The organism is Dethiosulfatarculus sandiegensis, from assembly GCF_000931935.2.
Classification (GTDB): domain Bacteria; phylum Desulfobacterota; class Desulfarculia; order Desulfarculales; family Desulfarculaceae; genus Dethiosulfatarculus; species Dethiosulfatarculus sandiegensis.
The window spans coordinates 57,672-100,787 of sequence record NZ_AZAC01000083.1 but is presented as its reverse complement, the minus strand read 5'-3'; the positions used below and the strand labels follow the sequence as shown (position 1 = coordinate 100,787).

The 43,116-nt window shown below is 53.2% G+C and carries 38 protein-coding genes, 4 pseudogenes and 2 riboswitches (1 of these 44 cut by a window edge); of the genes and pseudogenes, 23 read left to right on the top strand and 19 right to left on the bottom strand.

Annotated elements, in window-relative coordinates; translation table 11 throughout:
- Window positions 1-140 precede the first annotated feature (140 nt).
- The 4 genes and pseudogenes from X474_RS25395 to X474_RS25380 all read left to right on the top strand — a co-directional run.
- Window positions 141-308 (top strand): annotated as a pseudogene (locus tag X474_RS25395) (IS256 family transposase); the annotation flags it as partial.
- 47 nt (window positions 309-355) lie between these two features.
- A pseudogene (locus X474_RS25390) lies at window positions 356-963 on the top strand (integrase core domain-containing protein); the annotation flags it as partial.
- Window positions 964-1,445: 482 nt separating this feature from the next.
- A complete protein-coding gene (locus X474_RS25385) occupies window positions 1,446-2,054 on the top strand; it encodes a hypothetical protein (protein ID WP_044352958.1) in 609 nt (202 codons plus the stop codon).
- On the top strand, window positions 2,054-3,292 hold the full coding sequence (locus X474_RS25380) for a tetratricopeptide repeat protein (RefSeq protein ID WP_044352957.1): 1,239 nt from the start codon (window positions 2,054-2,056) through the stop codon (window positions 3,290-3,292). Before X474_RS25385 ends, X474_RS25380 begins: the two co-directional genes overlap by 1 nt.
- A gap of 271 nt (window positions 3,293-3,563) precedes the next feature.
- Here X474_RS25380 and X474_RS25900 read toward each other — a convergent pair.
- From X474_RS25900 to X474_RS25360, 3 genes and pseudogenes are all read right to left on the bottom strand, one after another.
- Window positions 3,564-4,153 (bottom strand): annotated as a pseudogene (locus X474_RS25900) (IS256 family transposase); the annotation flags it as partial.
- A 128-nt stretch (window positions 4,154-4,281) separates the two neighbouring features.
- Window positions 4,282-5,319: an IS5 family transposase gene (locus tag X474_RS25365; RefSeq protein ID WP_052515645.1), complete on the bottom strand. Its 1,038-nt coding sequence runs from the start codon at window positions 5,317-5,319 to the stop codon at window positions 4,282-4,284.
- A 163-nt stretch (window positions 5,320-5,482) separates the two neighbouring features.
- Window positions 5,483-8,227 (bottom strand): tetratricopeptide repeat protein, encoded by a 2,745-nt coding sequence (locus X474_RS25360; RefSeq protein WP_197282276.1) that lies wholly within the window; start codon window positions 8,225-8,227, stop codon window positions 5,483-5,485.
- A 252-nt stretch (window positions 8,228-8,479) separates the two neighbouring features.
- Between X474_RS25360 and hisD the strand changes: the two genes are divergently transcribed.
- Both hisD and X474_RS25350 read left to right on the top strand, forming a co-directional pair.
- On the top strand, window positions 8,480-9,805 hold the full coding sequence (hisD, locus tag X474_RS25355; RefSeq protein ID WP_044352955.1) for a histidinol dehydrogenase: 1,326 nt from the start codon (window positions 8,480-8,482) through the stop codon (window positions 9,803-9,805).
- Between the two features lie 63 nt (window positions 9,806-9,868).
- A complete protein-coding gene (locus X474_RS25350; protein ID WP_044352954.1) occupies window positions 9,869-11,029 on the top strand; it encodes a trans-sulfuration enzyme family protein in 1,161 nt (386 codons plus the stop codon).
- A gap of 115 nt (window positions 11,030-11,144) precedes the next feature.
- Here the strand turns inward: X474_RS25350 and groL are convergent, their stop codons facing one another.
- Window positions 11,145-12,788, bottom strand: a complete 1,644-nt coding sequence (groL, locus tag X474_RS25345; protein ID WP_044352953.1) for a chaperonin GroEL — start codon at window positions 12,786-12,788, stop codon at window positions 11,145-11,147.
- Between the two features lie 109 nt (window positions 12,789-12,897).
- On the bottom strand, window positions 12,898-13,185 hold the full coding sequence (gene groES / locus X474_RS25340) for a co-chaperone GroES (protein ID WP_044352952.1): 288 nt from the start codon (window positions 13,183-13,185) through the stop codon (window positions 12,898-12,900).
- A gap of 267 nt (window positions 13,186-13,452) precedes the next feature.
- On the opposite strand from groES, the gene X474_RS25335 reads away from it, so the two are divergent.
- The 5 genes from X474_RS25335 (at window position 13,453) to ruvB (ending at window position 17,108) form a co-directional block, all read left to right on the top strand.
- Complete coding sequence (locus X474_RS25335; protein ID WP_044352951.1) at window positions 13,453-14,037, top strand: SAM-dependent methyltransferase; 585 nt, start codon at window positions 13,453-13,455, stop codon at window positions 14,035-14,037.
- Between the two features lie 73 nt (window positions 14,038-14,110).
- Window positions 14,111-14,863, top strand: coding sequence for a YebC/PmpR family DNA-binding transcriptional regulator (locus tag X474_RS25330; protein ID WP_044352950.1), 753 nt, complete (start codon window positions 14,111-14,113; stop codon window positions 14,861-14,863).
- A 13-nt stretch (window positions 14,864-14,876) separates the two neighbouring features.
- A complete protein-coding gene (gene ruvC / locus X474_RS25325; RefSeq protein ID WP_044352949.1) occupies window positions 14,877-15,389 on the top strand; it encodes a crossover junction endodeoxyribonuclease RuvC in 513 nt (170 codons plus the stop codon).
- Window positions 15,386-15,979: a Holliday junction branch migration protein RuvA gene (ruvA, locus tag X474_RS25320; protein ID WP_044352947.1), complete on the top strand. Its 594-nt coding sequence runs from the start codon at window positions 15,386-15,388 to the stop codon at window positions 15,977-15,979. Before ruvC ends, ruvA begins: the two co-directional genes overlap by 4 nt.
- 97 nt (window positions 15,980-16,076) lie before the next feature.
- A complete protein-coding gene (ruvB, locus tag X474_RS25315; RefSeq protein ID WP_231688382.1) occupies window positions 16,077-17,108 on the top strand; it encodes a Holliday junction branch migration DNA helicase RuvB in 1,032 nt (343 codons plus the stop codon).
- A gap of 91 nt (window positions 17,109-17,199) precedes the next feature.
- Here the strand turns inward: ruvB and X474_RS25310 are convergent, their stop codons facing one another.
- From X474_RS25310 to X474_RS25280, 6 genes are all read right to left on the bottom strand, one after another.
- Window positions 17,200-17,970, bottom strand: coding sequence for a creatininase family protein (locus tag X474_RS25310; RefSeq protein ID WP_044352945.1), 771 nt, complete (start codon window positions 17,968-17,970; stop codon window positions 17,200-17,202).
- Between the two features lie 33 nt (window positions 17,971-18,003).
- On the bottom strand, window positions 18,004-19,314 hold the full coding sequence (locus tag X474_RS25305) for a TRAP transporter large permease (protein ID WP_044352944.1): 1,311 nt from the start codon (window positions 19,312-19,314) through the stop codon (window positions 18,004-18,006).
- Window positions 19,315-19,372: 58 nt separating this feature from the next.
- Window positions 19,373-19,876 carry a TRAP transporter small permease subunit gene (locus tag X474_RS25300; protein WP_044352943.1) on the bottom strand — a complete coding sequence of 168 codons (504 nt, stop codon included), beginning with the start codon at window positions 19,874-19,876 and terminating at the stop codon, window positions 19,373-19,375.
- Between the two features lie 102 nt (window positions 19,877-19,978).
- Window positions 19,979-20,968 (bottom strand): TRAP transporter substrate-binding protein, encoded by a 990-nt coding sequence (locus X474_RS25295; protein WP_052515644.1) that lies wholly within the window; start codon window positions 20,966-20,968, stop codon window positions 19,979-19,981.
- Between the two features lie 97 nt (window positions 20,969-21,065).
- Entirely contained in the window at window positions 21,066-23,732 is a 2,667-nt protein-coding gene (gene gcvT, locus X474_RS25290; protein ID WP_197282275.1) for a glycine cleavage system aminomethyltransferase GcvT, read from the bottom strand.
- Window positions 23,733-24,059: 327 nt separating this feature from the next.
- Complete coding sequence (locus tag X474_RS25280) at window positions 24,060-24,521, bottom strand: Lrp/AsnC family transcriptional regulator (RefSeq protein WP_044352939.1); 462 nt, start codon at window positions 24,519-24,521, stop codon at window positions 24,060-24,062.
- 566 nt (window positions 24,522-25,087) lie between these two features.
- Here X474_RS25280 and X474_RS25275 point away from each other — a divergent pair.
- From X474_RS25275 to X474_RS25220, 11 genes are all read left to right on the top strand, one after another.
- Window positions 25,088-26,278, top strand: coding sequence for a glycine C-acetyltransferase (locus X474_RS25275; RefSeq protein ID WP_044352937.1), 1,191 nt, complete (start codon window positions 25,088-25,090; stop codon window positions 26,276-26,278).
- 117 nt (window positions 26,279-26,395) lie between these two features.
- On the top strand, window positions 26,396-27,421 hold the full coding sequence (tdh, locus tag X474_RS25270) for an L-threonine 3-dehydrogenase (RefSeq protein WP_044352936.1): 1,026 nt from the start codon (window positions 26,396-26,398) through the stop codon (window positions 27,419-27,421).
- A 326-nt stretch (window positions 27,422-27,747) separates the two neighbouring features.
- Window positions 27,748-27,860, top strand: a riboswitch (glycine riboswitch).
- A riboswitch (glycine riboswitch) is annotated at window positions 27,861-27,955 on the top strand.
- 32 nt (window positions 27,956-27,987) lie between these two features.
- A complete protein-coding gene (gene gcvT, locus X474_RS25260; RefSeq protein WP_044352933.1) occupies window positions 27,988-29,166 on the top strand; it encodes a glycine cleavage system aminomethyltransferase GcvT in 1,179 nt (392 codons plus the stop codon).
- A gap of 18 nt (window positions 29,167-29,184) precedes the next feature.
- The gene (gene gcvH, locus X474_RS25255; RefSeq protein ID WP_044352931.1) at window positions 29,185-29,577 is read left to right on the top strand and encodes a glycine cleavage system protein GcvH; all 393 of its coding nucleotides are present in this window, start codon (window positions 29,185-29,187) and stop codon (window positions 29,575-29,577) included.
- A 2-nt stretch (window positions 29,578-29,579) separates the two neighbouring features.
- Entirely contained in the window at window positions 29,580-30,899 is a 1,320-nt protein-coding gene (gcvPA, locus tag X474_RS25250) for an aminomethyl-transferring glycine dehydrogenase subunit GcvPA (RefSeq protein ID WP_044352930.1), read from the top strand.
- Window positions 30,896-32,359: an aminomethyl-transferring glycine dehydrogenase subunit GcvPB gene (gene gcvPB, locus X474_RS25245; RefSeq protein ID WP_044352929.1), complete on the top strand. Its 1,464-nt coding sequence runs from the start codon at window positions 30,896-30,898 to the stop codon at window positions 32,357-32,359. The genes gcvPA and gcvPB overlap by 4 nt, the downstream gene beginning before the upstream one ends.
- A 239-nt stretch (window positions 32,360-32,598) precedes the next feature.
- Window positions 32,599-33,984, top strand: coding sequence for a dihydrolipoyl dehydrogenase (lpdA, locus tag X474_RS25240; RefSeq protein WP_044352928.1), 1,386 nt, complete (start codon window positions 32,599-32,601; stop codon window positions 33,982-33,984).
- 74 nt (window positions 33,985-34,058) lie between these two features.
- Window positions 34,059-34,937 (top strand): lipoyl synthase, encoded by an 879-nt coding sequence (gene lipA, locus X474_RS25235; RefSeq protein ID WP_044352926.1) that lies wholly within the window; start codon window positions 34,059-34,061, stop codon window positions 34,935-34,937.
- Between the two features lie 184 nt (window positions 34,938-35,121).
- Window positions 35,122-35,760, top strand: coding sequence for a DUF3786 domain-containing protein (locus X474_RS25230; protein WP_052515643.1), 639 nt, complete (start codon window positions 35,122-35,124; stop codon window positions 35,758-35,760).
- Window positions 35,761-36,014: 254 nt separating this feature from the next.
- Entirely contained in the window at window positions 36,015-36,569 is a 555-nt protein-coding gene (locus X474_RS25225; RefSeq protein ID WP_044352925.1) for an epoxyqueuosine reductase QueH, read from the top strand.
- 23 nt (window positions 36,570-36,592) lie between these two features.
- Window positions 36,593-38,287, top strand: coding sequence for a protein phosphatase CheZ (locus X474_RS25220; protein WP_044352924.1), 1,695 nt, complete (start codon window positions 36,593-36,595; stop codon window positions 38,285-38,287).
- Between the two features lie 3 nt (window positions 38,288-38,290).
- On the opposite strand, the gene X474_RS25215 is transcribed toward X474_RS25220, so the two are convergent.
- Window positions 38,291-38,815, bottom strand: a complete 525-nt coding sequence (locus X474_RS25215) for an NUDIX hydrolase (protein ID WP_044352922.1) — start codon at window positions 38,813-38,815, stop codon at window positions 38,291-38,293.
- Window positions 38,816-38,824: 9 nt separating this feature from the next.
- Window positions 38,825-39,151, bottom strand: a complete 327-nt coding sequence (locus X474_RS25210) for a hypothetical protein (protein WP_044352921.1) — start codon at window positions 39,149-39,151, stop codon at window positions 38,825-38,827.
- 160 nt (window positions 39,152-39,311) lie between these two features.
- On the opposite strand from X474_RS25210, the gene X474_RS25205 reads away from it, so the two are divergent.
- On the top strand, window positions 39,312-40,097 hold the full coding sequence (locus tag X474_RS25205) for an enoyl-CoA hydratase/isomerase family protein (protein ID WP_052515642.1): 786 nt from the start codon (window positions 39,312-39,314) through the stop codon (window positions 40,095-40,097).
- Between the two features lie 6 nt (window positions 40,098-40,103).
- Here X474_RS25205 and X474_RS25200 read toward each other — a convergent pair whose 3' ends face one another.
- The 6 genes and pseudogenes from X474_RS25200 to metG all read right to left on the bottom strand — a co-directional run.
- On the bottom strand, window positions 40,104-40,439 hold the full coding sequence (locus X474_RS25200; RefSeq protein ID WP_044352920.1) for a hypothetical protein: 336 nt from the start codon (window positions 40,437-40,439) through the stop codon (window positions 40,104-40,106).
- 153 nt (window positions 40,440-40,592) lie between these two features.
- Window positions 40,593-40,868 (bottom strand): hypothetical protein, encoded by a 276-nt coding sequence (locus tag X474_RS25195; protein WP_056009697.1) that lies wholly within the window; start codon window positions 40,866-40,868, stop codon window positions 40,593-40,595.
- Between the two features lie 111 nt (window positions 40,869-40,979).
- On the bottom strand, window positions 40,980-41,210 hold the full coding sequence (locus tag X474_RS25190) for a thioredoxin family protein (protein ID WP_044352917.1): 231 nt from the start codon (window positions 41,208-41,210) through the stop codon (window positions 40,980-40,982).
- A 15-nt stretch (window positions 41,211-41,225) separates the two neighbouring features.
- Window positions 41,226-42,403: pseudogene (locus X474_RS27590) on the bottom strand (permease).
- Between the two features lie 78 nt (window positions 42,404-42,481).
- Window positions 42,482-42,802, bottom strand: coding sequence for an ArsR/SmtB family transcription factor (locus tag X474_RS25180; RefSeq protein WP_044352916.1), 321 nt, complete (start codon window positions 42,800-42,802; stop codon window positions 42,482-42,484).
- A gap of 158 nt (window positions 42,803-42,960) precedes the next feature.
- Window positions 42,961-43,116: the 3' portion of a methionine--tRNA ligase gene (metG, locus tag X474_RS25175; protein WP_044352915.1), read on the bottom strand. It continues 1,803 nt past the right edge of the window; only the last 156 of its 1,959 coding nucleotides appear in the window; its start codon lies beyond the right edge, outside the window — the gene reads right to left on this strand; the stop codon is at window positions 42,961-42,963.

Below are 43,116 nucleotides of genomic sequence, written 5' to 3'. Positions count from 1 at the left end.
GCGGCCTGGGATAAAAGGCAGGGCCATGAGGCCTTTGGGATCGCCGCATCTTCAAAACACTTCCCTTGGCAAAGAAAAACCGTAGAACGACTCACAGGCTGTTGAAAAAGACCATCCCGGACTTTTTCAATCCCAACCCGGTTAAAACCAGGGGGCATTTCCCCAATGATCAGGCCGCCACCAAGCTGCTTTACCTTGCCATCAAAAACCTGGCGGAAAAGTGGAAGAGGCCACCAAAGGATTGGACCGCAGGCATGAATCTATTCGCTATCTTATTTGACGAAAGAATTCGCGCGGTGCAAAATTGAAATCGTAAATCAAATCCGCAATTGGCTCATACACAGAAAGCAAGACAGTCTCCCTATTGGAGCGATTCAGCCCGGAATTTCGTGAGCGCCACATCGAAACCAAGGGTGTGGGAGACTTGGTGGCCGTGGACACCTTCTTTGTGGGCACCCTAAAAGGCGTGGGCAAGGTTTACCTGCAATCAGTGATCGACTGCCACAGCCGCTATGCCTGGGGCAGGCTCTATACTTCCAAGCTACCGGTGACAGGAGTCCACGTGCTCAATACCGACGTGCTGCCATTCTTCGAACAGCATCACACTGAAATCACAACCATTCTCAGTGATACTGGCAGGGGATTTTGTGGGCGTGGAGATCGTCACCCTTACGAACTTTTTCGGCAACTGGAAGGCACGAGCACCGAACAACCAAGGTGCGACGTCCCCAGTCCAACGGTTTTGTAGAGAGACTTCACCGCACATTGTTGGATGAACATTTCCGTATCATGGGCCGGAAGAAATGGTATGAATCTGTCGATGAAATGCAAAAGGATCTGGAAAACTACTTGAATCTTTGCAACATGAAGCGGCCCCACCAAGGCCGCAATATGAACGGGAGGACGCCCTATAAGGCTTTCACGGATGGGCTGAAAAATAAAAAGGCCAAAAAGGCGGCTTAAAAACCTACCCTGTAGAAGGCGACTGTCAGGCCAGTATCATCACTGTACTGCCTAAACCTTTTTAACTCTTTTTCTTTATATAGTTTTTATTTTCTGACTCATAAGTCATCATCTCTACTATATTAAAATATATTAATAAATCAGATAGTTACCAGTAGAAATCTTTGCAATATTATTCCGGCATTGAAACTCGCCAATTTTTTGTTTAATACTTTTAGATGACCCTAAAATATAGGTAATTATCAGTGGAAAATAATTGTTGACTGGTATACTCATATGAATTAGTATCTTTCATTGATCCGATTATAAATTTTCCAAATACAATACACGGACAGTCTCTCAAATAGCCTTCGGGTATATAGAAAATTATATCCTTTTAAAGCAAACACAACGTTACATACGACTAGAAATATAACAGAATTAGTTATAAATACAGCCAAAAAGTCTCTATTGTCATCATTTTACACCAAAAAGGAGTGAAGATGCTAGACGTTGCAGCAGTTATGCTCACAATGATAGGCTTATTACAAAACTATAAAAACACTAATAATCAAGCAAAAAAACAGGAATATTTATCTGAATCGATAGAAAAAATAACCCCGATTTTAGATTTACTAATTGACGCAAAAAAAATACATGATGAATCAGAAAAATACCTTTTATCCGCTGAAGATACATTTAATACTTTATCTAACAACAAAACCGAACCATATAAATTACAGAAGAAGTCTCAAATAATCATTGCGTTAAAAGCTGAGTTCATAAAAAGCTTTAATATTGAAAGAGTTGATTTAGTTAAAAGTGAGACACTAAAAGGCCTACCGGCTTCGGAAACTCATAATCTAAAAATTATAATACAGGATCATCCCCATTTCAAACAATCAATTAAAGAAACCACATCATCCTTCATAAATTATGAAAAATTTTGTACTGATGGCATATTTACTGGACCATTTACGAAATGTGTTAATTCAATCAAGCACAATTTAACAGAATCTAGAAGATATGCAGATAGTCTTATTTTTAATATAATCCCAATAGTTAGTTTTCTATTTTATAAAATGAAGTCCGCCACTAAAGGAACAGCCTAATGCTTACATTGGCAATTCAATGGAAAAACGAAGAGCTCGAAAACAAAATTCTAAAAAATAATCATAAAAGGCATGCAAAAGAAGAAATCATTTGGCTTCTCAATGCAATTAAATACCACGTTAAGAATACTGAAAATCTTGATACAATCAATTACGCATGTTCTCTTTTTCGTAAATGGCAAGTAATACTAAAACACTTTTTTGAATCGGACAATATAAGTCCCATCGATTTCAATTTTTCACTATCAAAGTACCAGTTAGAAACCAAACTGCTTAACTACATCAACTCAACAAACAAAAAATTTTACAATGATGGTGAGTTAGGAGACATCAAAAACCTAATAGAAAGTGTTGACCCATACGGATCATTTAAGGAAAACAAATTCAAAAATATCGATCCAGATCTTTTAGAAAAATATAAGGTTATAGCCAAATTAAAAAGAGCAACAGACTATTTTAAACAATCTGAATTACAGAAGGCCCAAAATTTATATATTAATAGCATAAAAGCTTTTCAAGAAGAGGATAAGAATGATTCTCAACATTTATACTTATTTTCGTGGGCATTACACGGACTGGGGAACATTCAATTATTGTGTAATAAATTCGAATTAGCTAGTCAACTTTTTTTAAAAAGTAAAACCATTAAAGAACGAATAAACAAAGCATCCAAGCTCATGATTAACGCATCATACTCTAAGTGGATAACTTCAAAAATACCAAGTGAAGATATTGATGTATCAATCAAAGAGTTAGATGGATTTATTTCTTCACTAAAAAGAAATGAGTATTTGAAGCGAGAAAATGAACTTTGGTACTTCAACATCATTATTGACTGTTTATATCAAGCTGCAAAACTAAACTGGTACAGAAGAGATAAGCGGAAAGCATTAACATTTGGAAGTGAAGCTTTGGCTCTGTGCCGTCAGTTTAGAGACGCATCATGTCTTATTCGTTTATTTATTCACCGTGGGATCGTAACGGGAAAATTTAGCGAAATTACCGAAAAAATAGACTTAAGACTAAAAAACATGACCCCCGAGGGCAAAAAAAATCCATATATTAAATATGTTATTGCTGATCCATTTCTGTTTGAGATTGGAATAAGAAGCCAAATTCTTCATCAAAAGATAAAAAATGTTTACAGTAAATACAAAATCGAACCAATAAAGCAAAATCTTTATATACCAAACGATATACCTGATTGTAGCAATGCCTCGGCTATCGCTTCCCATTAATTTAATAGGTAAAATCGCTTTTCGATCTTATTGTTTCCAAATGTTGGTTTATTTTTTTAACCCACTTTATGAAGGATATTAAGAGTATTTATTTTTTCAGTGAAGATTAGACAAAGATTTCTTATGTTTAACTTCACCAGATAAGATACGAAAATTGATAATTTGTCGCTTTCGTATTTCAGCGCTACTTAGCAACACTTTTAGCCAACAAGATCCGTGGGTAGTCTCAATAATCTTTCGCTTTTAATTTTGGAGGCGGCCTCCGTTGTGGTCAGCCCGTGAGAGATTCGCGGTAATCCCTGTGGTTGAGTAGTTCCATGTTCAGGTACTTCCTGCTGCCCCATTTAGTGGAAGCCACGTGTCTTAGTCTGGCCGCTACCAGCATGAGAGCACTTTCACCATCGGGGAAGGCCCCAACAACCTTGATGCGCCTTCGTATCTCACGGATGATGCGCTCCATGGGGTTGTTGGTTCGGATACGACGCCAGTGCTCGCAGGGGAAGTGGTAATAGGTGAGTGTTTGATCCACGATCCTTTCCAGCAGATCGGCAGCGCTTTCAGCTTCATAACCCTCAGCTTTTCCACCACGGCCCGGGCCTTTTCCCTTGCCGCCGCCAGGTCTTCCTGGGCGTGTATGGCCTTTAGCATGCGAGAAACCTCGGCCACTTTACCCCTGGGCACCTGGCTGAAGACATTGCGGTAGAAGTGCACGGTGCAGCGCTGCCACTGTGCCTCGGGATAAAATTCGCCGATCGATTCCACCAGGCCCAGACAGGCGTCGGAGATGATGAGCTTTACACCCGTGAGACCACGTTCTTTCAGGTACTTGGAGAGTGCTGCGTAAATCGTCCGGCCGCTTTTAGGTGTGCCGGTTTCCCTTTTTAATCTTGAAGTTGATTTTTCAGTCCCGTTTTACCTTGATTTTGAGTTTATTTATCGCTTTAAGCTTGCCCGACAGGGCCTTGATAAGACTCTATCGGACTGTTTTTCTATGCCATAGCCATCCTGGCCGCTTTCTTGAGATTAAAGGCAATGGCATCCAACATGAGTTGCAGGCCCACCTTAGCTGCGCCAAGATACCTGGCCCTGGCCATGCGGTGGTCTTTCTTGAGGGTTCCGAAAGCCCTTTCCACCCGGCCTCTGAAGCGGCTGATGGCCCGGTTAACTTTTCGCTCTGCCTCTGACAATGGTCGGTTCTTGAAAGCTTTGTACATGATGCCGTCAAACAGGCCTTCATCTAAAAGCGCCTTGCTGTACTCCTGGCCGTAATAGCCCTTGTCGGCAAAGACCGGTGATCCCTCTTCAAGGCCGCACTTTTTCACCACCGCCATCATCTCTTTACAGTCGGGCCGGTTGGCCGGGGTGGCATGGCCGGCAAGAATAAAACCGTGCTCCGCGTCCACCGCTATATGCACCTTGTAGCCGTAGTAAAACCGGTTGCCCTTTTGGGTCCACTTGGCCTCTTTATCGCTGGAATAGCTGGTCTTGACTTCATAGCCGCCAGAGCCGCCCGCCTGATCATCGTCACTATCTGTGGGAATCACATCTTGGGTTTTGCGCGGCCGCCGGGCGCTTTCGATTATGCTGGCGTCCACTATGGCACCGGCCATTATCTCCAGACCGCCCGCCTGAATCTGGGCGTTGACCATCTCCAATAAAGGCTCAACCGGTTTCTTTTTATGAAGATGATTGCGGAAACGGCAGATGGTGGAGTTGTCCGGAACCTCGTGGTGAAGACTGAAACCGCAGAAATGGCTGAAAGATATGCGGTCTTCAAGATTGTCGGAAAGCTCCCGATCCGATAGGCCGTACCAGGACTGCAACAAGAGAGCCTTGAACATGCCAAGAGCAGGATAAGCGGGATTACCCACCGCATTGTGGCGGTGGCCAAGATTCTTTTTCAAAAACTCTTCTATTGGCTGCCAATCAATGATTTTATCTATTTTGTCCGCCGTCTTTTCTCGACGTTTGCGCCTGATTGCCGCATGATCCGCGAAACCGCCCTTGTGATCGAACCTGGTAGCCATTTACACACCCCCCAAAACAAGTGTCAACCACTATATTAAATAGTTAAATCTTTCCAAAGCGAATTGCGCATCCTTATACTGTGCAGCACTCTCAAGCTTGACAAGGGGTTCGAAGAAATTAAGAAAAACACCATTTTTTACCAAGAGATATGGCAATAGAATTTCAATTGGTGAGATAATATTTTCTGTCTGGCGGTTGCCAGGTTCTGGTCAAAAATTCGGCCTGTTTAAGCTGCTCTGGGGTCATTTTTTTAGAGATTTCAACTACAAGATCATCTATTTCTCTATAGGCACGCTCATTATTGGCATTAAAATAAAGAGGTTCATTCAAAAGCCCTCTGGTCTTTTCCACAGCCAATTTGGTTCTGGCCAGTCTGAGCCATTTATAGGCCTGCACCAAGTCCTTTTCAACATCCTCGCCTTTAGTCAGCTTTTCAGCAAAATATTCCTGAGCATCATAATCCTCAGACTCTGCAGCCTGTTTTATCCAGGCCATGGCCTTTTTTCTTTGCTCCCATGTTTCAGCCCTTATCAATGAATTAACCCCCAAACTGTATTGGGCACTGGCAACCCCTTCTAAAGCAGCTTCCCTGATCAAGGCCAAGGCCTTTTTATCAGTCTCAGGCTCTCTTTTATAATCACTGGGAAGTATATACTCTCCCCACGCATAAAGGGCTTTTGCATATTTTTTCTTGCAGACTCTTTTCATTAAATACCGATACTTATCTCTCTCAAAAGGCCCGGTTAAAAACATGGCCGTAAAATACAATGCTCCTGGATGCTCTTTTTTAACTGCCTTTTTAAACCATTTTCGGGCTCGATGGGTGGCTAAAGGGACTCCATGGCTACTGTAATGACAATAGCCTGTCATATATTGAGCCTGAGCATATCCCTTTTCAGCTGAAGCCAAAAATGAATAAAATCCCCTTAGGTAATCATGGGGGACGCCATCTCCATTATAAAACATCACCCCAAGGTTATAGAGGCCCACTGGATTGCCCTGCCTGGCGGAACGTTTGAGCCATTTAAGGGCCGACGCAGGATCTTTTTTAACCCCCACACCCTTGGCATAAATCACTCCCAGGTTGTTCTGGGCCCCGGGATCTCCTTTTTCAGCCAATTTGTGCAAATATTTAGTTCTTTCAAGGAGGGTCTTTTGGGAGTGATTGGAATCGTCGTCTTCCATCTCGGCAGAACGATATTCAGCCCAAAGATAACCACAAAACTCAGCCTTTTTGAACCAATGTACTGCCTTTAAATAATTTTTGGAAACGCCTTGGCCCTTGGCATAAATCTCTCCTACCATCTGGTTAACCCAGGCCCTCTCTCCACTTGTGCCCTGATACCAAGTCAGGGCGATTTCCGCATCCTTTTCACACCCCAAACCCAAGCGATAAAGCTCTCCTAAACCGATGTAGGCGTCTTCCACCCCTTGCAGGGCAGCCTGTATATAACCGGAAAACGCTTTTTTATAATCGGTTTTCACCCCTTGACCATAATGATGCAGACGGGCCTTTCGATACAGGGCCAGGGCATGGCCCTTTTTAGCGGCCAGGCCATACCAATGGGCTGCCTTGGCATAGTCCTGCTCAAACAATAACCCCATTTCAAACATGCGACCGGCCTGATACTGCAAACCGGGATCACCTAAAAAGGCCTCATTCAAAAACAACTTGGCATCTTCCATATCCTTGGGGAAATCCAGGGTAAGCGCACAACCCACATCCCCAAAAATCATCTCCATAGCCGTTAAATTTCCCTGAAAGGCGGATTTAACAATCCAGTATTTCTGCTTTTTATCTTCCTCTAACACACCGTTTCCGTAATGATAGCATCTACTCAGCCAGTACTGAGCCGCGGCATGGCCTTTTTCTGCCGCCTTGGTCAGCCAGAAAACCGCCTTGGAATAGTCCCTGGGTACAAGCCTGCCCTGGTAGAAGATCATGCCCAGGGCATATTCAGCATGGGGGTCTTGTTGTTTTATTGCCCGATCTTTGATCAGCTTAAAAGCCTGGTCAAAATGAAGGATTTCGGCTTGGCGACTAAGGTAAATGGCATAAAAATACAAATAGCCCGCCCCATTGTCGCCCAACATGGCCCTTTGCAAATAACGCAGGCCCTTTTCGGGGTCCGCCTTCACGCCCATCCCCTGGTAATACATGCTCCCCAGACTAAACGCGGCCTGATAAAAATTCCGCTCCAAGGCCCTTTCAAACCACTTGACGGCTGTTTCATAGTTTTGAACCACGCCCCAGCCTTTCAGATACATCCGCCCCAGGTTATATGAACCCAAACCGGCAACATTACGCTCTGCCATTTTGCGGTAATGTTTAAGGGCCCGGGCATAATCAGAAGGAAAAACAAGGCCGTAGTCAAACATTTGGTGCAAATTAACTTTGGCCCTCTGCACACCACGGGCGTCGGCCCGGCGGAAATAGTCCGCAGCCCTGGCAGGATCAATCGGCACCCCCTTGCCCTCTAAATACATCTCCCCCAGGTAATCCAGGGCCACGGGATCACCCATTTCCGCCAGCTCCAAAAAATACTCTCTTGCCTTTTGATACTTTGACTTATCAACCCTGCCGGAATGGAAACAATCAACCGCGACATCGAACAGGGCCCTTGGATATTTTTGTTCCTCTGCCTTTTTCAGCCACTTTTCGCCCTTTTTCCAGGAAAACTCAGGGTAGCGGGGCGCCCCTCCCAAATGAGTGAGGGAAAGGTAATACTGGGCCTTGGGATCACCCTTTTCCGCCAGGGGTTTCAATATCCTGAGGGCTGTAACATAGTCGTGGGCTTCACAGGCCTTGATGCCCGAGGCAAGATCTGTTTTGGAAGGAGAAGACTCTTTACAGGCAGTGCAAACCAAAAGCAGGATCAAAAGCGGCACATAAAAATATCTGGACATGTTTCCCCCCACCCAGACGTTGTTCATTAATTTTTAATAACACCTAAACACTTGTGCGGTCAATTGGTTCGAATTGTCCGGGCAAGGAAACAGCCGAGCCGGGGCAAACCTTTCTCGCCCCCGCCGGTGAACGTATTTGCCGGTTTATTCAAAAAAACCAGGTGTTCTAATGCCCACAATCGGTTAACTTATTGGTGTTTAAGGCCCAAGGCCGTTTAACAGCCTGTTTTGAAGAGATGAAAGGAGCCGACCATGCCTGGCCCGGTGAAAATACACGATCTTACCATCTACACCCCTGCCCAGCGGGCCAACCTGCTCAAACGCACGGAATCGGATATGACCCCCTTTCTGGAAGGGGTGAAACCCATTATTGAAAAGGTGCGCCAAGAGGGAGACGCAGCCCTGGTGCATTATGCCAAGGCCTTTGACAAGGCCGAGATCACCGAAAATACCATAAAGGCAAGTGCCGAAGACTTTGACAAGGCCTTTGAGACGCTTTCACCTGATGTGATGGAAGCCATTCGCTTTGCCGTTAAAAACATAAAGGAATTTCATCAGGCCCAGGTGCCCGAGCTTTTGCGCCTGTCCGAGGCCAGGCCCGGAGTCTTCACCGGCGACCGCTTCACTCCCATTGAGTCCGTGGCCTGCTATATCCCCAGGGGCAAGGGCTCCTTTCCCAGTGTGGTGATGATGACCACCATACCCGCGGCAGTGGCCAAGGTGCCGAACCTGTTTATCGTCACCCCTCCCGGTCCGGACGGCAAGGTGGACGACGCCACTTTGGTGGCCGCCCGTCTGGCCGGAGTGGAAAACGTCTATAAATGTGGCGGAGCCCAGGCAGTGGCCGCCGTGGCCTATGGCACAAAGACCGTGCCCAAGGCGGACAAGATCGTTGGCCCGGGCAGCCCCTGGCTCATGGCGGCCAAGCAGCTTCTGGCCGACCTGATCCAGCCCGGCACCCCGGCCGGTCCCAGCGAATCCATTGTGCTGGCGGACTCCACGGCCAATCCCCATATCGCGGCCCTGGACCTTATCATAGAAAGCGAGCACGGCCCGGATTCCTCCGCCTTCCTGATCACCCCCAGTCGGGAGGTGGCCGAAAAAGCGGCTCGGGCCATTCCCGAATACTGGGAAAAGATCGGCCCCATGCGGACCGAGTATTCATCCACCGTGCTCACCGGTGAAAAAGGCGGAATTGTGCTGACCAGGGACATGGACCAGGCCCTTGAATTCATAAACGACTATGCGCCCGAGCACCTGGAGGTGCTGAGCTCCGAACCCTTCCAATATCTGGGCAAGGTCAAAAATGCGGGCGAGGTGCTCATGGGCGAAAACACCCCACTCACCCTGGGCAACTACCTTTTGGGCCCCAATGCGGTCCTGCCCACCTCCGGAGCGGCCCGCACCAGCTCCTGCTTGTGTGTCTACGACTTCCTCAAGATGACTTCCGTGGGTTACGTCACCAAACCCGCTTATGACGAACTGGCCAAACATGCCCATTGCCTTGCCACCTATGAGGGCTTTGAAGGCCATGCCCTGGCTGTCTCGGAAGAGCGCCAAAAAGCCTTTAAAAAATAAAAAAGCCTGCGCCGTCCCGGTCCCTCCGGGGCGGCATCACGCCAAAACCAGGAGGTTTTTCCCATGTCCCGCACCCCCGGCCTCAACACAATCTGCGTGCATGCCGGAACCAAAAGAGACCCCTTGACCGGCGGGGTTAACACGCCCTGCCATGGTTCTTCCTCTTATCTTCACCCCAACCCCCATACCGGGGAAGTGGCCTATCCCAGGTATTCCAACACTCCCAGTCAAAAGGCTCCGGCCGAAAAAATAGCCGCCCTGGAAGGGGCCGAGGCAGGGCTGGTCCTGGCTTCGGGCATGGCCGCCGTAACCACGGCCATTTTGGCCTTTGCTCAAAAGGGCGACCACCTCATCTTTCAATCAGGCCTCTATGGCGGCACCCAATACTTTCTGCGGGATCAGCTTGAGCGCATGGGCATTTCCTTTGACTTTGCCTTGGCCGAGGACCCGGGCTCTTTTGCCGGGGCCATCAGGCCCAACACCAAGCTGATTTATGTAGAGACCCCCAATAACCCCCTTTTAAAGATCACCGATCTGGCCCGGATTGCGGAACTTGCCCGGGCAAACGGATTGATCAGCATAGCGGACAACACCTTTGCCTCGCCGGTGAATCAGAATCCCCTCAAACTGGGGATAGACATGGTGGTGCACAGCGGCACCAAATACCTAAACGGACACAGCGACCTGGTCTGCGGGGCCATAGCCGCAAGCCAAAAACACATGCAAAAAGTCCATCAGGTCATGGTTAATCTGGGCGGAAGCCTGAATATGCAGGATTGCCAGCTTTTGGAGCGGGGCCTCAAGACCCTGGGGATCAGGGTGGCCAGGCAAAACCAAAACGCCGCCCAAATGGCCGATTTTCTTGCCAAGGATAAACGGGTGAAAAAAGTATATTATCCGGGGTTAAACAATCACCCCGGCCATGAGGTGGCTCAAAAACAGATGAAGGGTATGGGCGGCATGCTCTCCTTTGAGCTGGCCGCAGGCCCAAAAGAGGCGGCCAGGCTCATGAGTTCGCTTAAGGTCACCATCCCGGCCATCAGCCTGGGCGGAGTGGAATCACTCATCTGCCTGCCTTGCCAAACCTCCCATGTCCACCTTTCCCCGGAGCAAAGGCAGGCCGAAGGGGTGACAGACAGCCTTTTGAGACTTTCGCTGGGGATCGAAGAGATAGAAGACCTTATAAACGATATGGACCAGGCCCTGTCTCGTGCGCTTTCTTAAATAAAAAACCTTAAACTTAAAAAGCCCGGTCAGGCTTTGAAAACCTGACCGGGCTTTTATCTTTTCGGATAAAGGCGGGCCAAGGAAGCCTTGGCCCTTATCTAGGCGGTGTTTCCTAGTACATTCCGCCCATGCCGCCCATGCCGCCCATACCGCCGGGCATGGCCGGAGCGCCGCCCTTGTCATCCTTGGGCTTGTCGGCGATCATGCACTCGGTGGTCAGAAGCAGGCTGGAGACGCTGGCAGCGTTCTGCAGGGCAAAACGGGTCACCTTGGTAGGATCGATGACGCCGGCCTTCAGCAGGTCCTCGTAGACCTCGGAATCAGCGTTGTAGCCCTCGGCGCCTTCCTGGCCTTTAACATGCTCCACAACCACGGAACCTTCGGCGCCGGCGTTGTTGGCGATCTGGCGCAGGGGCTCTTCCAGGGCGCGACGGATAATGGCAGCGCCAAAGCTCTCGACGCCGGTAGTCTCCAGGCTTTCCAGAGCCGTGTGGCAACGCAAGAGAGCCACGCCGCCGCCAGGCACGATGCCCTCTTCCACTGCGGCGCGGGTGGCGTTCAGGGCGTCTTCCACGCGGGCTTTCTTTTCCTTCATCTCGGTCTCGGTGGCTGCGCCGACATTGATCACGGCCACGCCGCCGATCAGTTTGGCCAGGCGCTCCTGCAGCTTCTCGCGGTCATAGTCGCTGGTGGTCTCTTCGATCTGGGCGCGAATGGTCTTAACGCGGCCTTCCAGATCCTCGCGAGAGCCGCCGCCGTCAACGATGGTGGTGTTGTCTTTGTCAATGGTGACGCGCTTGGCAGTACCCAGGTCGTTCAAGGTGGCGCTTTCAAGCTTGACACCCAGATCCTCGCTCAACACCTGGCCGCCGGTCAAAATGGCGATGTCTTCCAGCATGGCCTTCCTGCGGTCGCCAAAGCCGGGAGCCTTGACAGCAGCCACGTTCAGGGTGCCGCGCAGCTTGTTCACCACCAGGGTGGCCAGGGCTTCGCCCTCGACATCCTCGGCCACGATGATCAGGGGACGATTCATCTTGGCAACCTGCTCCAGCACGGGCAGCAGGTCTTTCATATTGGCGATTTTTTTCTCGTGGATCAGGATGAAGGGATCCTCTAAGTTGGCTTCCATCTTCTCGGGATCGGTCACAAAATAGGGGGAGAGGTAGCCGCGGTCAAACTGCATGCCCTCAACCACGTCCAAGGTGGTGTCCATGGACTTGGCCTCTTCCACTGTGATCACGCCCTCTTTGCCGACCTTGTTCATGGCCTCGGCAATGATGTTGCCGATGGTGGCGTCGTTGTTGGCGCTGATGGTGCCGACCTGGGCGATTTCCTGCTGGTCCTTGGTGGCCTTGCTGATGTTCTTCAGCTCGGCGACCACGGCGGCCACGGCCTTGTCGATGCCGCGCTTGATGGCCATGGGGTTGTGACCGGCGGCAACCAGCTTGGAGCCTTCACGGTAGATGCACTGGGCCAAAATGGTGGCGGTGGTGGTGCCGTCGCCGGCCACGTCAGAAGTCTTGGAAGCAACTTCCTTGACCATCTGGGCGCCCATATTCTCGAACTTGTCTTCCAGCTCGATCTCTTTGGCCACGGTCACGCCGTCTTTGGTGATGTTGGGGGAACCAAAGGCTTTTTCGATCACCACGTTGCGGCCCTTGGGGCCCAGGGTGACCTTGACAGCGTTAGCCAGGGTGTCTACGCCGCGCATAATAGCTTCGCGGGCTTTGACGTCGTACTTCAGTTCTTTGGCCATTTCCTAAAACTCCTCTTACAAGCCGCATAAAGGGCTTCTTTTTTAATGTCTTTATCCTGCGGGTCTAACTAGCGGGCCTTATTGGGCCCTGCCTAGAGACAGGGCGAGATCAGCCCACGATTCCCAGGATGTCGTCTTCGCGCATGATCAGAAGCTCTTCGCCGTCGATCTTGACTTCGCTGCCGGCGTACTTGCCGAACAAAACCACGTCGCCTTCCTTGACGGTAAGATCAACGCGGGTGCCGCCTTCCAGCACCTTGCCCGGACCCACGGCCAGGACTTTACCCTGCTGGGGTTTTTCTTTGGCAGTGTCGGGAATGATGATGCCGCCTGCGGTCTTTTCTTCTTCTTCCAGGCGCTTTACGATAACGCGATCCTGCAGAGGTTTGATTTGCATCTTACCCTCTCCTCCTTGGTCAGACAGAGATAATTAATGTTTACATAGCGTTGCCCTCTTACAGGGCATCCTTTAACTTGATCCGGTATTGATTGGCACTCTCGGACTATGAGTGCCAACGGAATGAATGGTAAGCATCGGATTACCAAGATGCAAGGCCGGTTAGAAAAAAAATACACTTTCTGCAAAAAAAGCTTACTTTTGGCTTATACCCAGTTACACTGACCACTTGCCCCTACCTGCCGCCTATGCTACATTTGGTCAGCCATGACCCGTTCAAACTTAGACAACTATTATCACAAGGCCAAGAAGGAAGGCTACGCCGCACGCTCGATCTACAAGCTCGAAGAGATCGACCGGCGCTACCACATTCTGAAATCAGGTATGAAAGTTGTGGACTTAGGGTGCCACCCCGGATCCTGGATGCAATATGTATCCCGTAAGGTGGGGCCCAAGGGATTGGTGGTCGGGGTGGATATCCAACCCCTGGCCGTGGCCCAAAGCGCCAACACACGATTCATCCAAACCGATCTTTTTAATCTTAAAGCGGATGATTTCAGAAAATACGCCGAATCCTTTGACCTGATCCTGTCTGACGCCGCACCCCGCACCACGGGTGTGCACCATGCAGATGTGGATAAAAGTGTGGCCATGGCTGAAAAGGCCTTTGACCTGGCCCGGGAGCTTTTAAAACCCGGCGGTGGGCTGGTGACCAAAGTTTTTTTCGGTGCGGGCACCGATGATCTGATCAAAAAGGTTAAAATAGCTTTTAAGCTGGGCAAGGCCCACAAGCCTTCGGCCAGCAAGTCAAAGAGCAAGGAAATATACCTGCTGGGTATGGGGCTCAAATAGCGTTCCAGACCCCGGGGCAGGCTTGGTTGATAAAAACCCCATAACCATATTTAGACGCACGGGGGCTTAAGACATGTCCGGTCATAGCAAATGGAGCACGATTAAACGTAAAAAGGGCGCTGCCGATGCCAAGCGCGGGCAGATTTTCACCCGCTTGATGCGGGAGCTCACCATAGCCGCCAAAATGGGCGGAGGCGACATTGACGCCAACTCCCGCCTGAGAACCGCAGTTGCGGCGGCCAAGTCCCAGAACATGCCCAAAGACAATATCGAAAGGGCCATTAAAAAAGGCACCGGCGAGCTTGAGGGCGTAACCTACGAAGAGATCACCTATGAAGGCTATGGCCCCGGCGGTGTGGCCTTTCTGATCGAATGCGTAACAGACAACAAAAACCGGGCTGCGGCCGAGGTGCGCCACCTTTTAACCAAAAGGGGCGGTTCCCTGGCCAAATCCGGTGCTGTGGGCTATCTATTTGAGTCCAAAGGCCTTTTCTCCTTTGCCAAGGACGAAGCCGATGAGGACCAGCTGATGGAGATCGGCCTTGAGGCAGGCGCGGAAGATGTCACCGATGAAGGCGACACCTTTGAAGTGCGCTGTGAGCCCTCCGATTTCGAGGCCTTGAGCCAGGCCTTTACCGAAGCGGGCCTCACCCCCTTGAGCGCCGAGGTTACCAAGCTTCCCTCCACCACGGTTGAGATCACAGATCCCGCCGAGGCGGGCAAGGTGCTTAAGCTTATGGAAGCCTTGGACGACGGTGACGACGTGCAGGCGGTCTACTCCAACTTTGATATTCCGGACGAGGTTATGGCCTCTCTAGACTCCTAGGGATCAGAGCCTCGTGCCTTTTGGCCCCAGGGTGTTAGGGCTGGACCCGGGCAGCCATCATACCGGTTATGCGGTGGTGGAACCCGGGAGCCGGCCCAACGACTTCAGACTGCTGGCCGCCGGAACCATCCACGCTCCAGCCAAAAAGCCGCTTAACACGCGCCTTTTGGCGATTTTTGAAAAGCTGACCCAGATTATCGGCCGCACATCTCCGGTCGAAATGGCGGTGGAGGGCATTTTTACCTATAAAAACGCCCGAACCGCCCTTATTCTGGGGCATGCTCGGGGAGTGGCCCTTTTGGCATCTTCATTGTCTGGGCTGGAAGTTTTTGAATATACACCCACTTCCGTAAAAAAGGCCCTGGTGGGCAACGGGCGGGCCACCAAGGAGCAGGTGCGGGCCATGACCATTCAGATCCTCGGCAAGCCCCTGGACCTGGGGCTTGACGCCACCGACGCCTTGGCCCTGGCCATAACCCATTTGAACACCAGAAAAATTAACGCCATGTTGGAGCGCTGCAAATGATCGCCAGGCTTAAGGGAGTTTTAATCTCCCGCCACCCGGATCAGGTGATTGTGGATGTGGGCGGAGTGGGCTACAGGGTCTTTTTAAGCCTCACCAGTTTTTACGAGCTTCCCCAACCGGGGCAGGAAGTGGAACTTAATATTCACACCGTGGTCAGGGAAGACGCCATCCACCTCTACGGCTTCACCACCGGCGAGGAGAAGTCGACATTCGCCCTGCTCACCTCGGTGAGCAAGGTGGGGCCCAAGCTGGCGCTCTCCATTTTAAGCGGCATCACCAGCGCCGAGTTGTGGCAGGCCGTGCAGACCAAAAACACCGGCAGGCTGGTTAACATTCCCGGAATCGGTAAAAAAACCGCGGCCCGCCTGCTCTTGGAACTGGAAGGCAAGCTGCCCCAGGCGGCGGAACAGATAGCGCCCCTGGCCGCGGAGGCCCCGCTTTCCGCCCTGGAAGACGCTCTTAGCGCCCTGACCAACCTGGGCTATCCTGAAAACCAGGCCCAGAAAATGGTGGACAAGGCCGCCCAGGCCCTGGACGGCCCGGCCACGGTTGAGGATCTTCTGCGCAAAGCCCTGAAAGGGGCGGGCTAGGAAACAACCCAAAGGTTTGTCCGGGCCGACTTTATGGCGTAAACTGATGCCGGAAACTCATCTTTTGATCCCAAAACCCGCATAAATGGTGGAACAATTGAGCCAGGAATATTTTGACCAGAGGCTGGTGGATGGAGCGCCCCAGGAAGACGACCTGGTCATGGAAAACCTGCGCCCTAAAACCCTGGCCGAATACATAGGCCAGGACGAGGCCAAGGCAAACCTGGCGGTTTTTATCCAGGCGGCCAGGCAAAGGGGCGAAGCCCTGGACCATGTGCTTTTGCACGGCCATCCCGGCCTGGGCAAAACAACCATGGCCAACATCCTGGCCAGCGAGCTGGAGGTTGGGCTTACCGCCACCAGCGGCCCGGTCCTGGAACGGGCCGGGGACCTGGCGGCCATCCTCACCAACCTGCGCCCCAAGGATGTGCTTTTTGTAGATGAAATCCATCGTCTGAACCGGGTGGTCGAAGAGACCCTCTACCCGGCCATGGAGGATTTTCATCTGGATATCGTTATCGGCCAGGGGCCCAGCGCCAGGACCGTCAAGCTGGATCTGCCTCCCTTCACCCTGGTGGGAGCCACCACCAGGGCCGGTCTTCTGACCCCTCCCATGCGGGACCGTTTCGGAGTGCAGGTGCGGGTGGATTTCTACACCCCGGACCAGTTGGCCGAAATCGTACTCCGCTCAGCCAAGATACTGGGACTTGAGATTGAAAAAGCAGGGGCCATGGAGATAGCCAAACGCTCCCGCGCCACCCCCAGGGTGGCCAACCGGCTGTTGAAAAGAGTGCGGGACTTTGCCCAGGTCCAGGCGGACGGCAAGGTGGACAGGGAGCTGGCCGACTATGCCCTCGGCAGGCTGGGGGTGGACAGCCACGGCTTGGACCGGCTCGACCGGGAGATGATGAGCGCCATCATACAAAAATTCGACGGAGGCCCTGTGGGGCTCGGAACCCTGGCCGCCTCGGTTAGTGAGGAGGCCCACACCCTGGAAGAGGTCTATGAGCCCTACCTGATTCAGCAGGGCTTTATCAAACGCACTTCCCAGGGCCGGGTGGCCACCAAAAGGGCCTATGACCACCTGGGGCTCACCCCCACCATGGGGGCGCAGAAGCGCCTGTTTTAAGAGCACCTTCCCGAAAATTAAAAAACCGGAGCCTGGCCAACGCCAAGCTCCGGTTTTTATCTGCTCAATCCGGACCGTGCTTTAGAACCGATTAGTCCTTCAACATATCCAACACCTGAACCAGCCTGCCCACCACATGGTCATGGTATTTCTTGCCCTTGTCTGCCGAAGACTGAGTGGGGCATCCGCCGACCGTGTCGCCGGTGGCTTCATAGGTTCCGAGCATGTCTTCCATGGTGGCCGGCACATAGCACAGGGTGTCCCTGGGATCGTGGGGATCCAGGTGATAAAGGGGTTCATCCTTTTTGGGGTTATCCTTGGCCTTTTCGATATCCACCAGCTCGGGGTAGCGGTAGAGCATATGGGAAATCTCGATCTCCTCGGCATGGCCGATGGGGCCAAAGCCCAGTTCCTTGGAGATCTCCTTGCTCATAAAGGCCGGGTCAAAAATCGCCACCTTGACCTGATTCTCCCTCTGGGCCCTTTCAGCGGCGATCTGCATCCAGGAGATATTCACGATCCGGTGACCGTTGATCACCACAAACTTTTTAAAGCCGTGGCTGGCCAGGGATTCGATCATGTCGCTTAAAAGTTCGATCAACACCTCGGCCCGCACACTCACCGTGCCGGGACGGGCCAGGTGATGGGGGCTCCAGCCGTACCACACCGGCGGAGTAACCAGGACACCGGTCTTGTCGCTGGCGTCCTCGGCCAGGGTGGAGGCCACATAGGTATCCGTACCCAAAGCGGCAAAGCAGCCGTGCTGCTCGGTGCTGCCCACCGGGATGATGATGCGGTCGTCCTTTTTCAGATACTCTTCTACGTCCAGCCAGGATTTCTCCTGCAACCATTGTGTTGCCATTTTCTCAGCTCTCCTATTTAAAGACCCGAAACGCTACTTGCCCACCATGATATTCGGCAGGAACAAGGCGATATCCGGGAATATGGTTAAGATAGCGGTAGTAAAAAGCATAAGGAAAAAGAAGGGGAAGGCATAACGGGCTATCTTCATGATAGGCTCGCCGGTCAGTCCCTGAATTACAAACAGGTTGAATCCAACCGGCGGGGTGATCTGACTCACCTCAACCATGAGCACCAGATAGATGCCGAACCACACCGGGTCGAAACCAGCCGCGGTAACCATGGGCAGGGCTATCGGCAGGGTCATAACCACAATGGAAAAACCGTCCAAAAGGCAGCCCAGCACGATATAGAACAGACCCAAGAGCACCATCAGGGTGTAGGGGGAAAGACCCAGGCCCACGATGAACTCGGTGATGGCAGCCGGGATTCCCAAGAAACCCATGACCCTGCTCAAGAAACCGGCGCCGATAACGATCAGCATTATCATGGCGTTGGTCTTGACCGCGCCGATGAGGCACTCCATCATGGTCTTCCAGGTCATCTGCCGGTTTATGACCGCAAAAAGCGTGGCCCCGAACACACCCAGGGCAGCCGCCTCGGTAGGCGTGGCTATGCCCGCGTAGATGCTGCCCAGAACCATCAAGATCAAGAAAATGGTTGGGGCCAGGTCTTTTAAGGCCACAAAGCGCTCGCTCCAGGAATAGCTCTCGGCCATGCGGGGGGCGATCTCCGGCTTTCTGATGCCCTGAAAAATAATATAGGCAATGTAAACACTGGCCAGCAGAAGGCCGGGAAGGATGCCCGCCATGAACATCTTGCCGATGGAGACCTCGGCCAAGATGGCATAGACGATCATGATAAGGCTCGGCGGAATCAAAAAGCCCAGGGTTCCCGCACCGGCCAAAGAGCCCATGGCCATGCGCTTGTCATAGCCCAGCTTGTCAAACTCGGCTAAAGTGATCCGGCCCACGGTTGCCGTGGTGGCTGCGCTGGAGCCGGAGACAGCGGCAAAAAGGGTACAGGAGACGATATTCATAAGCAGAAGTCCGCCGGGCAAGCGATAAAGCCAGGGAACCAGGGACTTGAAAAGCCTCTCCGAGATGCCCGAGCGGAACAGGATCTCACCCATTAATATGAATAGCGGCAGGGCCACATATTCCCATTTCTCCACCGTTGCCCAAACGGAAGAGGCCATATTGTTGCCTGCGGGCAGGGTGCCGAAAAAGGTCATGCCCACAAACCCAACTATGAAAAGGGCAAAACCAACCCATATTCCAGCGCCCAGGGCCAGAAAAAGCACTCCGAACACCACCAGGGACATGGTTAACAAACTAAATTCCATATCTCACACCTTGGTATTTTATTTGGAAATCCTTAATAAACGGATTCAATGAGCAATCTCAAAAAACATCCTCACCCGTGCCGATTGCCTGGTAGGTGCGCACCGAACTGGCTACAAACTGCAGCAGAAACGAGAGAGCGCCCACCAGCATTATGGTCTGGGGTATCCAAATGGGAGTTTCAGTGAGTGTGCCCGAAGTGGAGCCGTAGCGATGGGCTGCGGCCATCATTTTCCAGAGGTACCAAAACAGGTAACCCATGAAAACCGTGGAGATAGCAGTGGACACAAAGGTAATTATTCTCTGCAGCCTGGGGGAAAGAAAGCTCAAAACCAGGGTTATACGTATATGGCCCTTTTCTTTCAGGCAGTAGCCCGAGGCCAAAAAAATTATTGCCGCCAGGCCATAGGCGGAGTACTCGTCTGCGATCAGGGTAGTGGCGGAAAAAGTATTCCAAAGGAAAATTTCCACCAGGATAAGAACGGTCATCAGACCTAAGATCACCGCCCCGGCCTTGGCCATCCAATCGCTGATCTTTTCTATTGTGCTTGCGAATGCATTCATACCGGCTTTACCCTCCGGGGATGGCGGGGCAAGGCCCTTTTGGGCCTTGCCCGGTTTATCAATCCCATAAAAGCCGCCATATTTAAAAGGCGGCTTTAAATTCTAGCGTCCGGTTTCCTCGCGGTACTTTTTCAGGATCTCCTGAGCGTCCTTACCGGCCTTTTTGGCCCACTTGGCGCGCAGTTTCTCGCCCATGGCATCCAGTTCTTTTCTGAAGGCGGGGTTGACCTCGACCACGGTCATACCGTTTTTAGCCAGGGTGGCCACACTGTCGACGTCCATCTTGGCCACTTTGTCCCACATATTGTTTTCCATCTCGGCCGCGACCTTGAGAACCTTTTCCTGCACGTCCTTGGGCAGCTTGTCCCAGGCTTCCTTATTGACGTTGATCAGGTTGACCGGGGCCACGATGTTGATGCGGGTGAAGTATTTCAAGATCTCCCAGGCCTTGGCATCCACGCCCGAGACGCTGGAGGTGTACATGGAGTCCAGCAGACCGGCCTTCATGGCAGGGTAAACCTCGCTGAAGGGCATCTTGCGGGCGGCGATGCCGGCGGCGTCACCAAAGGCCAGGCCGGTGCCGTCGTAGACGCGCATCTTAAGGCCATTTAAATCGGCGGCCGAATTAACCGGGCGCTGGGTGTAGATGCCGGCAAAGGGCCACAAGGAGGTGTACAGGGTGAACTGGTTAAACCTCTTCTGCACCTTGGCATAGGCAGGCTTGGCCAATTCATAGAGCTTGCGCTGTTCCTTGAAGGTGTTGGCAATAAAAGGCTGGGCAGTCAAAGCCATCAAAGGCGCGTCGCCCTCCACCATGCCGGTGGGGATTTCGGCGATGGCCAGCTGTCCCTCGGCCACGGCCCTTAATAGTTCCGGACCCTTGAAGCCCAGGGAGGAACCGGGATGAAGTCTGATATCCAATTCCCCGTTGGTTGCCTCTCTCACCTTGTCGGCAAATTCCTTGGCACCCACGGAATGAAAATTGTTGGCGGGGTAGTTCAGATGCATGTCCCACTTGGTCTTGGCAAAACATGCGCTTGCACCAACCAGCAGAAAAGCGGCTGCAAAAAAGCATACCAGGCTTTTTTTCATTTCAGGCTCCTTTTCATTAACTCAATATCATAATTAAGCGGACGATCCCGTGCGGCCGGGAACTGTGGCTTTTAATCGCTTCAGTTCAACTCCGGGTTCAAAACGAACGCAACAAGTCTTGGCTGAAGCCCTCTATCTCCTTGCCTTGGAAGCAGTAGCCAAGCTCCTTAAAATTGCGGCGAAGCCGAGCCGTCTCTTCCGTGACATCTTGATTCTTTATAATCACCCGGGCCATCAACTCGCCCAAGCGGGTGAAATCCTTTTCCTTCATGCCAAAACGGGTCATCTCGGCCACTCCCAGGCGCAGTCCCGAACTGGCGGTGAAACCTTCATCCCAGGGCAGGGCCTGGTAATTGGTGATGATGTTGTTTTTTTCAAGTAATAAAGCGGTCTTCATCCCCCGGCCATAACCGACATCCACCACCACCTGGTGGGTCTGGGTGTAACCCTTTTGGGGGTCGCCGCAGACCTTGACCCGGTTCTCGGCCAGGGAAGCGGCCAGTGCCTTGGCATTGGCCAGCACCTGAGGTTGATAGGCGTCTTTAAAGGCATTCATCTCCAGGACAGCGGCCAAAAGCCCCACCAAGGTGCCAAGGTGATGGTTGCTCACCATACCGGGGAAGCTCCGGTTTTCTATGGCCTCCCACAGCTCGAATCCCGGTGTGTTGGGCTCGAAATCACCGGCCACCACCCCCCGCTGGGGCCCGAAAAAGGTCTTGTGGGTCGAGCCGGTCACCAGATCGGCCCCCTCTTTGAAAGGCTCCTGAAAATACGGCCCGATGAGGCCCAACACATGAGCCATGTCATAGTGCAGCATGGCCCGGCAACCGGTTTGCTTTAGCAAATCGGCCACTTCGGCCACAGGCTCCGGGTAGAGAACCATACTCTTGCCCAGGACCACAAGCTCGGGCCGGGTGTGCTCCATAAGTTCACCCAGGCGGTCGGTGTCAATGGCAAAGGGGTCTTTTCTTTTCACCGGAAAATTCACCACAGAAAACCGTTCAGTAGCCGGGTTCTTGGCCACATAATCCCTGAGCGCACCCATGGGCTGGGCGCTTAAATGCCCGCCGTTTCCTATATGATTGGTCCATACCCCGTTTAAGCGGGCAGGCTCCCTCTTAAGATCAAAACGGTTTTTCCATTTAACCAGGGCGCTGAAAAGGGCCATATTGGCCATCTGGCCCGAAACCGGGCGTAGCTCCACTTGGGAACAGCCCAGGAAAAGCGCCATTTCACTGGCCAATTCCTCTTCAACCCGGGAAATAAAATCAGTACCCTGATAATAAAAAACCTGGCGCAACAGCTCGGCCTCAAGCCCCCGGTGCTCGGCATAGCGACCGCTGGGATCGGTTATGGTCAAAAGCCGCACCAAAGGCGAAGGCGTCATCTCAGAGGGTATCAGGTTGATGCACCGGGTCTGACGCCACTTATGATTATCGAGGCTTGCCTTTAAAAGGCCGGAAAGCTTTTTCTCCGCCCTGCCCAGAGCCGGATTGATCTCGGGACGGGACCAGCCCGCGGGCAAGGCCCTGAAATAGGGCGGCGCTTCCGCGCTACCGTGGGACTTCACCACCTGTGCGGCCAAACTGTGCTTGCGGACCTTTACCCGTACCTCATGGCCCGGCTTGAGGTCCGCCCTGAGATAGGCCAGGGCCAGGGAACGCCGATTTGTTTCCCCGGTAAGCTTAAACAAAGCACCCTGCCCTTTGCTCTGCCAATAGGGAACCGAAGTGCCGCTGGTGACCTTGCCTATGCTTTCACCCCCCAGGAAAACCTCATCCCCGGCCCGGGCAATGCCCTTATCCAACAGGGCCAAGGACAGAATCCTTTTCGGAAGGGGTCCGTTCGGATTGTAAACGCCGTTATCCTGGCCTTTTAACTCCTCGAACTGGGCGGCCAGGGCCTTTTTGCCCACGAACTCGCCTTTTAAAGGCGAAAGGCTCACCGCCACCCGGGCCAGGGGCAGGGCAAAAACAGGAATCTCGGATCCCTCGGCATCCAACCCCAGTTCGTGTCCGTAAAGGGGCATCGAGGCCTCCAGGCGCAGGGTGTCCCTGGCGCCCAGACCTATCGGCTTAAGCCCCAGGTGAGAGCCCATTTCATATATGGCAGACCAGACATCCTGAACCTTTTGAGCCGGAACAAAGAGCTCGAAACTGTTTGGTTCCCCGGTGTAACCGGTGCGGGAGACCAGCACTTTGGCCCCGGCCATGGTGAGGGCCCCAAGTTTGCTGCGCCTGGGCTCGGGCAGGAAGCCATCTTCCGTGAGGTCTTGCAGTATTTGTTTGGCTAAAGGGCCCTGCAGGGCAATCAGAGAGGTTTTTTGGCTTATATCCTCCATGACCGCATCCGGAAAATCCTTGAGCCGCTCCCTAAGCCAGGACTTGTCCTTTTCCAGATTGGAGGCATTCACCACCAGGATGTAGCGCTCTTTGTCAAACCGGTACAAAAAGGCGTCATCCAATGCCCCGCCGGTGGGGGTGGTTAGCATGGTGTACTGGGCCTGCCAGGGCTTAAGTGCCTCGACGTTGTTGCTTAAGACATGCTGCAAAAAAGAAATTTTCTGCGAGCCCTTAAACTCAAGCCTGCCCATGTGGCTCACATCAAACAAACCCGCATACCTGCGACAGGCCAGATGTTCCCTGACTATGCCCGCCTCATATTGGATCGGCATGCTGAAACCGGCAAAATCCACCATTTTGCCGCCGTGGTCCGTGTGCCAGGAATAAAGAGGAGTTCTTAGTGATTGTGTCTTGTCAGTCACTGACTCACCTCCAAAATCTCCCGGCCGGAAGACCGAAAAAAAAGTTCATCCGGTAGATAGAGTAACCCTTGCTGAAAGTACGCCGGGTTAAATCATACGCGGTTTCCGGTTCCGTTATGTGACCTTTTTCACTTTGATTACAGGTAATGCGGGAAATAGGCGGATTCATAATCACGCCCAGGGGTGCTCCTTTTTGGCTGTCCAGGCCATGGTGCAAATCAACCACCTCGCTTGGTCAACTAAAAACACACGAAGCGCCAAGAAAAACCCCGGCAGCTCCCCCTTTTCATCACTCGGCCGCACCAGGCGCGTGGAGCGCGCAGATGCTTAGGAAAGCTTGAAATATTTGGTATTGGAAGAAAGAAGAATAAAGCTTTCCGTACTCTCTATTCCCTCTATCCTGCCCAGACAGCGTTCAAACAAAAACTCGTGCAGCTCGTCAATGGAATCCACCATAATCTCAAAAAAAAGATCATAGCGTCCCGATGCGTTCCATACACTGGTGACCCCTGGGGTCTGCTCGATCTCGGCCATGGTCTCTTTGTGGCTTCTGTTTTTTAGGGTCACCCCCACCATGGCCGCCACATGGTTGGGCATGGCGCAGGGATTCACCCTGGCCTCGAGCTTCATTATTCCCCGGCTGGTGAGCCGGGTCACCCGGTTCTTGACCGTGCCTTCGGAAACACCCAGTTTTTGAGCGATGGTTTTATAGGGCCTGCGGGCATCGGCCTGCAACTCCATGATAATTGCCCGGTCCGTGGCGTCCAAATTTGGTTTAACTTCGCTCATTAACGGATATCTCACTAGTCTTGATTTGAGGTTCAGATCCTGAACCAAAGACCGCTAAAACAGAGCAAAGCGGTAATCAGCTAAGGAAAACAGTAAATATTATGGCCGAGCACCTCACTTTTGCTCCAAAAAACATTACAAAAAACAGCCTAAGCAAATTTTTGCGCGTTTTCCTCTTCGAAAAATCAGTGAGGATTAGTTCCGGTTTTTTTTGATTCTCTTTTATTTACCATCAGCCTTCCTTCTCTACAAAGGATAAGAGGCTGATCTAGGCTGGAATATTTTTTAAATTTTTTAATCCCTAACATTGTCGGACAAGCCATGTCAATCAAATGCGACTACAAGATAAAACTCCTGGGATTTGTTGGCCTTTCCGTTTACATTAAATCACATAAATCCACTAAACACAAAATAAATTTATTTTTTTACATATTATGCATTTCACTGTCCAAATTTGATTGTTTTCCACACTGGCCTCTGTTATTTAAGTTATTATGTAATTAGAACACCGAGGCAAAGCCCTTCGGCGTTATTTTTCAGATTAGGCCCCTAAAGGGAGGCAAGCCATGCCCCAGGATTTCTTGAATTTCCTGAAAGATCAAACCCAGGAACTGGTCGAGAGCGGTCTCTATAAAGACGAAAGGGTGATTTTAAGTCCCCAAAGCGCCGATATCACGGTTGCCGGGGGCAAAAAGGTCATCAACTTCTGCGCCAACAACTACCTCGGCCTGGCCGACCATCCCAAACTGATAGAGGCTGCCAAGGAAGCGGCCGATAAATACGGCTTTGGCATGGCCTCGGTGCGCTTTATCTGCGGCACCCAGGACCTGCACAAAGAGTTGGAAAAACGCATCAGCCGTTTTCTGGGCACCGAAGACACCATTTTGTACTCCTCGTGCTTTGATGCCAACGGTGGGCTTTTCGAAACCCTGCTGGGGCCTGAAGACGTGGTGATTTCAGACGCCCTGAACCATGCCAGCATTATTGACGGTGTGCGCCTTTGCAAGGCAAAACGCATGCGCTACGCCAACAACGACATGGCCGACCTGGAAAAACAACTCCAGGATGCTGAAGGCAGCCGCTTCAAACTGATCGCAACAGACGGTGTATTTTCCATGGACGGCATCATTGCCGACCTGCGCTCCATCTGCGACCTGGCCGACAAATACGGGGCGCTTGTCATGGTGGACGACTCCCACGCAGTGGGCTTTATGGGCGATAAGGGCGGCGGCACGCCTGAACACTGCGGAGTGGCGGACCGGGTGGACATCATCACCGGCACTTTGGGCAAGGCCCTCGGCGGAGCCAGTGGCGGCTACACCTCCGGTAAAAAGGAAATCATCACCTGGTTGCGCCAGCGCTCCCGCCCCTATCTCTTTTCCAACTCCCTGGCCCCGATGATCGCAGGCGCGGCCCTGGCGGTTCTGGACATGCTGGAAAAAAGCGACGACTTAAGGGCCAAGCTAAGGGAAAACAGCTCCTACTTCCGTGAAGGGCTGCAAAACCTGGGCTTTACCGTGGTTCCCGGCGAACACCCCATTATTCCGGTGATGCTCGGCGACGCGGTGCTGGCAGGCAAAATGGCGGCGGAGCTTTTGGAAGAAGGCATCTACGTGGTGGGCTTCTCCTATCCGGTGGTGCCCCAGGGCAAGGCCCGCATCCGCACCCAGATATCGGCCGCCCACGAAAAGAAACACCTGGACCAGGCGCTTTCGGCATTTGCCAAGGTGGGGAGAAACCTTGGAATTATCAAATAGATATCAACTTTCTCAGCGCACCTTAAGCCAAGTGCGGGTGGAGAAAGCCAAAACCGGGTCAGCAGACGGCGTCGAAAGCCGCCTCCCGGATCAAGGCACAGACTCAAGGAAAGAAAAATGAAAGCCCTTGGAAAATTAAAAAGCCAAAAAGGGTTATGGATGTATGATCCGCCCAAACCCGAAGTCGGCAACAACGATATCCTGGTAAAGATTAAAAAAACCGCTATCTGCGGCACAGACCTGCACATATACAACTGGGACCAGTGGTCGCAGAACACCATCAAGGTGCCGATGACCATCGGCCACGAATTTGTGGGTGAAGTGGTTGAGCTGGGCAGCGAGGTAAAAGGCCTTGAGCTCGGCGACCGGGTCTCGGGCGAAGGCCACATAACCTGCGGTCACTGCCGCAACTGCCGGGCGGGGAAAAGGCACCTTTGCCGCAACACCATCGGCATAGGCGTCAACAGGGACGGCTGTTTTGCCGAGTACCTTTCCATGCCGGCGGGCAATGCCTTTAAAATCCCCGAAAGCATTTCAGACGATGTGGCCTCCTGCCTGGACCCCTTTGGCAACGCGGCCCACACCGCCCTTTCCTTTGACCTGGTGGGCGAGGATGTGCTGATCACCGGCGCAGGCCCCATCGGCATCTTTGCCACGGCCATCTGCCGCCATGTGGGGGCCCGCCATGTGGTCATAACCGATGTAAACGACTATCGCCTGGACCTGGCCCGTAAAATGGGCGCCACCAAAGCCATCAACGTGACCAAGGAATCGGTGAGCCAAACCGCCTCCGACCTGGGCATGACCGAAGGCTTTGACGTGGCCCTGGAGATGAGCGGGGTGAGAAGCGCCTTTGACGACATCCTCTCCAACATGAACCACGGCGGCAAGATAGCCCTTTTGGGCATTCCCTCTTCCGAAATGGCCATTGACTGGAACAAGGTCATATTCAAGGGGCTTTTCATCAAGGGAATCTACGGCAGGGAGATGTTTGAAACCTGGTACAAAATGACCAGCATTTTGCAAGCCGGTCTGGATATCACCCCGGTCATCACCCACAACTTCAAGGTCGATGACTTTGAAGAGGCCTTTGAACTGATGAACACAGGCCACACAGGCAAGGTGGTCCTGGACTGGCAATAATGCTTTAGGCAACAGCTCTGCAAAACGGCCCCAAGGGAGAAAATTATTTTCCAAGGGGCCGTTTTGATTAACCTATTTTTTATATTATCCCGAACAACTTGCAAAACACTGACAGTTGCTGGTAATAATTTAGTCAAGGAAATCCTTCTGAGCAGGTATTTTTTAATGCCTTCAGGGGTAAAAGTTTGCGAGAATAAAAAGCAGCAAACAAATCGGGTTTTATCCTGTCTTTTACGGATGTTTAAGGCCCGACACATAAAGCCGGAAGAGATATCCGGCCCGGCGGAAGCAAAAAATCACCAATTCTTCCGTCCCAAAACAATCATTACCGGCTGGTGGGAGAGTGTTGCCGGGGCTTAATTCGCCCGGGCAGCCGCCGAAGGGGCAAAACCTTTTAAACCAGGTTGAAACTCTCAGGCAAAAGGACCGCCATAACCGGCAACTCCTGGAAAGAGTCTGGCTTTTTGTTCAGACCGCCGACGGGGCAAGGCCCAAGTGGTCAATCTCTCAGGCACACATGACAGGAGGGGGCTTTTTAGCACACCCTTTCTTTCCAGGAGGTGGCCATGACCCACAAGACCCCCCTTTATGACTGGCATCAGTCCAATGGCGGACGCCTAGTCGATTTCGCCGGATGGAGCCTGCCGGTCTTTTACCCCCCGGGTATCATCCAGGAGCATTTGGCCTGCCGCAAACACGGCGGGCTTTTCGACATCACCCACATGGGCCGATTTCTGGTCTCTGGTGAAGACGCCCTTAACTTCCTTAACAAAACCCTCACAGCCAACGCATCCCGTCTCTACACCGGCCTTGCCCAGTACACCCTGATCTCTGACGAAAACGGCCAGCCCCTTGATGACGCCTATCTCTTTAAGTTCAAAGAGTCGGAGTATCTTTTGGTGGTGAACGGAGCCAACCGGGAAAAGGACTGGGAATGGCTTAACCGGCACAAGACCGGCCAGGTTGAGATGACCGACATCACCTTCGATCTGGCCATGGTGGCCCTGCAAGGCCCCCTTGCCGAAGAAGTGCTGCAAAAGGTGGTGACCGGCAATATGCCCGCTCCGGGGCGCAACCGGCTCAGTATCTGCTCCTATGAAGGAGAAGAAGTTCTGGTCTCCCGCACGGGCTACACCGGTGAACCTCTTGGATTTGAACTCTTTATCTCCTGGAACAAGTGCGTTGACTTCTGGCAGGCCATGCTTGACGCAGGCAGCGGACAGGGCGTAATGGCCGTTGGCCTGGGGGCCAGGGACACCCTGCGCCTGGAGACCTGCCTGCCCCTTTACGGCCATGAACTGGCCGCCGACCGCCCCATTATGAGTTATCCCCAGGCCCGCTTTGGGGTGAACCTAAGCGACGCCAAGGGCGACTACATTGGCCGCGAGGCCCTTTCCCTGCAGAAAAAAGATCTGGATTCGGGCGAGAGCGGACATCTGCCGCGCTTTATCTACGCAATCCAGACCACCCAGAAGGGCATGATCAGGGAAGGCTCGCCTGTTTTGGTCGATGGCCAAAAGGTGGGCGAAATTTCCAGCGGCACCATGGTTCCGGCCTGGGAGTTTGAGGGCGATGCGCCCTCGGAAGAAAGCTTTACCAGGGGCATCGGCATGGCCTATCTGGACCGTGGCCTTGAAGCGGGTCAGGAGGTTCTGATCACCTATCGCAAGCGCACCATAACAGGTCGCATTGTGACTTCATTCGTAGAACAGGCCGGAGTCTATCTCCGGGCCAAAAAAATTTAGCGTCTCAAGGAGGAAAAAATGGCCGAGCATAAAGTGTTGGACGAACTGAAATATTCCAAGGAACACGAGTGGGTCAAGGTTGACGGCGACTTGGCTGTGGTGGGGCTTACCGATTATGCCCAAGAACAGCTTGGCGATGTCACTTTTGTGGAGTTGCCCGAAGAGGACCAGGAAGTGAAACAGATGGGCGAGCTGTGCGTGGTAGAGTCGGTGAAGGTTGCCGCCGATGTTTACTCCCCCTTGAAAGGCGTGGTGGCCGAGGTGAACGAGGCCCTGGAAGATGAGCCCGAACTGGTCAACTCCGACTGCTACGGCGCGGGTTGGCTGGTGAAGCTCAAGGACTTTGACGCTTCCGGCTTGGATGAACTCATGGACGCCAAAGCCTACAAGGAATTTGTGGCAGGAGAATAAACATGGATTTTGTTCCCCACACTGAGGAGGAACGGGCCCGGATGCTTGAGGCTATCGGGGTCGGTTCCACAGAGGAGCTCTTCCAGGATATTCCGCCCGAACTCAGGCCCAAGAGCTGGAATTTGCCCCAGCCTCTGAGCGAGTTTGAGGTTAGAAGGCGCCTGGAGGCGATGGCCGATCTAAACGCCCATGACCTCACCTGCTTTTTGGGCGCGGGATTTTACGACCACTATTCCCCGGCCGCCGTGGACGCCATCTTGAGAAGGGGCGAGTTCTACACCGCCTACACCCCTTATCAGGCGGAAGTCTCCCAGGGCACCCTGCAGGCCATCTACGAATACCAGACCGCCATTGCCCGGCTCACCGGCATGGACGTATCAAACGCCTCCATGTATGACGGCGGCACGGCCATGTTCGAGGCCGCCATGATGGCGGTGCGCAAGACCAAAAAGACCAAACTTTTGATCTGCACCTCCTTGAACCCCATCTATCGGGTGATGCTGCGCTCCTACACCGCCAACCTACACCTTGATCTGGTCGAGGCGGACCTCACCAAAACCGAAGATCTGCAAAAGGCGCTGGATGACAAGACCGCCGCAGTGATTCTGCAGAACCCGGACTTCTTCGGCCGCATTCACGACTTGAGCGAACACGCCGCCCAGGCCAAGGCCCAAAAAGCCATGGTCATCATGAACACCAACCCCCTTGCCCTGGCCGTTACCAAAACTCCGGGCGAGATGGGCGCGGACATAGCGGTGGGCGAAGGCCAGGTATTGGGACTTCCCCTGTCATTTGGCGGCCCCTACCTGGGTTACATGGCCACCACCAAAAAACTAATGCGCTCTTTGCCGGGCCGCATCGCGGGCCGCACGGTGGACCATGACGGCAAGGTGGGCTACTGCCTCACCCTGCAGACCAGAGAACAGCATATCCGCCGTGAAAAGGCCTCCAGCAACATCTGCTCCAATCAGTCTTTGTGCGCTGTCGGCGCGCTCGTCTTCATGAGCCTCATGGGCAAACAGGGCATGGTTGACCTGGCCAGGATGAATATGGCCAAGGCGGCCTACGCCAAAAAGCGCCTTCTGGCCATTGAAAGTGTGGAGAATGTGGACGATGGTCCCTTCTTCAACGAGTTCAGGATCAAACTGCCGATCGACGCCCGCAAGGCAGTGAGCATGATGATCGACAAGGGCATTGCCCCGGGCTTCCCCCTGGGCCGTTATTATCCCGACCAGCCCAACAATCTCCTGGTGGCGGTAACCGAAAAACGCACCAAGGAAGAAATCGGCTATCTGGCCGAGGGACTGGAGGCCGTGTTATGAGCACCATATTTGAAAAAAGCAAGCCCGGCAGAAGGGGCGTGGATCTGCCCACCCGGGATATTCCCCAGGAATTCTACGAGGCCACAGAACTGGGCGCGGAATACTCCAGATCCAAACCGGCCGAACTGCCCGAGGTTTCCGAACTGGACGTGGTTAGGCACTTCACCAACCTCTCCACCAAGAACTTCTCCGTGGACAAGGGCATGTACCCCCTGGGCTCCTGCACCATGAAGTACAACCCCAAGTTCACCGAAGACCTGGCCCGCCTGCCCGGCATGGCCGGTCTGCACCCGCTTCTGCCCCAGCTCAGAAGGGGCGGCCTTCTGGCCCAGGGCGCCCTGGGCGTGCTCTATGAGACCGAGGTCCTTTTAAAGGAAGTCACCGGCATGGACGCCTTTACCATGCAGCCCATGGCAGGCGCCCACGGCGAGCTGACCGGCATAATGCTGATCGCCGCCTATCACCGGGACAAGGGCAACAAAAAATCCATCATCTTGGTGCCCGACTCGGCCCACGGAACCAACCCCGCCTCCGCCGCCCTGGCCGGTTTTGAGGTGGTGACCGTGCCCTCTTCCGACGAAGGCGTCATGAAGCCCGATACCTTTAAGGAGTACCTCACAGACGATGTGGCCGGGGTTATGATGACCAACCCCAACACAGTGGGCCTCTTTAACCCCTATATCAAGGAAATCGCAGACCTGGCCCATGCCAAGGACGCCCTGCTCTATTACGACGGAGCCAACTTGAACGCCATCATGGGTTATGCCAAGCCTGCGGACCTGGGCTTTGATATTGTGCACTTAAACCTGCACAAGACCATGGGCACCCCCCATGGCGGCGGCGGTCCGGGTTCAGGCCCGGTGGGCGTGGTGGAAAAGCTGGAAGAATTCCTGCCGGTCTCCAGGATCAAACAGCGCCAGGACGGAACCCTTTTCCTGGACTATGACCAGCCCAAATCAATCGGCTACATTGCGCCTTTCTACGGAAACTTCGGCGTCACCCTGAAGGCCTATGCCTACATGCTGGCCCTGGGCGGTGAAGGCCTGAAAAAGGCTTCTGAGCACGCGGTTCTGAACACCAACTACCTCAGGGTCAAGCTGGCCGAAAACTGGGATATTCCCTTTAACAAGATCTGCAAGCACGAGGTGGTGCTTTCCTCCTCGGACAAGGTCGAGGAATACGGAGTTTCCACCCTGGATGTGGCCAAGGGACTTATCGACGCGGGCTTCCATCCGCCAACGGTCTACTTCCCGCTGGTGATCAAAGAAGCCCTGATGATAGAGCCCACCGAGACCGAGCCTCTGGAGAACTTGGACGCCTTTGTGGAGGCCATGACCAAAATAGCCGAAGCAGCCAAAAATGATCCCGAGTCCCTGCACAATGCGCCGGTAACCACACCTGTGGGCCGCTTGGACGAAGTGGGAGCCGCCAGAAAACCCAACGTGGTCCTGCCGGAATAACTTCGGCCAACTTACCTGAATAAGGTTGTTTGAAAACCAATATCCCCTGGCCCGCCGGGCGGGCCAGGGGATATTTACCGCATCCCTCATATAAAATCCGGCCTCTTTGCATTGCTCAATCAGCCGTGAGCACATATAAAAGTAAAGGGCTAATAAACCACCAGGTTTTTCAAGGCTTGAAAAAATGCCTTGGGCTGGTTTTGTGATCAAGGCCGTGAAGCCTTTAGGAGAATAACCAAATGCCTCAATATGACTTCATAATTCTCGGTGGTGGGCCGGGAGGCTACACCGCCGCTTTAAGAGCCGCCTCACTGGATGCCAAAGTTGCCCTGGTGGAAAAGGAAAACCTGGGAGGAACCTGCCTCAACTGGGGCTGCATACCCACCAAGGCCCTGCTCAAATCCAGCAAACTGTTTGAAGAAATAAACAAAGCCTCTTTTTACGGCATTGAAGTGAGCGGGATCAAGGCCGACCTTAAAGCCATGGTGGCCCGAAAAGACAAGGTGGTCGAGCAACTGCGCACCGGCGTGCAAAAGCTCATGGAAAAACGCAAGATAGATATATACCAGGGCCTCGGGCGCTTAAGCGGCCCGGATAAGGTCACGGTGCAAAATACAGACGGCGAGCAGGAAATAGACGCCCGCTTTGTGATCCTGGCCACAGGGGCCGGAGTCAGGGAGTTACCCGGACTTCCCTTTGATAATAAACACATCATGGGTGTGCGCCCGCTTTTGGACATCACGGAAATTCCCCAGAGCATCTTGGTGGTGGGAGCAGGCGTGATCGGCCTGGAGATGGCCCAGTTCTTGAGCGGCCTTGGAGTCAAGGTCACCCTGGTTGAGCTTTTAAAATCCCCCATACAGGGCATGCTCGATCCTGAGATCGAAAAAACCCTGGTGCGCGGTTTTAAAAAACGCAAATACAAAATGCACTTTGGCGATTCGGTTGAAAGCGCCGAAGTGACTTCAGACGGTGTGGTGGCCAAGCTGGCCTCGGGCAAGGAAGTATCCGCCGACCTCATGCTGGTGGCTGTGGGGCAGATCCCCGCCAGCCGGGACCTGGGCCTGGAGGAAGCGGGGGTGGCCGTGGATAAACGCGGCTTTATCACCGTTGATGAGCACTGCCGAACCAACCTGGATACGGTCTATGCCATAGGCGATGTCACCGGACGCCTACCCCTGGCCCACATGGCCGCCCACATGGGGCTTACGGCCGTGGGCCACGCCCTGGGCAATGACAAGGCGATCGTCAACGAATCAAACGTACCCAAGGCGGTGTTTGTTGACCCGGAGCTGGCCTGGGTGGGCCTCACCGAAAAACAGGCCGCGGAAAAATACGGCGATCTCACCATAGGCCGCTTTTTGACCAGGGGCCTCGGCAGGGCCACGGCCGAAGGCAAACTGGACGGCCTGGTGAAGATTATCTGCCGGGCAGAAGATCAGGTTGTGGTGGGAGTCCATATCCTCTCGCCCGAGGCGTCGGCTCTGGTGGCCGAGGCGGCTCTGGCCGTAAACCAGGGGCTTACCTTAAGCCAGTTGGCCGAGACAGTCCACGCCCACCCAACTTATCCGGAACTTATAGCCGAGGCGGCTGAGGAAGGCCTGGGCCTTCCCATCCACGGCTAACCGATTTTCCCGGTAAACCAAGCCGGGGGCTTCTCCCCCGGCGCTTGCCCTTTAAAAGGGCCTTTGGAGAGAAGATGTCCACCCCCTTACGCAAGCCCCCATGGCTGAGAACCAGAATCTGTTCCGCCGGTCAACTGGCCGCTGTGGAAAAAACCTTGGAAAGAAAAGGCCTGCATACAGTCTGTGAAGAGGCCATCTGCCCCAACCGCATGGAATGTTTTGGCAGGGGCACGGCCACTTTTCTGCTTTTGGGCCCCAACTGCACCAGGGGGTGCACCTTCTGCGCAGTGGACAAGCATAAACCCCACCCGGTGGACCCCGCCGAACCTGAGCATACGGCCCAGGCCGTGGAAGACATGAAGCTGAATTTCTGTGTGATCACCATGGTGACCAGGGATGATCTGCCGGATCATGGGGCCGCCCACATAGCCGAAACCATTGAACTGGTGCATAAGGTGAAACCCGGCCTGGGGGTGGAGGTGCTTATCTCGGACCTGGGAGGAAACCAGAAATCCCTGGGAACCGTACTGGCCAGCGAACCAGAGGTGCTGAACCACAATGTGGAGACTGTGCCCAGGCTCTACTCCAAGGTGAGGCCCCAGGCCAATTATGAACGCTCTGTGGAGCTTTTGGACAGGGTCGGCAAGCTGCGGCCCGAGATGATCACCAAATCCGGCATCATGCTGGGCCTGGGCGAGGAAGAGGCCGAAGTGCTTGAGGTTATGGCTGATCTGCGCAAGGCCGGGGTGGATCTTTTGACCATTGGCCAGTACCTGGCTCCTTCCAAGCGCCACCACCCGGTTATAAGCTATCCCACGCCCGAAGAATTCAGCGCCTATGAGGCCAAGGGGCTTGAGATGGGTTTTGCCGCCGTTGCCAGCGCGCCCTTGGTAAGAAGCTCCTACAAGGCGGAAACCATGCACCAAAAGGCCCTTGCCGCCCGGAAACAGTAACCCCGCCTTTTCATGGTTTTTAAAAACCCCTTTACCTGTTTTACAAAGGCAAAGGGGTTTTGTTGTTTTATAAAACACATTGCCATTAAAACCGATTAATATTATGCCTGGTTCAGAATTCAACATCAGGTATGCAAAAAACTTGGCTACCATGTGAACACGCCCGCGCCAAAAGGGGGATTAGATGTTTGACTCGGAAAAACCGCAGGTCTATGAAAAGGTGTTTCAGGAGCTTTCCCAGGATTTGGCCAAGGCCGACTTCAGCCGGGCTGCCCAAAACCTGGGTCTTGTGCAAACGGAACAAGGGCTTTTAATACCGCTTCTGGGTCATGAATATCTGGTGGGTAAAGACCAAATAACCGGCCCTGACACGGGCACACCGCCGATAAACCACCGCATTGTCCTGGTTCACCTGGTGCTTATCTCAGGCAGGGGCGAAGTGGCCCGGCGTTTTGTGCCTTACAGGGAACTGCCCGGCGGCCAGGATTTTGCCCGCAGCCTGGCTCAATTGGTGGAAACGCCCTTGGCCGCCCATTTTTCTGGCAGACTGAACGCCCTTTTCCAGGCCGCTGAAAAACTCCACGCCGAGGCCGCTCCCCCGGAGGTGAGGGCCGACGCTGCCTTTCAATTTCAGGCCCTGCCCAAGCTACCCATGATGCTGACTTTTTATGATGCGGATGAAGACTTCGGAGCGGAGTGCAAGGTTTTCTATGACCTCACCGCGCCGAACTTCCTGGACCTGGAGTGCCTGGCCGCCTTAAGCGGTATTTTGACCTATGAACTCATAAGGGCCGACAAAAATGAAACCCGAAAAAAGCTATAGCCCTTTGATTTTGCGCGGTTTAGTGACAGAAACCTCCCAAAAAAATCTTATTTTAGAATTACTTTTCCATAATGCCGCAACTCATGACAGCCCGATTTTTTCAGCTTTTTAGCTGTGAAAAACTTCGGGCCAAAGGAAAATTTTTAAAAAGGCAATGCCCGCCGACTGTGTTCTCAAGGGCATATTGCTGAAAAGAGCTGGCATAAAGCATAGTTGCTGCGTAAAATGACATTAATGGAACCAAGGGATAACCCATGAGAATTCTCATTCATATCTGTTGCGCCCCCTGTGCCTTGATGCCGGTAAAATACCTGAGATCCCAAGGTCACGATGTGATGGGCTATTTTTACAATCCCAATATCCATCCCTATACTGAAAATCAAAAACGCCTGGATACGGTTAGGCAATGGGCCGACAACGCCGGGCTTAAGTTGATTGTGCATGATGAATACGATCCGGAATCCTGGCTCAGAAACGTGGCTTTTCGCGAAGAAATGCGATGCAGACTCTGTTTTCTGGGACGTCTGGACCGGGCCGCCAGCGTGGCTGCCAAGGGCGGATTTGACGCCTTTACCACCACGCTGCTCTACTCGACCATGCAGAAACACCAATTGCTGAAGCAAAGCGGTCAAGACGCCGGGCGCAAGCGGGGGGCTGAATTCTGGTATCACGATTTTCGCCCCATGTGGAAAGAGGGTGTACAGCTTTCCCTTAAACTTGGGCTCTACAGGCAGCAATACTGCGGCTGCATTTTTTCGGAAAGGGACCGCTATCTGGGAGCCCCCCAAAAAAACCGCAGAAGTAAATAATTTCCCATGGAAAGGCAACTCAAATGAGTGACAGGACACCACCTGAGATAACCCTGGAAATAACCGGAGGGTCCTTGACCATTCGCACGGCCGAGGCTGTGTACAGAGTGCTCGTCGCCGGTGGTGGCCAGCCAGCCCTTCCTGCCGCAGAGACGCCAAAGGCGCTGCCAGGCTCGCCCCAGCCTCAACCGGCCAAGGCAGAGGCTGTTTCCGATGACTGGGATGAAGTGGATATCACGGCTCCCGAGCCCGGCCCCTCTGCTTCGGCGCCCCCGCCGCCTGCCAGTTGCGTTGAGGGAGACGAGGATTACTACAAGGACCTCAGCCAGGACATGTACGACGAGGTGGGCCGTCTGGCCCGGCGTCTAAGCATGTCTATCCGTGATGTGGAGGTGGACAAAGTCGAAGCCATTGATTTCGACAGCGCCGGAGACCAGCTGGAGGACGCCAAGGACCAGCTTGAGAATGTGGTCAAAATGACCGAAAAGGCCACGCTCAAAATCATGGACCTGGGTGAGGAGATCCAGAACTCCATAGGCCAGGCCCAAAGCATCATGGACCAGATGAACACCCAGGCCCCGGATGCCGAATCACCGGCGGAAGGCCAGGCAACCGGCGGCGAAGAGGCCGAAAAATCCAAAGCCGAGCTGGCCGAAATTCTGCAGACCGTCTCGGGATATCTTTCCGGCCTGGATTCCGCTGCCTGGGAGCCATTGGCAGGAGAGGCCCTGGCCATCAAGGACGAACTTGCCAAAGTGGAAACAACCGAGGCGCCCCCCGCCCCCGCGCCCGAGCCCCCGGCTCCACAGGGCCCTTATTACCAATTCCCGCCGGATCTGGTTTTTCAAACCGTATATGAGCTCTGCACCAATGAAACCGTAAAAAAACACATCAAGGCCATGTGGGACCAGGCAGCCAAGGGCTTTGACACCAAGGCGGTTGAAAAGGCTCTAAATGGGCTGGTCACAGCCGAGCCGGATGAAGACAATTTCCTGAACCTGGATCTGAAAGGTGTGCTCAAGGCCCTTTTCAGCGCCACTAATGTCAATAATTTCAAGCAAGTGCTAAAAAAAATGGCATCCACGGCGGATCAAATCTTCTTAGATCAGTTTCTGCCTCTGGAGGCCATCCCCACCGAAGCACCGGCAGAGGCTCCCCAGGCCAAGCCGGAACCCGCTCCGGCTGCCCAGCCCCAAGGGCCTCCGCCCGAGTTGCTTGAACGGTTGGCCAAACTGGGGCAAAGCATCAAGGAATTGGGGGACGGACTGAATCCACCCCAATTGCCGGAAAACTTAAACGATCTGCTGGAACAGGCTGCCTGCGGCCCGGGTCAGGGACCCGGCGGCACCAATGTGGTGGAACCCGAGTTGCGCTCCCGGCTTGATGAAACCATGAACGGAATCTTCACCTCGGTGAATTCCATAATCGAGGCTTTAAGCTTCCAGGATCTTTCGGGCCAGACCATATACCGCATAGTGCGGCTCTTAACCGATTTCCAGATCCAGCTCCTGGCCATGGTGGTCAGCTTTGGCTCCAAGATCAAGGCCAAAACCACAGATCAAAAGGTCACCAGCGATCAAAGCGAAAAAATGGCCCAGGAAGAAGTGGACAGGGCTCTGGCCAATCTGGGTGTGGGCGATGCCGAAGGCGAAGCCGACGAAGCTTCCAAGCTGGATCAGGATTCGGTCAACAACCTCTTGGAAGCCATGGGTTTCTAGGCCTCAGGCGCTTTGGTTTTGAAGCCTCTCCTCGTAAAGGGTCAAGGCCCTTTCCAGGGAAGGGGAGCGGGTCGTCTGGTCCAGGGCCAGTTTCCAGGCTCCCTCCAGGCTGAAAAAGCAGCCCTGCTCTATCTCTATTGGGTCCGGAGTGGGAATCTGATCGGTTACTGTAAGATATATCTCCATAAACTCATAGTCTGTGTGAACCGAAGCCGGGATCTTGCCTAAAAAATCAAGCTCTGCCTGCAGGCTCAGCTCTTCCTGCAACTCACGCTCGGCAGCCTGGAGATAGCTTTCACCCGGGTCCACATGCCCGCTGGCAGAGGTGGTCCACTTAAGGGGATATGAGTCCTTTAACCTGGACCTCTGTTGCAGATAAATCTCGCCTTTGGTATTAACCAGCAAAATGGAGACAGCCCGGTGTAAAAGCCCCTGGCTGTGGATATCGCATCTTTTTTTAAGGCCTATCACCTCATCATCTGCATTCACGATCGGCAGGAGTTCATTGGGGTCCTGGGCCATGCACATAAATAACCTCTATCTTTTCAGCTTAATACCCAATTTTTGCAAGTGATCTTTGAAAAAACCGCTCAGTTCCCAAGGAATCCGGCAGGAGCGTACGCTCTCCTGCAAGGGGTCCTTTACCTCCACCAAAAAGTCATCTTCACAGGCCGCCAACCTCACCTTCACCTCAGGCCGCTTCTCGGCATCTTTTAAGCTGAGGGCCAATTTATGGTAAAGTCGGTACAGCCTTAAAACCTGACGCCCCCTGGTGCTCTGGAATCGCTGAAAATCCCGGTTGCGGCTTGGTGGAATCTCGGCATTTAAAAGTTCGCCGACTTCGGTGATAATACTGGGATCCATGCTCGATACGCCTTTGGGCAAAAAACAAGATGCCCGGATTAACGCGGAGAGAACCATATAATTTAAGGCCGGTCCGCAAAACCGAGAGAGTACCTGTTGCAACACTGCGTGTCAAACTTTGGGGAGACCTGGTCCATACCTGCTTAAGGAGTTTTTCGCCTTGCCAGATCAGTTTGTCACAACAAAAAGGCAAAAGGCCACGGCCTTGGTGATTATGAATAATCCCCATACATTAAATGCCATGGACGAACAGATGGGACCAGCCCTTTTAAACGCCTTGGAAAAACTCGGCCAGGACCAGGGGGTAAAGGCAGTGGTCTTGACCGGCGCGGGCGGAATATTCAGCGCGGGCGGCAACCTGAAAAACGCCGAAAGGCATTTGGCAAAAAATCCGGGCCAGGGGGCAAGCCCTGTATTTGATGCCTACACCGTCTGGGTTCACCAGGTGCTTAAGGCCATTTGCAACCTTGAAAAACCAGTTATCTCGGCGGTAACCGGAGTTGCCTCGGGTGCCGGCCTGGCCTGGATCCTGGCCAGCGATTTTGTATTGCTGGACCCTCTAGCCAGAATTAAACCGGGCTTTATAGGTGTAGGCCTGGTTGCCGCAGCCGGGGTGACCTGGCATTTGCCCAGGTTGACCGGGCTTAAAAAGGCCTCAGAGCTTCTGATGCTGAACCGCGGGCTGTCACCTCAAGAGGCCCTGGACCTGGGTCTGGTAAACAAGGTTAGTTCACCGGGGCAAGCAGTGGAAGAGGCTCTTATCCTGGCAGATAACCTGGCTCACAGGCCTCAAAAAACCCTGGCCGCCACCAAAAAACTCTTGAATCAAAACACCAGAAAAGGCCTGAGCGACCATGTAGAGGCTGAAAAAAACGCGGTTCTCAAGCTGGCCGACTCGCCGGAATTTGCCAAAAGGCTTGCGGCCTTTATGCACAAAACCAAATAGCAGCGGCTAATCGTCTTCAGCCTCTTCCACAATCACATCGGCCCGCACCAGATACTCAGCCACCGGCGCGTTTTTAAGCTTCAGGCGAATGGAGCCGTAGATAGTCACCTCCTGACCGGCCGGGGTTGAAACGGTAAGCAGGTACCCCGCTTTTTGTTTGTCCAGTTTCACCTGCACCTGGGGCTCAAGGCCAAAGTCATGCTCCATGCCTGTTATGATCACCGGGTGGCCCAGGGCGCTTTTCAAAACCATGCTTTCCTTCACCGGCTTGCCCCGGCTGGTAAGCAAAAAGAAATAATCAGTGGGATCCGCCTTGAAGATCGGCTGGATATCGGCCTCCATGGTTATATGCAGAGTCTTGTGCTCGGGGTCATTGGTCTTGACCCTTGCGTATTTGCGCAGAAAACCGGCATATCCGGCGCTGTTCAGCTCAAGTACTATCTTTCCCCGCCCGCCGGGGGGGATCAGCTTATCAAAGCTGGTTGCCGTGCAGCCTCAGCCGGGGGAGACCTGTTTGATCTCCAGGTCCTGATCCCCTTTATTGAAGATAACGAACTTGCCGCTTGCCTTTTGCCCGGTGTAAATGGGGCCGGGCAAGGCCAGGTTTGCCTCCTGAATCACGGCTCTGGGCGCGGCCAGGCAATCAGGCCGACCCAGAACCAACACAAGGGCAAACAGAGAGAAAAAGACGCACGCAAAAAATCCGGGGCCATGGAAAATACCGGGCGCACGGTTTTCTTTGGATAAACGGTTTAAAAAACGTGTTTTCATATGAGGCATCCAACTCCCTGGCGCGTTTTCACATAACGCCCACCTAAACGAGCAGGCAAAGATGCCATTTTTATAGCATACCAGAGAATAAGCGAGAAGCTTGACCCCGGCTCAACTCAGCATATCCAGAATATCCTGCTTACTCGGCACCTTTCCCACCAATTTCACTTCATTGTCCACCACCACCGCAGGTGTGCCCATGACACCGTAAGAGGCGATATCCAGCATGCCTTCCACCTTTTCAATATCAGCCTCAATACCGGCCTCTGAAACAGCTTCCTTAACCGCTTCATAGGTCGCGGCGCATTTTTTACAACCAGGTCCCAAAACTTTTATTTCCATTACAAAACTCCTTTACTATACGGCCAGCCAGCCGAAAAGCATTCCGGCCAGGGTGGAGAGAGCAACTATTATTCCGGCAAAAGTGAAAGTCTTTTCCCAGCCCATCACCCCGCCTATGACCAACAAATTGGGTAGGGAAAGGGCAGGCCCGGCCAGGAGCAGGGCCAGGGCGGGACCCTGTCCCATGCCTGCCCCCAAGAGACCCTGCAATATGGGAATCTCAGTCAGGGTGGCAAAATACATCAGGGCTCCGGCAACCGAGGCAAACAGGTTGGCTCCCAGGGAATTGCCCCCCAAAAACCATTCCACATATTCCTGGGGAATAAGGGCCGGATGTCCGGGACGCCCCAGGAGAAAACCAGCGGCCAATACACCTATGCCCAAAAGGGGGAAGATTTGCAGCATAAAGCCCCAGGAAGACTCCAACCAGGCCAGGCGTTCATCTTTCTTAAACCATCTTTTCAGCACCCAGCCTAAAGCCAGGAGCAAGCCGCCGGTTATCCACCATTTATAGCTGTACACAAAAGGCCAGAACCCGGTGCTCCCCTCGGCTGGTTTGGCAAAGGCGGCAAAAACCAGGATCAAAACCAGGTTAAGTAAAAACAGGCCGTCTTGCAAAAGCGTGCGGCCGGTGTCGTGTCGTCCTGATCGGGAAAATGCATGGCGCCTGTGGCCCTGGCGGCATCGTCCTTGCGGAAAATAAAGGCCATTAAAAGTCCTGTGACTATGGCAAAGAAAACCGCTCCCACAGCCCTGGCCAGGCCCAATTCCCAGCCCAGAACCCGGGCGGTGAGCACAATGGCCAGCACATTCACGGCTGGTCCGGAATATAAAAAGGCAGTAGCCGGGCCGATTCCGGCCCCCCTGGCATAGATGCCCGCGAAAAGGGGCAACACCGTGCAGGAACAAACCGCCAGCACAGACCCGGAGACCGATGCCACGAAATAGGAAAGTATCTTTTTGGCCTTGGCCCCGAAATACTTCAGCACCGAAGCCTGGCTGATAAAGGTGCCTATGGCTCCTGCTATGAAAAAGGCGGGGATCAGACAGGTAAGCACATGCTGCCTGGCGTATTCCTGCAGCATCATAAAGGCTTCCAGGCCTGAGCGCCTGATCGTGGGATTGTCCCAGGGAATGAAATAGGCCCCTAAGAAAGCCAGGGCCAGGATAATCACCTTGTTTCTTGAACTCATTTCTCAAATTCTAATATAGAAAATTTGGGCAAAAAGGCAAATATCTGAATAAAAAAATACATAAACCCGGGCCGCATCCTAGCCCAAGCCATCGATCTGGGCCTGCACATTGGCCTCCAGGATATTTTCCAGGCAACTGAAAAAATCCATCACACAAGGGGTGGCCAGGTCATAGTAGACTTGGGTCCCTTTTTTGGTGCCACGCAGGACACCGGCGTTCTTAAGTACAGATAAGTGCTTTGATACAGTAGATATATCCGCTTGCACCATCTGAGTTAACTCCGCCACGCAACGCGGGCCGCGAGAAAGTTCATCCACCATGAAAAGCCGGGTGGGATGAGCCAGGGCCTTTAAAATGCGGGCCCGGGCATCCATTTTTTTCTTTGTTTGTAAATCCATGTTACTCCATATTGCTTATTTGGCAACATAACCAAATAAGCAATAACCGTCAACTGAAAAAACACTTCCGGCGAATGGGGGGAAATTTCCGAGCAGATCTGGCTGAAGGGCAAACAGATAAAATAACCGGGGAGCCCCCAAAGGGGCTCCCCGAAAAACTAACGCACTGTGGAGCCGGGGGTGAACTCAAGATCCGGTGCGACCACCCTTACCGTGTCGTCGCCAACCGCAGTGAGCACCATGCCCCTGCTCTCGATCCCCTTTAAGGTGACCGGCTTCAGGTTGGCCACAACCACCACCTGCTTGCCCACCAG

Coding starts and splice junctions, on each gene's coding strand:
- X474_RS25295 (WP_052515644.1), bottom strand. CDS start 20,968: ATGAAAAAAAGCCTGGTATGCTTTTTTGCAGCCGCTTTTCTGCTGGTT.
- X474_RS25385 (WP_044352958.1), top strand. CDS start 1,446: ATGCTAGACGTTGCAGCAGTTATGCTCACAATGATAGGCTTATTACAA.
- X474_RS25300 (WP_044352943.1), bottom strand. CDS start 19,876: ATGAATGCATTCGCAAGCACAATAGAAAAGATCAGCGATTGGATGGCC.
- X474_RS25380 (WP_044352957.1), top strand. CDS start 2,054: ATGCTTACATTGGCAATTCAATGGAAAAACGAAGAGCTCGAAAACAAA.
- X474_RS25330 (WP_044352950.1), top strand. CDS start 14,111: ATGTCCGGTCATAGCAAATGGAGCACGATTAAACGTAAAAAGGGCGCT.
- X474_RS25180 (WP_044352916.1), bottom strand. CDS start 42,802: ATGGATTTACAAACAAAGAAAAAAATGGATGCCCGGGCCCGCATTTTA.
- X474_RS25365 (WP_052515645.1), bottom strand. CDS start 5,319: ATGGCTACCAGGTTCGATCACAAGGGCGGTTTCGCGGATCATGCGGCA.
- X474_RS25335 (WP_044352951.1), top strand. CDS start 13,453: ATGACCCGTTCAAACTTAGACAACTATTATCACAAGGCCAAGAAGGAA.
- gcvPA (WP_044352930.1), top strand. CDS start 29,580: ATGGATTTTGTTCCCCACACTGAGGAGGAACGGGCCCGGATGCTTGAG.
- gcvPB (WP_044352929.1), top strand. CDS start 30,896: ATGAGCACCATATTTGAAAAAAGCAAGCCCGGCAGAAGGGGCGTGGAT.
- lpdA (WP_044352928.1), top strand. CDS start 32,599: ATGCCTCAATATGACTTCATAATTCTCGGTGGTGGGCCGGGAGGCTAC.
- X474_RS25360 (WP_197282276.1), bottom strand. CDS start 8,227: ATGTCCAGATATTTTTATGTGCCGCTTTTGATCCTGCTTTTGGTTTGC.
- X474_RS25215 (WP_044352922.1), bottom strand. CDS start 38,815: ATGTGCATGGCCCAGGACCCCAATGAACTCCTGCCGATCGTGAATGCA.
- tdh (WP_044352936.1), top strand. CDS start 26,396: ATGAAAGCCCTTGGAAAATTAAAAAGCCAAAAAGGGTTATGGATGTAT.
- X474_RS25280 (WP_044352939.1), bottom strand. CDS start 24,521: ATGAGCGAAGTTAAACCAAATTTGGACGCCACGGACCGGGCAATTATC.
- X474_RS25210 (WP_044352921.1), bottom strand. CDS start 39,151: ATGGATCCCAGTATTATCACCGAAGTCGGCGAACTTTTAAATGCCGAG.
- X474_RS25225 (WP_044352925.1), top strand. CDS start 36,015: ATGAGAATTCTCATTCATATCTGTTGCGCCCCCTGTGCCTTGATGCCG.
- groES (WP_044352952.1), bottom strand. CDS start 13,185: ATGCAAATCAAACCTCTGCAGGATCGCGTTATCGTAAAGCGCCTGGAA.
- X474_RS25305 (WP_044352944.1), bottom strand. CDS start 19,314: ATGGAATTTAGTTTGTTAACCATGTCCCTGGTGGTGTTCGGAGTGCTT.
- X474_RS25310 (WP_044352945.1), bottom strand. CDS start 17,970: ATGGCAACACAATGGTTGCAGGAGAAATCCTGGCTGGACGTAGAAGAG.
- X474_RS25195 (WP_056009697.1), bottom strand. CDS start 40,868: ATGAAAACACGTTTTTTAAACCGTTTATCCAAAGAAAACCGTGCGCCC.
- X474_RS25200 (WP_044352920.1), bottom strand. CDS start 40,439: ATGGAGGCCGATATCCAGCCGATCTTCAAGGCGGATCCCACTGATTAT.
- X474_RS25190 (WP_044352917.1), bottom strand. CDS start 41,210: ATGGAAATAAAAGTTTTGGGACCTGGTTGTAAAAAATGCGCCGCGACC.
- ruvA (WP_044352947.1), top strand. CDS start 15,386: ATGATCGCCAGGCTTAAGGGAGTTTTAATCTCCCGCCACCCGGATCAG.
- lipA (WP_044352926.1), top strand. CDS start 34,059: ATGTCCACCCCCTTACGCAAGCCCCCATGGCTGAGAACCAGAATCTGT.
- X474_RS25220 (WP_044352924.1), top strand. CDS start 36,593: ATGAGTGACAGGACACCACCTGAGATAACCCTGGAAATAACCGGAGGG.
- gcvH (WP_044352931.1), top strand. CDS start 29,185: ATGGCCGAGCATAAAGTGTTGGACGAACTGAAATATTCCAAGGAACAC.
- X474_RS25350 (WP_044352954.1), top strand. CDS start 9,869: ATGTCCCGCACCCCCGGCCTCAACACAATCTGCGTGCATGCCGGAACC.
- X474_RS25230 (WP_052515643.1), top strand. CDS start 35,122: ATGTTTGACTCGGAAAAACCGCAGGTCTATGAAAAGGTGTTTCAGGAG.
- gcvT (WP_044352933.1), top strand. CDS start 27,988: ATGACCCACAAGACCCCCCTTTATGACTGGCATCAGTCCAATGGCGGA.
- hisD (WP_044352955.1), top strand. CDS start 8,480: ATGCCTGGCCCGGTGAAAATACACGATCTTACCATCTACACCCCTGCC.
- X474_RS25275 (WP_044352937.1), top strand. CDS start 25,088: ATGCCCCAGGATTTCTTGAATTTCCTGAAAGATCAAACCCAGGAACTG.
- groL (WP_044352953.1), bottom strand. CDS start 12,788: ATGGCCAAAGAACTGAAGTACGACGTCAAAGCCCGCGAAGCTATTATG.